60 protein-coding genes, 1 tRNA gene and 2 riboswitches (1 of these 63 only partly in view) are annotated in these 53,889 nt (G+C 61.3%); of the genes, 27 read left to right on the top strand and 34 right to left on the bottom strand.

The window, feature by feature from the left end; all coding sequences use genetic code 11:
* Together ACMUVN_RS05735 and ACMUVN_RS05740 are read right to left on the bottom strand one after the other, a co-directional pair.
* A protein-coding gene (locus ACMUVN_RS05735) for an acyltransferase family protein (RefSeq protein WP_063475239.1) crosses the window boundary here: on the bottom strand, positions 1-104 show its start. 1,075 nt of this gene lie to the left of the window's left edge; only the first 104 of its 1,179 coding nucleotides appear in the window; its start codon is at positions 102-104; its stop codon lies off the left edge, out of view.
* A 144-nt stretch (positions 105-248) separates the two neighbouring features.
* Positions 249-926: an alpha/beta hydrolase gene (locus tag ACMUVN_RS05740; RefSeq protein ID WP_003559715.1), complete on the bottom strand. Its 678-nt coding sequence runs from the start codon at positions 924-926 to the stop codon at positions 249-251.
* A 218-nt stretch (positions 927-1,144) separates the two neighbouring features.
* Between ACMUVN_RS05740 and ACMUVN_RS05745 the strand changes: the two genes are divergently transcribed.
* From ACMUVN_RS05745 to sufA, 8 genes are all read left to right on the top strand, one after another.
* Entirely contained in the window at positions 1,145-2,311 is a 1,167-nt protein-coding gene (locus tag ACMUVN_RS05745; protein ID WP_063475240.1) for a cysteine desulfurase family protein, read from the top strand.
* 168 nt (positions 2,312-2,479) lie between these two features.
* Positions 2,480-3,949: a Fe-S cluster assembly protein SufB gene (sufB, locus tag ACMUVN_RS05750; protein WP_047609963.1), complete on the top strand. Its 1,470-nt coding sequence runs from the start codon at positions 2,480-2,482 to the stop codon at positions 3,947-3,949.
* Between the two features lie 62 nt (positions 3,950-4,011).
* Positions 4,012-4,215, top strand: coding sequence for a hypothetical protein (locus tag ACMUVN_RS05755; RefSeq protein WP_244604825.1), 204 nt, complete (start codon positions 4,012-4,014; stop codon positions 4,213-4,215).
* A gap of 12 nt (positions 4,216-4,227) precedes the next feature.
* The gene (gene sufC, locus ACMUVN_RS05760) at positions 4,228-4,983 is read left to right on the top strand and encodes a Fe-S cluster assembly ATPase SufC (RefSeq protein ID WP_018445225.1); all 756 of its coding nucleotides are present in this window, start codon (positions 4,228-4,230) and stop codon (positions 4,981-4,983) included.
* A 24-nt stretch (positions 4,984-5,007) separates the two neighbouring features.
* On the top strand, positions 5,008-6,282 hold the full coding sequence (gene sufD / locus ACMUVN_RS05765) for a Fe-S cluster assembly protein SufD (protein ID WP_047609961.1): 1,275 nt from the start codon (positions 5,008-5,010) through the stop codon (positions 6,280-6,282).
* 12 nt (positions 6,283-6,294) lie between these two features.
* Positions 6,295-7,536, top strand: a complete 1,242-nt coding sequence (locus ACMUVN_RS05770) for a cysteine desulfurase (RefSeq protein WP_047609958.1) — start codon at positions 6,295-6,297, stop codon at positions 7,534-7,536.
* 12 nt (positions 7,537-7,548) lie between these two features.
* On the top strand, positions 7,549-7,929 hold the full coding sequence (locus tag ACMUVN_RS05775) for an SUF system Fe-S cluster assembly protein (RefSeq protein ID WP_016554095.1): 381 nt from the start codon (positions 7,549-7,551) through the stop codon (positions 7,927-7,929).
* A 96-nt stretch (positions 7,930-8,025) separates the two neighbouring features.
* Positions 8,026-8,418, top strand: a complete 393-nt coding sequence (gene sufA, locus ACMUVN_RS05780) for a Fe-S cluster assembly scaffold SufA (RefSeq protein ID WP_028757741.1) — start codon at positions 8,026-8,028, stop codon at positions 8,416-8,418.
* Between the two features lie 56 nt (positions 8,419-8,474).
* Here sufA and ACMUVN_RS05785 read toward each other — a convergent pair whose 3' ends face one another.
* The 3 genes from ACMUVN_RS05785 to ACMUVN_RS05795 all read right to left on the bottom strand — a co-directional run bounded on the left by ACMUVN_RS05785 (position 8,475) and on the right by ACMUVN_RS05795 (position 10,794).
* Positions 8,475-8,780, bottom strand: a complete 306-nt coding sequence (locus tag ACMUVN_RS05785; protein ID WP_028757740.1) for a flagellar basal body protein — start codon at positions 8,778-8,780, stop codon at positions 8,475-8,477.
* A 167-nt stretch (positions 8,781-8,947) separates the two neighbouring features.
* Positions 8,948-9,994 carry a GH25 family lysozyme gene (locus tag ACMUVN_RS05790; protein ID WP_047609950.1) on the bottom strand — a complete coding sequence of 349 codons (1,047 nt, stop codon included), beginning with the start codon at positions 9,992-9,994 and terminating at the stop codon, positions 8,948-8,950.
* Between the two features lie 176 nt (positions 9,995-10,170).
* Positions 10,171-10,794, bottom strand: a complete 624-nt coding sequence (locus ACMUVN_RS05795; protein ID WP_047609945.1) for a TetR/AcrR family transcriptional regulator — start codon at positions 10,792-10,794, stop codon at positions 10,171-10,173.
* A gap of 94 nt (positions 10,795-10,888) precedes the next feature.
* On the opposite strand from ACMUVN_RS05795, the gene ACMUVN_RS05800 reads away from it, so the two are divergent.
* Positions 10,889-11,857: an SDR family NAD(P)-dependent oxidoreductase gene (locus tag ACMUVN_RS05800; RefSeq protein WP_047611574.1), complete on the top strand. Its 969-nt coding sequence runs from the start codon at positions 10,889-10,891 to the stop codon at positions 11,855-11,857.
* Between the two features lie 143 nt (positions 11,858-12,000).
* On the opposite strand, the gene ACMUVN_RS05805 is transcribed toward ACMUVN_RS05800, so the two are convergent.
* From ACMUVN_RS05805 to gcvT, 4 genes are all read right to left on the bottom strand, one after another.
* Positions 12,001-12,246 (bottom strand): DUF982 domain-containing protein, encoded by a 246-nt coding sequence (locus ACMUVN_RS05805; RefSeq protein ID WP_047609943.1) that lies wholly within the window; start codon positions 12,244-12,246, stop codon positions 12,001-12,003.
* Between the two features lie 131 nt (positions 12,247-12,377).
* On the bottom strand, positions 12,378-15,242 hold the full coding sequence (gene gcvP, locus ACMUVN_RS05810; RefSeq protein WP_047613905.1) for an aminomethyl-transferring glycine dehydrogenase: 2,865 nt from the start codon (positions 15,240-15,242) through the stop codon (positions 12,378-12,380).
* Entirely contained in the window at positions 15,242-15,604 is a 363-nt protein-coding gene (gcvH, locus tag ACMUVN_RS05815; RefSeq protein WP_047609939.1) for a glycine cleavage system protein GcvH, read from the bottom strand. The genes gcvP and gcvH overlap by 1 nt, the downstream gene beginning before the upstream one ends.
* Positions 15,605-15,627: 23 nt before the next feature.
* Positions 15,628-16,764, bottom strand: coding sequence for a glycine cleavage system aminomethyltransferase GcvT (gcvT, locus tag ACMUVN_RS05820; RefSeq protein WP_047609937.1), 1,137 nt, complete (start codon positions 16,762-16,764; stop codon positions 15,628-15,630).
* A gap of 76 nt (positions 16,765-16,840) precedes the next feature.
* Positions 16,841-16,922, bottom strand: a riboswitch (glycine riboswitch).
* A gap of 3 nt (positions 16,923-16,925) precedes the next feature.
* A riboswitch (glycine riboswitch) is annotated at positions 16,926-17,014 on the bottom strand.
* A gap of 158 nt (positions 17,015-17,172) precedes the next feature.
* On the opposite strand from gcvT, the gene ACMUVN_RS05825 reads away from it, so the two are divergent.
* Positions 17,173-17,553, top strand: a complete 381-nt coding sequence (locus ACMUVN_RS05825) for a hypothetical protein (protein ID WP_047609935.1) — start codon at positions 17,173-17,175, stop codon at positions 17,551-17,553.
* 72 nt (positions 17,554-17,625) lie between these two features.
* Positions 17,626-18,618: a DUF1775 domain-containing protein gene (locus tag ACMUVN_RS05830; RefSeq protein ID WP_047609933.1), complete on the top strand. Its 993-nt coding sequence runs from the start codon at positions 17,626-17,628 to the stop codon at positions 18,616-18,618.
* A 78-nt stretch (positions 18,619-18,696) separates the two neighbouring features.
* Here the strand turns inward: ACMUVN_RS05830 and ACMUVN_RS05835 are convergent, their stop codons facing one another.
* Positions 18,697-18,963 (bottom strand): hypothetical protein, encoded by a 267-nt coding sequence (locus tag ACMUVN_RS05835; protein WP_047609931.1) that lies wholly within the window; start codon positions 18,961-18,963, stop codon positions 18,697-18,699.
* A 121-nt stretch (positions 18,964-19,084) separates the two neighbouring features.
* Between ACMUVN_RS05835 and crcB the strand changes: the two genes are divergently transcribed.
* The 7 genes from crcB (at position 19,085) to ACMUVN_RS05870 (ending at position 24,631) form a co-directional block, all read left to right on the top strand.
* Positions 19,085-19,462 (top strand): fluoride efflux transporter CrcB, encoded by a 378-nt coding sequence (crcB, locus tag ACMUVN_RS05840; RefSeq protein ID WP_132571879.1) that lies wholly within the window; start codon positions 19,085-19,087, stop codon positions 19,460-19,462.
* 94 nt (positions 19,463-19,556) lie between these two features.
* A complete protein-coding gene (locus tag ACMUVN_RS05845) occupies positions 19,557-20,549 on the top strand; it encodes an RluA family pseudouridine synthase (protein WP_132571870.1) in 993 nt (330 codons plus the stop codon).
* A complete protein-coding gene (locus ACMUVN_RS05850) occupies positions 20,546-21,199 on the top strand; it encodes an HAD-IA family hydrolase (protein ID WP_097594406.1) in 654 nt (217 codons plus the stop codon). Before ACMUVN_RS05845 ends, ACMUVN_RS05850 begins: the two co-directional genes overlap by 4 nt.
* A 9-nt stretch (positions 21,200-21,208) precedes the next feature.
* On the top strand, positions 21,209-21,994 hold the full coding sequence (locus tag ACMUVN_RS05855; RefSeq protein WP_132571868.1) for an ATP12 family chaperone protein: 786 nt from the start codon (positions 21,209-21,211) through the stop codon (positions 21,992-21,994).
* A 67-nt stretch (positions 21,995-22,061) separates the two neighbouring features.
* Positions 22,062-22,520 carry a hypothetical protein gene (locus ACMUVN_RS05860; protein WP_047613903.1) on the top strand — a complete coding sequence of 153 codons (459 nt, stop codon included), beginning with the start codon at positions 22,062-22,064 and terminating at the stop codon, positions 22,518-22,520.
* 47 nt (positions 22,521-22,567) lie between these two features.
* Positions 22,568-24,100, top strand: coding sequence for an acyl-CoA carboxylase subunit beta (locus ACMUVN_RS05865; RefSeq protein ID WP_063475250.1), 1,533 nt, complete (start codon positions 22,568-22,570; stop codon positions 24,098-24,100).
* Between the two features lie 138 nt (positions 24,101-24,238).
* A complete protein-coding gene (locus tag ACMUVN_RS05870) occupies positions 24,239-24,631 on the top strand; it encodes a DoxX family protein (protein WP_132571865.1) in 393 nt (130 codons plus the stop codon).
* Between the two features lie 42 nt (positions 24,632-24,673).
* On the opposite strand, the gene sugE is transcribed toward ACMUVN_RS05870, so the two are convergent.
* From sugE to ACMUVN_RS05910, 8 genes are all read right to left on the bottom strand, one after another.
* Positions 24,674-24,988, bottom strand: a complete 315-nt coding sequence (gene sugE, locus ACMUVN_RS05875; protein ID WP_047609912.1) for a quaternary ammonium compound efflux SMR transporter SugE — start codon at positions 24,986-24,988, stop codon at positions 24,674-24,676.
* Between the two features lie 178 nt (positions 24,989-25,166).
* Positions 25,167-25,634, bottom strand: a complete 468-nt coding sequence (locus ACMUVN_RS05880) for a YaiI/YqxD family protein (protein ID WP_047609910.1) — start codon at positions 25,632-25,634, stop codon at positions 25,167-25,169.
* 10 nt (positions 25,635-25,644) lie between these two features.
* Entirely contained in the window at positions 25,645-26,118 is a 474-nt protein-coding gene (locus tag ACMUVN_RS05885) for a GNAT family N-acetyltransferase (RefSeq protein WP_414814908.1), read from the bottom strand.
* Positions 26,118-27,245 (bottom strand): S-(hydroxymethyl)glutathione dehydrogenase/class III alcohol dehydrogenase, encoded by a 1,128-nt coding sequence (locus tag ACMUVN_RS05890; protein ID WP_132573274.1) that lies wholly within the window; start codon positions 27,243-27,245, stop codon positions 26,118-26,120. Before ACMUVN_RS05890 ends, ACMUVN_RS05885 begins: the two co-directional genes overlap by 1 nt.
* 114 nt (positions 27,246-27,359) lie before the next feature.
* On the bottom strand, positions 27,360-29,369 hold the full coding sequence (locus ACMUVN_RS05895; RefSeq protein ID WP_414814909.1) for an acetyl-CoA carboxylase biotin carboxylase subunit: 2,010 nt from the start codon (positions 29,367-29,369) through the stop codon (positions 27,360-27,362).
* Positions 29,370-29,444: 75 nt separating this feature from the next.
* Positions 29,445-30,149, bottom strand: coding sequence for a hypothetical protein (locus ACMUVN_RS05900; RefSeq protein ID WP_132571862.1), 705 nt, complete (start codon positions 30,147-30,149; stop codon positions 29,445-29,447).
* Positions 30,150-30,246: 97 nt separating this feature from the next.
* The gene (locus ACMUVN_RS05905; protein WP_414814910.1) at positions 30,247-31,197 is read right to left on the bottom strand and encodes a DMT family transporter; all 951 of its coding nucleotides are present in this window, start codon (positions 31,195-31,197) and stop codon (positions 30,247-30,249) included.
* Positions 31,198-31,294: 97 nt separating this feature from the next.
* Positions 31,295-31,379: transfer RNA gene (locus ACMUVN_RS05910), tRNA-Leu, on the bottom strand.
* Positions 31,380-31,561: 182 nt separating this feature from the next.
* Here ACMUVN_RS05910 and lipB point away from each other — a divergent pair.
* Both lipB and ACMUVN_RS05920 read left to right on the top strand, forming a co-directional pair.
* The gene (gene lipB / locus ACMUVN_RS05915; protein WP_047615320.1) at positions 31,562-32,281 is read left to right on the top strand and encodes a lipoyl(octanoyl) transferase LipB; all 720 of its coding nucleotides are present in this window, start codon (positions 31,562-31,564) and stop codon (positions 32,279-32,281) included.
* A 250-nt stretch (positions 32,282-32,531) separates the two neighbouring features.
* Positions 32,532-33,176 (top strand): methyltransferase family protein, encoded by a 645-nt coding sequence (locus ACMUVN_RS05920; RefSeq protein WP_047615318.1) that lies wholly within the window; start codon positions 32,532-32,534, stop codon positions 33,174-33,176.
* Between the two features lie 60 nt (positions 33,177-33,236).
* On the opposite strand, the gene ACMUVN_RS05925 is transcribed toward ACMUVN_RS05920, so the two are convergent.
* From ACMUVN_RS05925 to ACMUVN_RS05935, 3 genes are all read right to left on the bottom strand, one after another.
* Positions 33,237-33,602: a hypothetical protein gene (locus ACMUVN_RS05925; protein ID WP_047615317.1), complete on the bottom strand. Its 366-nt coding sequence runs from the start codon at positions 33,600-33,602 to the stop codon at positions 33,237-33,239.
* A gap of 310 nt (positions 33,603-33,912) precedes the next feature.
* On the bottom strand, positions 33,913-34,422 hold the full coding sequence (locus ACMUVN_RS05930) for a BON domain-containing protein (RefSeq protein ID WP_048338723.1): 510 nt from the start codon (positions 34,420-34,422) through the stop codon (positions 33,913-33,915).
* An 81-nt stretch (positions 34,423-34,503) separates the two neighbouring features.
* Positions 34,504-34,998 carry a peptide deformylase gene (locus ACMUVN_RS05935; protein WP_097623409.1) on the bottom strand — a complete coding sequence of 165 codons (495 nt, stop codon included), beginning with the start codon at positions 34,996-34,998 and terminating at the stop codon, positions 34,504-34,506.
* Positions 34,999-35,252: 254 nt separating this feature from the next.
* Here ACMUVN_RS05935 and mgtE point away from each other — a divergent pair, with 254 nt between their 5' ends.
* Entirely contained in the window at positions 35,253-36,668 is a 1,416-nt protein-coding gene (mgtE, locus tag ACMUVN_RS05940; protein ID WP_047615313.1) for a magnesium transporter, read from the top strand.
* A 63-nt stretch (positions 36,669-36,731) separates the two neighbouring features.
* Positions 36,732-37,124 (top strand): MerR family transcriptional regulator, encoded by a 393-nt coding sequence (locus ACMUVN_RS05945; protein WP_018242133.1) that lies wholly within the window; start codon positions 36,732-36,734, stop codon positions 37,122-37,124.
* Positions 37,125-37,148: 24 nt separating this feature from the next.
* On the opposite strand, the gene ACMUVN_RS05950 is transcribed toward ACMUVN_RS05945, so the two are convergent.
* Both ACMUVN_RS05950 and ACMUVN_RS05955 read right to left on the bottom strand, forming a co-directional pair.
* Complete coding sequence (locus ACMUVN_RS05950) at positions 37,149-38,138, bottom strand: DUF1624 domain-containing protein (protein WP_132571856.1); 990 nt, start codon at positions 38,136-38,138, stop codon at positions 37,149-37,151.
* Positions 38,138-38,902 (bottom strand): DUF599 domain-containing protein, encoded by a 765-nt coding sequence (locus ACMUVN_RS05955; protein WP_063473974.1) that lies wholly within the window; start codon positions 38,900-38,902, stop codon positions 38,138-38,140. The genes ACMUVN_RS05950 and ACMUVN_RS05955 overlap by 1 nt, the downstream gene beginning before the upstream one ends.
* Positions 38,903-39,208: 306 nt before the next feature.
* On the opposite strand from ACMUVN_RS05955, the gene ACMUVN_RS05960 reads away from it, so the two are divergent.
* Entirely contained in the window at positions 39,209-40,372 is a 1,164-nt protein-coding gene (locus tag ACMUVN_RS05960; protein WP_132571853.1) for an acyltransferase family protein, read from the top strand.
* Between the two features lie 3 nt (positions 40,373-40,375).
* On the opposite strand, the gene ACMUVN_RS05965 is transcribed toward ACMUVN_RS05960, so the two are convergent.
* The gene (locus tag ACMUVN_RS05965) at positions 40,376-40,813 is read right to left on the bottom strand and encodes a VOC family protein (RefSeq protein ID WP_047615308.1); all 438 of its coding nucleotides are present in this window, start codon (positions 40,811-40,813) and stop codon (positions 40,376-40,378) included.
* Positions 40,814-41,112: 299 nt separating this feature from the next.
* Between ACMUVN_RS05965 and ACMUVN_RS05970 the strand changes: the two genes are divergently transcribed.
* Positions 41,113-42,516 (top strand): L-serine ammonia-lyase, encoded by a 1,404-nt coding sequence (locus tag ACMUVN_RS05970; protein ID WP_047615306.1) that lies wholly within the window; start codon positions 41,113-41,115, stop codon positions 42,514-42,516.
* A 60-nt stretch (positions 42,517-42,576) separates the two neighbouring features.
* Positions 42,577-43,014 carry a DUF1489 family protein gene (locus tag ACMUVN_RS05975; RefSeq protein WP_047615304.1) on the top strand — a complete coding sequence of 146 codons (438 nt, stop codon included), beginning with the start codon at positions 42,577-42,579 and terminating at the stop codon, positions 43,012-43,014.
* Positions 43,015-43,094: 80 nt separating this feature from the next.
* Here the strand turns inward: ACMUVN_RS05975 and ACMUVN_RS05980 are convergent, their stop codons facing one another.
* The 7 genes from ACMUVN_RS05980 to ACMUVN_RS06010 all read right to left on the bottom strand — a co-directional run bounded on the left by ACMUVN_RS05980 (position 43,095) and on the right by ACMUVN_RS06010 (position 49,894).
* Positions 43,095-43,370 (bottom strand): hypothetical protein, encoded by a 276-nt coding sequence (locus ACMUVN_RS05980; RefSeq protein ID WP_047615302.1) that lies wholly within the window; start codon positions 43,368-43,370, stop codon positions 43,095-43,097.
* A gap of 113 nt (positions 43,371-43,483) precedes the next feature.
* Complete coding sequence (locus ACMUVN_RS05985) at positions 43,484-45,085, bottom strand: D-alanyl-D-alanine carboxypeptidase (protein WP_132571850.1); 1,602 nt, start codon at positions 45,083-45,085, stop codon at positions 43,484-43,486.
* Between the two features lie 137 nt (positions 45,086-45,222).
* Entirely contained in the window at positions 45,223-46,008 is a 786-nt protein-coding gene (locus ACMUVN_RS05990) for a hypothetical protein (protein WP_047615298.1), read from the bottom strand.
* A gap of 203 nt (positions 46,009-46,211) precedes the next feature.
* On the bottom strand, positions 46,212-46,817 hold the full coding sequence (locus ACMUVN_RS05995) for a transglutaminase-like cysteine peptidase (protein WP_047615296.1): 606 nt from the start codon (positions 46,815-46,817) through the stop codon (positions 46,212-46,214).
* Positions 46,818-47,192: 375 nt separating this feature from the next.
* Positions 47,193-48,167 (bottom strand): prolyl aminopeptidase, encoded by a 975-nt coding sequence (pip, locus tag ACMUVN_RS06000; RefSeq protein ID WP_414814911.1) that lies wholly within the window; start codon positions 48,165-48,167, stop codon positions 47,193-47,195.
* Positions 48,168-48,541: 374 nt separating this feature from the next.
* Positions 48,542-49,153 carry a PilZ domain-containing protein gene (locus ACMUVN_RS06005; protein WP_047615292.1) on the bottom strand — a complete coding sequence of 204 codons (612 nt, stop codon included), beginning with the start codon at positions 49,151-49,153 and terminating at the stop codon, positions 48,542-48,544.
* A gap of 123 nt (positions 49,154-49,276) precedes the next feature.
* Positions 49,277-49,894, bottom strand: a complete 618-nt coding sequence (locus tag ACMUVN_RS06010) for a PAS domain-containing protein (RefSeq protein ID WP_047615291.1) — start codon at positions 49,892-49,894, stop codon at positions 49,277-49,279.
* A 293-nt stretch (positions 49,895-50,187) separates the two neighbouring features.
* On the opposite strand from ACMUVN_RS06010, the gene ACMUVN_RS06015 reads away from it, so the two are divergent.
* Positions 50,188-50,979 (top strand): rhomboid family intramembrane serine protease, encoded by a 792-nt coding sequence (locus ACMUVN_RS06015; protein WP_097631243.1) that lies wholly within the window; start codon positions 50,188-50,190, stop codon positions 50,977-50,979.
* 91 nt (positions 50,980-51,070) lie between these two features.
* The gene (locus ACMUVN_RS06020) at positions 51,071-51,505 is read left to right on the top strand and encodes a CBS domain-containing protein (RefSeq protein WP_011652090.1); all 435 of its coding nucleotides are present in this window, start codon (positions 51,071-51,073) and stop codon (positions 51,503-51,505) included.
* A 67-nt stretch (positions 51,506-51,572) separates the two neighbouring features.
* On the opposite strand, the gene ACMUVN_RS06025 is transcribed toward ACMUVN_RS06020, so the two are convergent.
* From ACMUVN_RS06025 to folE, 3 genes are all read right to left on the bottom strand, one after another.
* Complete coding sequence (locus ACMUVN_RS06025) at positions 51,573-52,535, bottom strand: patatin-like phospholipase family protein (protein ID WP_047615287.1); 963 nt, start codon at positions 52,533-52,535, stop codon at positions 51,573-51,575.
* A gap of 117 nt (positions 52,536-52,652) precedes the next feature.
* On the bottom strand, positions 52,653-53,105 hold the full coding sequence (gene hisI / locus ACMUVN_RS06030; RefSeq protein ID WP_132571844.1) for a phosphoribosyl-AMP cyclohydrolase: 453 nt from the start codon (positions 53,103-53,105) through the stop codon (positions 52,653-52,655).
* A gap of 25 nt (positions 53,106-53,130) precedes the next feature.
* A complete protein-coding gene (folE, locus tag ACMUVN_RS06035; RefSeq protein WP_047615284.1) occupies positions 53,131-53,745 on the bottom strand; it encodes a GTP cyclohydrolase I FolE in 615 nt (204 codons plus the stop codon).
* Positions 53,746-53,889 lie beyond the last annotated feature (144 nt).

Genomic DNA, 53,889 nt, shown 5'->3' on the forward strand with positions numbered 1-53,889 from the left:
GAATGGGTCAATACGATGGAAAAGGCGAGCCCTATTCGAAGAAAATCGAACCCCGGACCGATTCCCCTATACTTATCCAGGACTTCCCCGAACGACTTGGTCATTGCGGACCTCGCTTTTGTTAGGATCGCGAGGACCCTACCGCACTGCAACATACATTGCAACACGATAGGTGATCTGTTCTGACACGTTCGGTCCGGTGAGGTTCCGGACCGTCACGGCATCGATGGGGCCGAGATTTTGTGGTGTCAGCGAATCCGCTTGGCGGCCGGTTCCGGCACCAGTTCGCCGTTGAGGCGGCGGTCGAGATAGTCTTCGCATTCGCCCATCAGGGTTTCCACCTGGCCGTTGAAGAAGTGGTTGGCGTTGGCAACGGTGCGGTGGGTGATGAGGATGCCCTTCTGGGTCTTCAGCTTCTCCACAAGGCCATTGACATCCTTTTCCGGCGCTACCTTGTCGGCCTCGCCATTGATGATCAGGCCGGAAGAGGGGCAGGGCGCCAGGAAGGAGAAGTCGTAGGTGTTCGGCTGCGGCGCGATCGACATGAAGCCTTCGATCTCCGGCCGGCGCATCAGCAGCTGCATGCCGATCCAGGAGCCGAAGGAATAACCGGCGACCCAACAGGTCTTGGAATCGGGATGCAGGCTCTGCACCCAGTCGAGCGCCGAGGCGGCATCCGAAAGTTCGCCGGCGCCGTGGTCGAATTCGCCCTGGCTGCGGCCGATGCCCCGGAAATTGAAGCGCAGCGTCGTGAACCCGCGCTTCTGGAACATGTAGAAGAGCTGATAGACGATCTGATTGTTCATCGTGCCGCCGAACTGCGGATGCGGATGCAGAATCAGGGCGATGGGCGCGCTTTTTTCCTTGGAGGGCTGGTAGCGGCCTTCAAGACGGCCGGCTGGGCCGTTGAAAATTACTTCGGGCATTGGTACTCCGGGTTTTATTTCGCGTTCGCGCTGCGTTGGACGACAACATTGACTTGACTAGTGTTGTCAGCTTTTCTAAAACGCAGTTTAGAACAATTCGAAACTTGCATGGCGATCCACGCATCGTGGAATGTGTCATAAGGCAAGCCCGGCGGAAATTTCAAGAAAAATGAACCGCGGCCGCTGAAGCAAGCTCGTCAAGCGCAGGACTGAAGATCATGGCGCCGCCACGCCTTTATCTCGACTGGAATGCCACAGCGCCGCTACACCCCGCAGCACGCGAGGCGATCATGCGCGCCATCGACATTTTCGGCAATCCAAATTCCGTTCACGGCGAAGGCCGCGCCGCCCGCGCTGCGATTGAAGGTGCGCGGCGCAAAGTGGCGGCACTTGCCGGCACCGATGCCGGAAATGTGGTTTTTACCAGCGGCGCGACCGAGGCCGCCAACCTGGTGTTGACGCCGGATTTCCGCATGGGCCGCACGCCGCTCCGGCTCGGCCAGCTTTATTTTTCGGCGATCGAGCATCCGGCAGTGCGCGAGGGTGGCCGCTTCGCCAGAGAGACGATGACGGAGATCCCGGTGACGGAAGCCGGCATCGTCGATCTCGATGCGCTCGGCACCCTGCTCGATGCTCATGACAAGGCTGCCGGCCTGCCGATGGTCGCCATCATGCTCGTCAACAACGAGACGGGCATCGTCCAGCCTGTGGAGGCAGCGGCAAAGATCGTGCATGCCCATGGTGGGCTCCTGGTCGTCGACGCCGTTCAGGCCGCCGGTCGCCTCGCGCTCGATATCAATCGGATCGGCGCCGATTTCATGATCGTCTCCTCGCATAAGATCGGCGGACCGAAGGGTGCCGGCGCGCTCATTGCGCGCGGCGAGGCGTTGATGCCGCGGCCGCTGATCCAGGGTGGCGGCCAGGAGCGGGGTCACCGCTCGGGGACACAGAATTCACTGGCGCTGATCGGCTTCGGCGCGGCGGCGGAAGCCGCGGCCGAGGAGCTCGATGCGCGCAATGCGGCGATCGGCGCGTTGCGCGAGCGGCTGGAAGCCGGCATGCGTCGGGCGGCAGCCGATGTAATGATCCACGGCGAGGGCGGCGAACGTGTCGCCAACACGATCTTCTTCACCCTGCCGGGGCTGAAGGCCGAGACCGGGCAGATCGCCTTCGATCTCGAAGGCGTTGCCCTTTCCGCAGGCTCGGCCTGCTCATCCGGTCGGCTTGGCGAAAGCCATGTGCTGACGGCGATGGGACGTGACGCCAAGCTCGGGGCATTGCGCATCTCGCTCGGCTTTTCGACAACGGAAGACGATGTCGACAGGGTGATTGCGGCTTTCGCGAAGATTGCCTGCCGGCGAAGGTCGGCGGGTGAGGCGGCATAAGCCGCATCATAAACTTGCGGAAACGCAAATTTCCGCTTGCCAATCGGGCTGAAAAGTCCCTTTTGGCCTCTTACATCAGGGTAAGGCATTTGCCCGACATCAGGGCAGGACAATTGCCCGAACGCTACAAGCTGCCGGACCTTGTATCCGGCGAGATTGGAGAATGAAATGGCTGCGGTGCAGGAAACAATCGACCAGGTCCGCCTGATCGATGTGGACCAGTACAAATACGGTTTCGAGACCGTCATCGAGATGGACAAAGCGCCGAAAGGCCTGTCCGAGGACATCATTCGCTTCATTTCGGCCAAGAAGCAGGAGCCGGAGTGGATGCTGGAATGGCGCCTTGAAGCCTATCGGCGCTGGCTGACGCTGGAAGAGCCGACCTGGGCGCGCGTCAATTATCCGAAGATCGATTTCAACGACATCTATTACTACGCCGCGCCGAAGAGCACGCCGGGTCCGAAGTCGCTCGACGAGGTCGATCCGGAGCTGTTGAAGGTCTACGAGAAGCTCGGCATCCCGCTGCGCGAGCAGGAGATCCTTGCCGGTGTCGAGAAGCCGAAGATCGCCGTCGACGCCGTTTTCGACAGCGTTTCGGTCGTCACCACCTTCAAGGCGGAGCTGAAGAAGGCCGGCGTGATCTTCATGTCGATCTCGGAAGCCATCCGCGAGCATCCGGAACTGGTGCAGAAATACCTCGGCTCCGTGGTGCCGACGAGCGATAACTATTATGCGACGCTGAATTCGGCTGTTTTCACCGACGGCTCCTTCGTGTTCATTCCGAAGGGCGTTCGCTGCCCGATGGAGCTTTCCACCTATTTCCGCATCAACGAGAAGGGCACCGGCCAGTTCGAGCGCACCCTGATCATCGCGGAAGAAGGCGCCTACGTCTCCTATCTGGAAGGCTGCACGGCGCCGCAGCGCGACGAAAATCAGTTGCATGCTGCCGTGGTCGAGCTGGTTGCGCTCGACGATGCCGAGATCAAGTATTCCACCGTCCAGAACTGGTATCCCGGTGACAAGGAAGGCAAGGGCGGCATCTACAACTTCGTCACCAAGCGCGGCGATTGCCGTGGCGACCGCTCGAAGATTTCCTGGACGCAGGTCGAAACCGGCTCGGCGATCACCTGGAAATATCCGTCCTGCATCCTGCGCGGCGACGACAGCCGCGGCGAGTTCTACTCGATCGCCGTGTCCAACGGCCATCAGCAGATCGACAGCGGCACCAAGATGATCCATCTCGGCAAGAACACGTCGAGCCGCATCGTCTCCAAGGGCATCGCCGCCGGCGTGTCCAACAACACCTATCGCGGCCAGGTCTCGGCTCACCGCAAGGCGTCGAACGCACGCAACTTCACCCAGTGCGATTCGCTGCTGATCGGCGACAAGTGCGGCGCTCATACCGTGCCCTACATCGAGGCGAAGAATTCGACGGCGCAGTTCGAACATGAAGCCACGACCTCGAAGATCTCCGAGGACCAACTGTTCTACTGCCTGCAGCGCGGTATCCCGACAGAAGCGGCGATCGCACTGATCGTCAACGGCTTCGTCAAGGAAGTCCTGCAGGAACTGCCGATGGAATTCGCCGTCGAGGCGCAGAAGCTGATCAGCATCTCGCTCGAAGGCTCGGTTGGGTAGTGGACGAAAAGCCACCGCTTTGGCAGACAGGCGAACAAAGGCATTGGATAGCGAGCGCTCTGATGTTTTTGTTCTCTACGGCGCTGGCCGGTGTTGTCGTAGGAATGTTTGTTGCATTCGCCAACTGGAATATCGGCAAACTGATCGTGCTTTCGTCTCTTGGCCTATGTGCCGTTGTGCTGGTGCTCAGTAGAGCAGCCGAACTGGTCGATGAATTGTCAGAATTGATGGAACGCATTTTCCCTGGATGGAAAAGCCCCAAGTGAAAGATCGAGACTATGCTTGAAATCAGAAACCTCCATGCCCGCATCGCCGAAGACGGCACCGAGATCATCCGTGGCCTGAACCTGACGGTGAAGGCCGGCGAAGTTGCCGCGATCATGGGGCCGAACGGCTCCGGCAAGTCGACACTCTCCTATGTGCTGTCCGGCCGCAGCGACTACGAAGTGACTGAGGGCGACATTCTTTATAATGGCGAGAGCATCCTCGAGCTCGATCCGGCTGAGCGCGCCGCCAAGGGCATCTTCCTTGCCTTTCAGTATCCGGTCGAAATCCCCGGTGTCGCCACCATGCAGTTCTTGAAGGTGGCGATGAACGAGCAGCGCAAGGCGCGCGGCGAGGACGAGCTGACGACGCCGGATTTCATGCGCCGCGTCAAGGATGCCGCCGGCAAGCTGCAGATCAATACCGAGATGCTGAAGCGGCCGCTGAATGTCGGCTTTTCCGGCGGCGAGAAGAAGCGCGCCGAGATCCTGCAGATGGCGCTGCTCGAACCGAAGCTCTGCGTGCTCGACGAAACCGATTCCGGCCTCGATATCGACGCGCTGAAGATTGTCGCCGACGGCGTCAACGCGCTGCGTTCGCCGGATCGCGCCGTCGTGGTGATCACCCATTACCAGCGCCTGCTCGACTATATCGTGCCCGATACCGTCCACGTGCTCTATAAGGGCCAGGTGATCAAGTCGGGCGACAAGACGCTGGCGCATGAGCTGGAAGCCAATGGCTATGCCGACATCATCGGCACGGCGGCCTGAGTTCGGGTGGAAAGGACGACGTCCATGAACATGCAGACGACGAGCCGCCTGACAGCGGCCGAAGCGGCACTGATCGAGGCCTTCAACCAGCAGATCGGTGAGCTGCCCGGCAATGGCGCGGTGACGGCGCTGCGCGACCGGCTTCTCGACGACCTGAAGAAGGCCGGCCTGCCGACGCGCCGCATCGAGGCCTGGCATTATACCGACCTCAAGAATCTTCTGCGCACCGTTCCGCCACAGGCGGGTGATGCGGGCTCCGAAGCTTTGGAGCCGCTCGTTGCCGATGCCACGGTGCTGGCGGTGATCCAGGGCCATTCCAACCAGAAGGCTGCCGCCGACGGTCTTGGCATTTCGACCTATTCCGGCCATCTGCTCGATGGCTCCGCCGCAAACGGGCTCGATGCGCTCGGCAACGACGACGCCGTCGGCCGCATCAATGGCAGCTTCGTGCGCGACGGCTATGTCGTCGACGTGCCTGCCGGCACCGAGCTTGAAGCTCCGCTCGAAATCCAGTTCATCCATGCCGGCGGGCAAGCGCATACGCGCCTTCCCGTGGCCTTCGGCGCCGGCGTCAAGGCGACCGTCATCGAGCGTCACCTTGCGGCGACAAATGATGCGGCGCTGGTCTCCCATGTCAGCGACATTACGGTCGGCGAGGGAACGGAGCTGACCTGGATCATCCTGCAGCAGCAGGGAGCCGACGATACGCATCTTGGGCAGATCCGCATCGATCTCGGCGCTGACGCCAAGCTTCGGCTGTTCGTCATCAATGCCGGCGGCAAGCTGGTGCGCCAGGAGCTGCATATCAAGGTGACGGGCGAGGGCGCCGATCTGACGCTGCGCGGCATCAACCTGCTGGGCGCTGACAGCCATACAGACGTGACGATGGTGCTCGGCCACGACGTGCCGAACACCGGTTCGACCGAGGTGATCCGCAACGTCGTCTTCGACCGCGCCAAGGGCGTGTTCCAGGGCATGATCCGGGTGGCGCCCGATGCGCAGAAGACCGATGCCAAGATGGCCTGCAACACGCTGCTGATGTCCGACGATGCCGAATTCTCGGTCAAGCCCGAGCTTGAGATCTTTGCCGACGACGTGCAGTGCGGCCATGGCGCGACGGTGACCGATATCGACGCCAATCATCTCTATTACCTGATGGCGCGTGGTATTCCGGAGAAGATGGCGCGGGCGATGCTGGTCAACGCCTTCGTCGCCGAAATCGTCGAGGAACTGGAAGACGAGGCCCTGGTCGAGGCGCTGGAAAGCGTGATTTCGGCCTGGCTCGAAAAGCACGCCTGATCGGATATATCGATGGACAAGATAGTGCCGGCCACTGAGTACGACGTCGAAGCCATCCGCCGGGATTTTCCGATCCTGGCGGAGAAGGTGCACGGCAAGCCGCTGGTCTATCTCGATAACGGCGCGTCGGCACAGAAGCCGCAGGTGGTGATCGACGCCATCTCGCATGCCTATTCGCATGAATATGCCAATGTGCATCGCGGCCTACACTATCTCTCGAATGCCGCGACGGACGCCTATGAGGCCGCGCGCGAAAAAGTCCGCCGCTTCCTCAATGCGCCTTCGGTTGATGACATCGTCTTCACCAAGAATTCGACGGAAGCGATCAACACCGTCGCCTATGGCTGGGGCATGCCCAAGATTGGCGAAGGCGACGAGATCGTCCTCACGATCATGGAGCACCATTCCAACATCGTGCCCTGGCACTTCATCCGCGAGCGGCAGGGCGCCAAACTCGTCTGGGTGCCCGTCGACGACGAGGGCGCCTTCCATATCGAGGATTTCGAAAAGAGCCTGACGGAGCGCACCAAGCTCGTCGCCATCACCCACATGTCGAATGCGCTCGGCACGATCGTTCCCGTCAAGGAAGTCTGCCGGATCGCGCATGAGCGCGGCATCCCGGTGCTGATCGATGGCAGCCAGGGCGCCGTGCATCTGCCGGTCGACGTGCAGGATATCGATTGCGACTGGTACGTCATGACCGGCCACAAGCTCTACGGCCCATCCGGCATCGGCGTGCTTTACGGCAAGAAGGAACGGCTGCAGGAGATGCGTCCGTTCCAGGGTGGCGGCGAGATGATCTTCGAAGTCGCCGAGGACGTCGTTACCTATAACGATCCGCCGCATCGCTTCGAGGCCGGCACACCGCCGATCGTGCAGGCGATCGGGCTCGGTTACGCGCTCGACTATATGGAGAAGGTCGGCCGCGAGGCGATCGCCCGGCATGAGGCCGATCTTGCGGCCTATGCTGTCGAGCGGCTGAAATCGGTCAATTCGCTGCGGGTCTTCGGGACGGCGCCGGATAAGGGGAGTATCTTTTCTTTCGAGCTTGCCGGAATCCATGCCCATGACGTCTCGATGGTGATCGACCGGCAGGGTGTTGCGGTCAGGGCCGGCACGCATTGCGCCATGCCGCTCTTGAAACGCTTCGGCGTCACATCCACATGCCGTGCATCCTTCGGCATGTATAATACCCGCGCCGAGGTCGATACCCTGGCCGATGCGCTGGAATATGCGCGCAAGTTCTTTGCTTGAGGAGTGTCCGTGATGAGCCTGGACGAAAGCGAACAGAAGATCGACGTGCGCGAAGGCATCGTGCATTCCAGCATTCCGGCCGATGAACTGGCGCGGCTGAGTGACGACGTCATCAGCGCCCTGAAGACCGTCTACGATCCCGAAATTCCGGCCGACATCTTCGAACTCGGTCTGATCTACAAGATCGATATCGAAGACGACCGGATGGTGAAGATCATGATGACGCTGACAGCGCCCGGCTGCCCGGTGGCCGGCGAGATGCCAGGCTGGGTCGAGAACGCCGTCGGCGCCGTCGAGGGCGTATCGGGCGTCGAGGTCGAAATGACCTTCGATCCGCCGTGGACGCCGGACCGCATGTCCGAAGAGGCGCAGGTCGCCGTCGGCTGGTACTGATACGGTGCCGTGGTATTGATCCGTTTACCTCGGACGACTACATTCGAGTCACGATGCGCCGGATCTTGACCCCGGTTGCGGAAGGAGAATGAGCCGATGGGCTTTGCAATCATGAGCATGACGGACGGGGCTGCGGCCCGTGTCAAGTCGATCGTCGAGAACTCGGGACCGGACGCTAAAGGCATTCGCGTCGGCATCAAGAAGGGCGGCTGCGCCGGGATGGAGTATACCATCGACCTGGTGACCGAGCCCAATGCCAAGGACGACCTGATCGAGCGCGATGGTGCAAAAGTCTGGGTCGAGCCATCGGCGGCTCTTTACCTGCTCGGCACCGAAATGGGCTTCGAAACGACGACGCTGCGCTCGGGCTTCACCTTCACCAATCCGAACCAGACGTCGGCCTGTGGCTGCGGCGAATCCGTCGAGCTGAAGCCTGCCGATCTCGCGGCCCTTGCCGCCCAGCGCCAGGCCGAGCCGGCGCATTCCTGATGGCCTTCAGGCCGACGGAAAATTCTCCGCCAGCAACTCCATGAAATCGGGCGTGCTCAGTCGCGCTTGATGCTCATCAGCATTTCCCACATATCGGCGCCGGTCTCGAAGACCACGGCGTTTGCCTTGTAGCTCTGCTCGGCTTCAACAAGGCCGGTCAATTCGGTGGCGGGATCGACATCCGACGCCGTCGGGCTGACGACGGCCTGGACACCGCCTGCTTCAACGGAGGTGAGGCTGGTGTTCAGCCTGGCATAGTCCGGCGTGCTGCTGTTTGCGATGTTGTTGGCAATCGCGCCGACCCGCGTCGTCTGCGCCCGCATTCCCGAAAGAGCAGTGCTCGTCATGCCCGATATGCTCATCAGCCGTTTCCCCAGAACTGGATGAAATTCTTGTACACGCGAGGATTTAGAGAATGCTGAAGGCGTTGCGTTAGCAAAGACCTACAGCTGAGTGCGTCTTGCCATTCATCTGTTCCGGATTGGCACGGAACGATGTTGGAAAGGCGCGGAAATCATGGACAGCTTGGCTATCGCGACGCCACCCAGTCGTGCCAGTCGCTTTCATTGCCGTTGAAGACGTTCAGGTCGATCTTGCCGTCGACGCCATCCGAAAGGCCGGAGCCGGAATACTGCCAGAAGAGCCACTTGCGGCCCGGATAGACCTTGGAGGGGTGAGCGGCCACCGAGCGCAGCCAGAAGGGATAGTCGAGCATTTGGCCCTTCAGGTTATCCCGGTAGAAGTCCGGCGCGGTGTAGATGATTGGACGCTGGCCGTAATGGCGCTCCAGCTTGTCCATGAAGACCTGCATCTTTTCCCGGACACGTTCAGGCGAGATGCGCCTCTTGCAGCTCGATTCGCCGTTCCATTCGACGTCGATCACAGGCGGAAGAGCGTTGGCTTCCTTCGGTACGTTGCGGATGAACCAGTCGGCCTGCTCGCCGGCTGTCCGGCACCAATAGAAGAAGTGATAGGCGCCGTGTTTCAGCCCGGCTTCCTTGGCCCGGCGCCAGTTCTTCTTGAACATCGGATCGAGGTGATCGCCACCGTCTGTCGCCTTGATGTAGACGAAGTTCGCGCCTTGCCTGCGCAGCGTCTCCCAATCGATCTCGCCCTGCCAGCGCGACACGTCGACGCCGTGCACGGCAAGCTTTCTCGGCGAGGTGGAACCGAAGTTGATCGGTTTGGCATCACGGAACCGGTGGCCGTAAATTTGGCCGCGTGAGGGCGGCCTCGCGCCGAGATCGGGCATCGCATTGCCCGCGGGATTGCTCGGCATCAGCATGGCGACCGGTTTTTCCGTCGGCATCGGCATGCCGACCGGCCTGTCTGCGGGGACGAGCGCCTGCGGCTCCGGAACCTGCCCCGTCCAGCTCAATGCCTCCTGCGGCGGGCTTGCCTGCGGAGCAGGATCGCCCACGGCTGCAGCCGGTATCGGGCCGCTCGGCTGGGTAATGGCATTGGTCGTTTCGCGCGACGGTACAGGGGTGAGCACATCTTCGGCGCCAGAACTTGCGGAGCATCCCGAGAGAATCAGGGCGGCGAGGAGGATTGCTGGCACAGCCGATGGACGCATAAGAACCTGCACGCAAAACAAGGGATCGACGATGATCCATGTTGATGGAAGCCGCCTTTATGAATTGCTAACAGAGACTTGCTAAGAAAGGTTAAATTTGATCCTTGTGCATCAGAAGCATCCAGCCGCTCCCAACCTATGGGAGGGGCCTTTAGCCACTGCGACTTGGCTCCCTCTCAGCGACTGGCTCTCATCCCCGCAATCAGAATATCGATGAGTTGTCTTGCCGCCTCCCGCCAGGCGGGGCCGCAGCTGATGCTTGCGCCGCCCGCCAGCGCGCGCAGGATATCGAGCGGGTCCATCGCCAGGCGGATTTCGCCGGTGGCGACTGCGCGATCCACCAGCAGATTGACGGCGCCTATGATCAAGTCGGCCGAATCGGCATAGAGCTCGGAGGTGCCGCCGACCAAAGAATCCAGCACCTCCGACATGCCGTGTTTCGTTACGACATAATCGACGAACTGCACCAGCCACAGACGAAGCGCTTCGACAGGCGGATGTGTCTCGGCAAGGCTTTTGGCGGCGGCGGCAAGCTGCGTCGTCTCGTTGCGGTAGATGGCGGCAACCAATGCATCGCGCGTCGGGAAATGGCGATAAAGTGTGCCGATGCCGACGCCGGCGATGCGGGCAATTTCTTCCAGGCTGGCGCTGGAACCCTTGTCGGCAAAGACGGTCTTTGCCGTTTCCATCAGCAGAAGGCGGTTGCGTTCGGCATCCGCACGCGGCTTTCGGACGGTGGGTCCGTCACTTTTTTCAGCCATTTCCAAGAAGTCCCCTTGATAAACGGAGGCGCCCTCCATATTTATCTGGAGGCATCCTCCTTTTATTTCATTTGAGGCCGGCGGACAATGGTCCTCCAGCCCGGAGCGGTGCGCCATGATCAAGGAGATAATCATGAGTGGACTTTTTGGCGCGACATCGACCACCGATGAGGTGCTCGCCGGCGTCGATCTCAAGGGCAAGCGTGTTCTGGTGACGGGTGTTTCGGCCGGTCTCGGCGTGGAAACCGCACGTGTCCTGGCAGCCCATGGAGCGCAGGTGGTGGGTACGGCCCGTGACCTTGCAAAGGCAAGGGCGGCAACGGAAGTCGTGCGCGCCGGTGAAGCCAATGGCGGCAGTCTTGACATCGTCGAGCTCGATCTTGCTTCTCTGGCAAGCGTGCGGGCCTGCGCCGATGCGCTCATCGCGGATGGCCGCCCCTTCGACGTCGTCATTGCCAATGCCGGCGTGATGGCTGCTCCCTTCGGCCGCACCGCCGATGGTTTCGAAACGCAGTTCGGCACCAATCATCTCGGTCATTTTGTGCTGGTCAATCGCATCGCATCGCTCGTCAAATCGGGCGGCCGTGTGGTGATCGTCGCGTCCTCGGCCCATCGCATGGCTCCTTTCAGCCTCGACGACCTCAATTTCGAGAGCAAGACCTATGAGCCCTGGGCGGCCTATGCCCAGTCGAAAACCGCAAATATCCTGTTCGCGGTGGAGCTCGACCGGCGCCTCGAGAAGCGTGGTATCCGTGCGACGGCACTGCATCCCGGCGGCATTCAGACCGAGCTCGACCGTCATGTCGGCGCCGGCGCGATCGAAGGCATGATGGCTGAGATCAACGCAGCACTTGCCGCCGAGGGCAAACCGCCCTTCCAGCGGAAGACGATCCCGCAAGGTGCCGCGACCTCAGTCTGGGCAGGTTTCGTCGCTCCGGCAGACGCGGTCGGCGGCAGATATTGCGAAAATTGCCACGTCTCCGAAGTAACGGATGCGGAAATCAGCCCGATTTCCGAAGGCGTGCGCAGCTACGCGCTCGATCCCGCGACGGCCAAGGCATTGTGGGCCAAGAGCGAGGACATGGTCGGCGAGCGCTTCTAAGCGGCAAACCGCACATTTTGGTACTGACGGAGAGCAGGGGAACCGGGAACGGGTGCCCCTGCCGAGGTATTGAAGCTGGATCGGCTGCAAACCGGTCCGCTTCTCTTACGTTGAACCTACGCGGGGCGTCGTGTCTCCGCCGTTCAGGTCTTGATATCGAGGCCAGCTTCGACCGCGGCGGCGATGAATGCTTTGCGTGCGTCCTCGCCGGTGCGCTTGCCCTTGATGACGTCGGCGCAGATCAGCAGCGCCTGGTCGAGTGCGGCACCGTCCTCGGTCGGCCAATCCTCGATCATCGCCCAGGAGGCGGCCTGGGTGGTATCGATGCTCGTGTATTTGCCGGACTCTTCGAGGGCGACGAGCACAGGTTTCGACCATGGCGCCTGCATTCTTGCTTCGCTTTGATCCTGGGGCATGGAATGACCTTCCTTCGCACATTTCTATCAGAATGAGGAAAGCCCCTCCCATGATGGAAGGGGCTTGGATTGCTCGGCTTTCGCTACGGCGTCAGGTGTGAGCGTTATTCGGCTGCCTCTGCGTAGCTTTCCACCGGCGGGCAGGTGCAGATCAGGTTGCGGTCGCCATAGACGTTGTCGACGCGGTTGACTGGGGACCAATATTTGTCGACGCGGAAGGCGCCGGGCGGGAAGCAGGCCTGTTCCCGGCTGTAGGGACGGTCCCATTCGCCGACGAGGTCTTCGACCGTGTGCGGGGCGTTCTTCAGCGGGTTGTTGGTCTTGTCCATGCGGCCATCCTCGATGGCGCGGGCTTCCTCGCGGATCGCCAGCATCGCCTCGCAGAAACGGTCGAGCTCGGCCTTGGTCTCGCTTTCCGTCGGCTCGATCATCAGCGTGCCGGCGACCGGCCAGCTCATGGTCGGCGCGTGGAAGCCGCAGTCGATCAGGCGCTTGGCGACATCGTCGACGGTGACGCCTGAGCTATCGACCAGCGGGCGTGTGTCGATGATGCATTCATGCGCGACCCGGCCGGTCTTCGACTTGTAGAGCACGTCATAGGCGCCCTTCAGCCGGGTGGCGATATAGTTGGCGTTGAGGATCGCCACCTTGGTCGCCTGGGTCAGGCCTTCGCCGCCCATCATCAGGCAATAGCTCCAGGAGATCGGCAGGATCGAGGCGGAGCCGAAGGCGGCGGCCGAGACCGCGCCCGAGCGGCCGTCGGTTTCGGGATGGCCGGGCAGGTAGGGGGCCAGATGCGCCTTGACTCCGATCGGGCCCATGCCGGGTCCGCCGCCGCCATGCGGAATGCAGAAGGTCTTGTGCAGGTTCAGGTGGCTGACGTCGGAGCCGATGTCACCGGGGCGGGACAGGCCGACCATGGCGTTCATGTTGGCGCCGTCGAGATAGACCTGGCCGCCATGCTCATGCACCAGATCGCAGATTTCCCTGACGGTTTCCTCGAAGACGCCGTGCGTCGAGGGATAGGTGATCATGCAGCAGGAGAGATTTGCCGCATGCTGCTCAGCCTTGGCGCGGAAATCGTCGAGATCGATATCGCCATTCTCGCGCACCTTGACGACGACCACCTTCATGCCGACCATCTGGGCCGAGGCCGGGTTGGTGCCATGCGCCGAGGTCGGGATCAGGCAGACGTCACGATGGCCGTCGCCATTGGCGATATGATAGTTGCGGATCGTCAGCAGGCCGGCATATTCGCCCTGCGCGCCGGAATTCGGCTGCATCGAGAAGGCGTCGTAGCCGGTGACGGCGCAGAGCTTTTCGATCAGGTCGTCGATCATCTCGCGGTAACCGAGCGCCTGGTCGGCCGGCACAAAAGGATGGATATCGGAAAATTCCGGCCAGGTGATCGGTAGCATTTCCGCCGTCGCATTGAGCTTCATCGTGCAGGAGCCGAGCGGGATCATCGAGCGGTCGAGCGCCAGATCCCGGTCGGAGAGCCGGCGGATGTAACGCGTCATCTCGCTTTCGGCGCGGTTCATGTGGAAGATCGGATGGGTGAGGTAGTCGCTGGTCCGAAGCAGGCCCTTCGGCAAGCGGTAGGAAGGCTCGAAATCGGCGATAGTGAAATTGCCGCCGAAGGCGCGCCACACGGCTTCGAGCGTGGCAGGGCGGGTGCGCTCGTCGAGGCTCATGCCGATCCGGGTTTCGCCGACCTTGCGCAGATTGACGCCTTCGGCAACGGCGGCGCGCAGGATGAGGCCCTGCATATGGCCGACGTCGACGGTGATCGTGTCGAAGAAGGTGTCGGGTTCCACCTTATAGCCGAGCTTTTCCAGGCCCTTGGCCATCAGCACGGCTTTCTGGTGCACCTGCTGGGCGATCGCCTTGATGCCCTTCGGGCCGTGGAAGACGGCATACATCGAGGCCATGACGGCGAGCAGCACCTGGGCGGTGCAGATATTCGACGTCGCCTTCTCGCGGCGGATATGCTGCTCGCGGGTCTGCAGCGACAGGCGATAGGCACGATTGCCGCGGGCATCGACGGAGACGCCGACGAGACGGCCGGGCATGGAGCGCTTGATGGCATCCTTGACCGACATATAGGCTGCATGCGGGCCGCCGTAGCCGACCGGGACGCCGAAGCGCTGCGAGGAACCGATGGCGATATCGGCGCCCATTTCGCCGGGCGACTTCAGCAGCGTCAGCGCCAGGATATCGGCGGCGACGATAGCGATGGCGCCGGTCTGGTGCAGGCGGGCGATCAGGCCGGTAAAATCATGCACGTGACCATGCGTGCCGGGATACTGGAAGATCGCCCCGAAGACATCGACGGGGTCGAGATCGGTGAAGGGATTGCCGACGATGACGCTCCAGCCGAGCGGCTCGGCGCGGGTGCGGATGAGGGCGATGGTCTGCGGATGGCAGTCTGCATCGACGAAGAAGGCTTTTGCCTTCGACTTGGCGACGCGCTCGGCGATCGCCATGCCTTCGGCGGCGGCGGTCGCCTCGTCGAGCAGCGAGGCGTTGGCGACGTCGAGGCCGGTCAAGTCGCAGATCATCGTCTGGTAGTTGAGCAGCGCTTCCAGGCGGCCCTGGCTGATCTCCGGCTGGTAAGGCGTATAGGCCGTATACCAGGCCGGGTTTTCCAGGATGTTGCGCTGGATGACGGGCGGCGTGATCGTGCCGTAGTAACCCTGGCCGATCAGCGAGACCAGCACCTTGTTCTTGTTGGCGGTCTCGCGCAGCTTGTCGAGCGCCTCACGCTCGGTCATCGGCGCGCCCCAGACGAGCGGCGCCTTCTGGCGGATCGAGGGCGGCAGCGTCGCGTCGATCAGGCCGTCGAGGCTGTCATAGCCGATCACCTTCAGCATGTCGGTCATCTCAGCCGGCGAGGGGCCGATATGGCGGCGATTGGCGAAATCGTAGGGCTGGTAGTCGGTAAACTGGAATTCCGTCGGCGTCGTCATTACGCAGTGAGCTCCTTGTAGGCCGCCTCATCGAGCAGGCCATCGGCGTCAGCAGGATTTGCAAGCTTCAGCTTGAAGAACCAGCCGGCGCCCTGAGGATCGGAATTGACCAATGACGGATCGGCAACGATGGCCGGATTGACCTCGGTGATCTCGCCATCAAGCGGACAATAGACGTCGGAAGCAGCCTTGACGGATTCAACGGTCGCGGCATTGCCGTTCTTGGAGAAGGTCGCGCCGACTTCCGGCAGTTCGACGAAAACCAGGTCGCCGAGCTGATCGACGGCATAGTTGGTGATGCCGACCGTCGCAACGCCGCCTTCGATCTTCAGCCATTCGTGTTCTTCGGTAAATTTCAGCATTGTTCGTCCTCTCTGGAAAAGGTTTAGCGTTTGTAGGTCGGTGTGACGAAGGGCAGGGCGCTGACGGTGATCGGCAGATATTTGCCGCGCACCTCGGCGTAAACGAGTGTGCCCGCCGCAGCATGAGAGATCGGCACGTAGCCCATGGCGACGGGGCCTTCGACGCTGGGGCCGAAGCCGCCCGAGGTGACTTCGCCGATTTCGACCTTGCCCTCGGCATCGGCGTAGAGCTTGGCATGGCCGCGTACCGGGGCCTTGCCTTCCGGCTTCAGGCCGACGCGGCGGCGCGCGGCGCCGTTTTCGAGTTCGGAAAGGATGCGGCCGGAGCCGGGGAAGCCGCCGGCGCGTGCACCACCGCCGCGCCTTGCCTTCTGCATGGCCCATTCAAGTGCTGCCTCGACCGGTGAGGTGGTCGTGTCGATATCATTGCCGTAGAGGCAGAGGCCGGCTTCCAGGCGCAGCGAATCGCGGGCGCCGAGCCCGATTGCCTGGACGTCGGGATGTTCGAGCAACCGCATGGTGACATCCTCGGCCTTGTCGACGGGGATCGAAATCTCGAAGCCGTCCTCGCCGCTATAGCCGGAGCGCGAGACCAGACAGGAAACGTCGTGCAGGCGGCAGTGGCGCACATCCATGAATTTCATCGCCGCGACGTCGGCCCAGAGCTCTGCGAGAACCTCGACGGCACGCGGTCCTTGCAGCGCGATCAGAGCACGATTGAGAAGGGTGATATCGCATTGGTCGCCGATATGGGTCTGCAGATGGGCGAGGTCGGCTTCCTTGCACGACGCGTTGACGACGACGAAAAGATGATCGTCGAGATGGGTGATCATCAGGTCGTCGAGAATGCAGCCGGTGTCGTCGGTGAAGAAGCCATAGCGCTGACGGCCTTCGGCAAGGCCCAGTATGTCAACCGGCACCAGGCTTTCGAGCGCCAGCGCGGCATCTTCGTAGCTGCCCGATTTCGCCTTCACGATCACCTGGCCCATATGGGAGACGTCGAAGAGGCCGGCTTCGGTGCGGGTATGAAGATGTTCCTTCATGACACCTGCAGGATATTGCACCGGCATGTCATAACCCGCGAACGGCACCATGCGGGCGCCGAGCGACAGATGCAGGGCATGCAGCGGGGTTTTCTTCAGGGCAGCAGTATCGTCCAAAAGACGCCTCCGGGGTTTGCGCCTTCTCAGGAAGGCGCGGGCTCAAATCTGAAGGCGCGGTTGCGCACTTCTCTCCTGAGCCCCCTCTGTCCTGAGTGCCTGAGATTGTTATCCCTTCGGCGAGCGTTTCGAGAACGCTTCTCTCCAGAGTTCCGTCTGCCCCTTGCTGGTCCTTTTGCCTGAGAGTTTCCGGGGCGGTTGCTCCTTCGGCACCGGTGGCGAAAGCACCGGATTCTCCCAACAAGGTTGGCGCAATTATCCGGCGGGTGCAGCGCTTGGCAAGGGGCAAATGTCGTGACCGGGCAAATTTTTGTCGTCTTATTCCAACCAAGCCCTAATCTGCGGCAAATCTGCTTTTGCATTCGGCGGGGAAACCGGCTATCGCGACATGCTGTTGAAGGGGATCTCATGCGGCAGACCGGACTGAAAGCGACGCTCTTCCTGCGCATGCTTTGCGCATTGAGCTTGGTTTTGCTCGGCCTTGCCCATCAGGCGCCGCAGGCTGCCGCCGCCGAGGGCTACGATGCCGCGGCCTATGTGCTGCCCGACGGCACCTTCGCCTCGCTCTGCGTCACCATAGAGGACGCCGACGGCAAGACCCTTACCTTCAAACCGAATTGTGAAGCTTGCCGGCTGTCGGCCTCGGTCATCCTGCCGACGCCGGATGCGGGCTCCTGGCTCGAGCGCAAGCTCGGCTCGCTGATCAACGCGCCGGTCGAAATCTCTGTCGTTGTCGGCGCAGGCGCCGTCAGCCGGGCGAATTCCCGCGCGCCCCCCATCCTCGCCTGATCTGTTATCGCAACCATGATCAGTAATGCCGGTCCACTTGAGAGAAGTCCGCGGCCGGCGAGGAGATATCCGATGAAAACTATCGAAAAATTTGGCAAGACATTTGCGTTTGCCGCCGTTCTTTCCGCCACCGCTTTTGCCGGCGCCGAGGCGCATGTAACCTTCCTCGACAAGCAGGCAAAGCAGGACAGCACCATTCTCGCCACATTGCAGCTGCCGCATGGCTGCGACGGCAAGGCGACCACGGAAGTGCGAGTCAAGCTGCCGGAAGGTTTCGTCTTCGCCAAGCCGCAGCCGAAAGCCGGCTGGGAGCTCGAGGTGATCAAGGGCGATTACCAGAAGACCTACGACAATCACGGCGACAAGGTGAAATCAGGCGCGATCGAGATCCGCTGGAAGAACGGCAATCTCTCCGACGATTTCTACGACACCTTCGTGATCCAGGGTAAGGTTTCGGGCGTCGAAGCCGGCACCTCGCTTGCCTTTCCGGTGACGCAGATGTGTGGCGATACCGTCGAGGCCTGGGATCAGGTGGCGAAGGAGGGCGACGACGCGCATGGCCTGAAAAGCCCGGCGCCGCTCCTGAAGGTCGTGGCGGGCGAAGGTCACGGCCACGATCATGACGACATGGCCGGCATGGACATGACCGGCATGGGCGCTGCGGCGCTGGCCGGCGAAACGGTCAAGGCCGGCGATCTCGAAATCTCCGGCGGCTTCGCCAAGGCGATGCTGCCCGGCCAGCCGGTCGGCGGCGGTTTCTTCACGGTGAAGAACAACGGCCAGACGGATGATCGGCTGGTGTCCGTGAGCTCGCCTGCATCAGGCGAGGTTCAGATCCACGAGATGGAGACCAAGGACAATGTCATGCGGATGCGCCAGCTGAAGGACGGCATCGCCATTGCTGCCGGCGAGACGGTCAAGCTCGAGCCCGGCAACCTGCATCTGATGTTCCAGAAGGTGAAGACGCCGTTCAAGCAGGGCGACACGGTGCCGGTGACGCTGACCTTCGAAAAGGCCGGTAAGGTCGATCTGGTGCTGCAAGTATTGTCGGCCCAGGGCAAGTAAGGACCACGATTGTGAAGACAGAAACGCCCGCGGTTGCGATTGCAGCCGCGGGCTTTTCGTTCGGGCAAGGCAAATGCCTCAGAAATCTTCGTAGGATCGCAGCGCCTGTTTCAGGCCCGCCTGCGGCTGACGGTTGCCTTTGGCCATCAGGTCGAGCGCCACCTCCGTCGACTGGATAATGCTGGAAGGCTCGTCGACCTCGTCAGTGCTCTCAGCCTTCGACTGCCGGTCGGCAAGGCGCCGTGCATCGCGTGCCGCCGTGCTCGTCGCGACACGCTGCGGGATGCGCAGCGATTCGAAGGCAACGGCGGCGGTGTTGGCCGATATCGACAGCAACTGGGTCATGCCATCACCGTATCGGCATGATCTTGGCGCCATCATAAGAAAATCATTGGCATTTTACAAAATGGTAAGAATTCATAGGGGGTCAGTTGGAATCACTTTCGCAACGCGGTAAATCCGGCTCATGATCCAGGCTCTTCTCGTCGCCGTCGGCGGCGCCATCGGTTCCCTCCTCAGATATTATGTCGGCCAGTGGGCGCTGAGGCTCATGGGGCCAGGCTTTCCCTGGGGTACGCTCGCCGTCAATATCGTCGGCTGCTTTGTCATCGGCGTCTTTGCCGAGTTGATCGCGCGGAAATTCAACGCCTCGGTGGAACTGCGCCTGCTGCTGATCACCGGCTTCCTTGGCGGCTTCACCACCTTCTCGGCTTTCTCGCTCGATGCCATCTCCTTGTTCGAGCGTGGTGAGGCGGTGGCCGGCGGCGTCTACATCGTTGCGAGCGTCGGGCTTTCGATGGCGGCTGTCATCGCAGGCCTCGCCGTCATGCGCGCTTTGGCCTGATTTCTTTTCCGGTTTCCGTTTTGCGTGAAAATGCTCTAAAGGCTGCGGCAAGAACGCCGGCTCGGCCTGCGCTGCAATTTCCGAAAGATTTTTAATGGCTGGCATAGAACATATCAAGGTTGAACCCGACGAAGCCGGCATGCGGCTCGATCGCTGGTTCAAGGTGCACTTTCCGGGGCTCGGTTTCGGTCCGCTGCAGAAACTCCTGCGCTCCGGTCAGGTGCGCGTCGATGGTGGACGTGTCAAATCGGATGCGCGCGTGCAGCCCGGCCAGACGGTGCGCGTGCCGCCGCTCGATGTCGATGCGAAGCTGAAATCCGGACCGATCGCCGGAAAGGATCTCAAGCATTCGACCGATTTCGAACTGCTGTCGCGCATGGTGCTGCATGAGGACGACAAGGTGATCGTGCTCAATAAGCCGCCCGGGCTTGCGGTGCAGGGCGGCTCCGGCGTCGCCAGACATATCGACCAGATGCTCGAAGCCTGGACCAGCCCGAAGGGCGAGAAGCCGCGGCTCGTTCATCGCCTCGACCGTGACACGTCAGGGGTTCTCGTCATCGCCCGTACGCGCGGCGCCGCGCAGAAGCTGACGGCCGCCTTCCGCGAGCGCGACACCAAGAAGACCTATTGGTCGCTGGTCAAGGGTGTGCCGCGCAAGCATGAGGACAAGATCTCGACCTGGCTCGTCAAGGAGCCGACTGCCGACGGCGACCGCATGCGGATCGCCAAACACGGCGAAGACGGGGCGGACCATGCCGTCTCCTTCTACCGTGTGCTCGAAACCGCCGCCCAGAACCTTGCCTGGCTGGAGATGGAACCCTATACCGGCCGGACCCATCAGTTGCGCGTTCACGCCCTGCATATCGGCCACCCGATCATCGGCGATCCGAAATATTTCGACGACGATCCGAATTGGGATTTTCCAGGCGGCGTCCAGAAGCGTCTGCATCTGCATGCCCGCCACATCGACATTCCGCACCCCTCCGGCGGGCGGCTGCGCGTCAGCGCGCCGCTGCCGCCGCACATGGTCCAGACCTGGAATCTTCTCGGCTTCGATCTCTCCAGCGCCGAAAGGGACGACGAATGAAACTGGCGCTTTTCGATTGTGACGGCACGCTGGTCGATAGCGCTGGTCTGATCCACGAAACCATGCGCCGGACCTTTGATAGGTTCGGCAAGCCGGAACCGCGATTTGACGACACCAAGGCGATTATCGGCCTGTCCCTCGATATTGCGATCGCCCGAATGCAGGGCAGGCCGCATGTCGAGCAGGAAGACATCGACATGACGGCGCACTACAAATCGCTGTTCTCGATCGTGCGTCAGGATCTCGATTACAAGGAGCCGCTGTTTCCCGGCATTCGCGAGATGATCGATGCGATCAGCGGGCGCGAAGACCTGCTGATCGGCGCGGTGACGGGCAAATCCAGGCGTGGGCTGAAGCTGGTGATGGAGACGCATGGCTTCGACGAGCATTTCATCGTCGCACGGACCGCTGACGATTGCCCCTCCAAGCCGCATCCGGCCATGGTGACGGAATGCTGCGATGAAACCGGCATGAATGCTGCCGACACCATTGTCATCGGCGATGCCGTTTACGATATGCAGATGGCAAAGGCTGCCGGCGCCAAGGCGATCGGTGTTGCCTGGGGCTATGCCAGCGTGGATGAGCTGATCGCCAACGGCGCTGATGCGATCGCCTACCATCCGAACGAGATATTGCGTCATTTTTCCTGAGGTGAGCCCATGCGCGATCTGCTGAACGACCTTTCCGAAGGCCTGAGCCATCCCGATCCCATCCGCCGCGCGCAGATCCAGATGAAGAAGCCGCTGCCGAAGCGTTTCTATACCGACGTCTCCATTGCCGAGCACGAGGGCGGTTTTGCGATCACGCTCGACGGCAAGATGGTGCGCACGCCGGCGCGGCAGGTTCTGGCCGTTCCGACAGAGGTGCTGGCGCGGCTTGTCGCGGCCGAATGGCAGGCGCAGGGCGAGGAAATCAATCCGGTGAGCATGCCGGTGACACGGCTCGTCAACACCGCGCTCGACGGCGTTACCGCCAATGCGCAGGCGATTTTCGAGGATATCCTGCGTTTTTCCTCCAGCGACCTGCTCTGCTATCGCGCCGATGGGCCGGAATTGCTGGTCGAGCGGCAGGCGGAGCGCTGGGACCCCGTCATCGACTGGGCGGCAAACGATCTCGGCGCTCGCTTCATCCTTGTCGAAGGGGTGATGCCGCAGGAGCAGCCGCGCGAGGCGACCGCCGCCTTCGCCGTCACGCTCGCCAGATATGACAGCGCGATGGCGCTTGCAGCACTCCACACGGTCACCACGCTCACAGGTTCGGCGATCCTGGCGCTCGCCTTCGCCGAGGGCCGGGTGACGATGGAGGAGGCCTGGTCGCTTGCCCATCTCGACGAGGACTGGACGATCGAGCATTGGGGCAGCGACGAGGAAGCTGAGGAGCGGCGGGCCAAGCGCTTTGCCGAGTTCAAGGCGGCGACGGATGTTTTTTTCGCCCTAAGCGCCTGAAACATATTGCCTTCCCAGGCATTATGGCGAAATCTGCGACTCCAACGGGGTGGTGCGGGATTTTGCAATGAATTGGCTGAGGTCGTGTTTTTGCCGGGCCGCACTCGTCTGTATCGCGCTCACGGCCTGCGTCAGTCTCTCGGGCACGAAGCCGGAGACGCCGGTCTATGATGTGCGCAGCGCCGTCGTTCTCTCCGGCCCGAACATGCCGGCCGAGCTGCTTTCCGGCATCAACGACCGCGTCAACGCCGCGATCAACGCCACGGTGCGCAACACGGTGCTGCCGCGGGTGGTGCTGACGATCCGGGTGGTGTCCGTCGAAAAGGGCCTCGGCTTTCAGAAGGACCGCAACGTCGCCAAGATCAGCATCGACGCCGCCTCGGTCGAGGACGGCTCGGTCATCGCCGTCAGCGCCTTCGACGTGACCAGCATCGCTGCCGATCCCAAGCTTGCCGACGAGATCCTGGCCGAGGACGTTGCAGCAAGGATACGCTCGGTTTTCTCGCTCAGCGGCCGCAGCCGCTAGGACAAATCTACCGCCGGATTGCCGCCCGCAGCGGCGAGGGAGATCGCATGAAGGAAATTCTCGAAGAACTGGAACGGCGCCGCGACATCGCCCGTCTCGGCGGTGGCAAAGCCCGCATCGACGCCCAGCACAAGCGTGGCAAACTGACGGCGCGCGAGCGCATCGACCTTTTCCTCGACGAGGGCTCCTTCGAGGAGTTCGACATGTTCGTCGAACATCGCTCCACCGATTTCGGCATGGACAAGAGCCGTGTTGCCGGCGACGGCGTCGTCACCGGCTGGGGGACGGTCAACGGCCGCACGGTGTTCGTCTTCGCCAAGGACTTCACCGTCTTCGGCGGTTCGCTGTCGGAAGCGCATGCCGAGAAGATCATGAAGGTACAGGACATGGCGCTGAAGAACCGCGCGCCGATCGTCGGCATCTATGATGCGGGCGGCGCCCGTATCCAGGAGGGCGTGGCGGCCCTCGGCGGTTATGCCGAGGTGTTCCAGCGCAATGTGCTGGCTTCCGGCGTCATCCCGCAGATCTCCGTCATCATGGGGCCTTGCGCCGGCGGCGACGTCTATTCGCCTGCGATGACCGATTTCATCTTCATGGTGCGCGATACCTCCTACATGTTCGTCACCGGTCCGGATGTGGTGAAAACCGTGACCAACGAGACAGTGACAGCCGAAGAACTCGGCGGCGCCGTCGTCCATACGGTGCGCTCGTCGATTGCCGACGGCGCCTATGACAATGATGTCGAAACGCTGTTGCAGGTGCGCCGGCTGATCGATTTCCTGCCGCTGTCGAATACCGCGCCGCTGCCGGAGATCGAATGTTACCAGTCGGTGACAGAAGTCGACGCCTCTCTCGACACGCTGGTGCCGGCGAGCGCCAACAAGCCTTACGATATCAAGGAACTGATTCGGAAGGTGGCGGACGAGGGGGATTTCTTCGAGATCCAGGCGAGTTTTGCCGGCAACATCGTCTGCGGTTTCGGCCGCGTCGAAGGCTCCACCGTCGGCTTCGTCGCCAACCAGCCGATGGTGCTGGCCGGGGTGCTCGACAGCGACGCCTCGCGCAAGGCGGCCCGTTTCGTGCGCTTCTGCGACTGCTTCAATATTCCGATCGTCACGTTTGTCGACGTGCCGGGCTTCCTGCCGGGCACGGCGCAGGAATATGGCGGCCTCATCAAGCACGGCGCCAAGCTGCTCTTCGCTTACGCCGAGGCAACGGTGCCGAAGCTCACCGTCATCACCCGCAAAGCCTTCGGGGGTGCCTATGACGTGATGGCGTCGAAGCATCTGCGCGGCGACCTGAACTATGCCTGGCCAACGGCGCAGATCGCCGTGATGGGCGCCAAGGGCGCGGTCGAGATCATTTTCCGCAAGGATATCGCCGATCCCGAGAAGATCGCCGCACATACGAAAATGTACGAGGATCGGTTCCTCTCGCCCTTCGTCGCCGCCGAGCGCGGTTATGTCGACGAGGTGATCATGCCGCATTCGACCCGCAGGCGGCTGGCGCGCGGCCTGAAGATGCTGCGCAACAAGGATCTCGCCAATCCGTGGAAGAAACACGACAACATTCCGCTTTAACGTTTCCGCCGAATAAAGCTGCGCGATCGGGTGTTTACCCGCTGTCGAAAATGTGAACGGCCGTCAGTGATCCGTGTGTTCAATCGCTGACGAGGACGGGCTAACGCTCGGCTGTAATTGTTTTAATGGAGAGGTTTAATGTTAAGTTTCGAGCGTCTTTCTGCCTATCGCCCCTACGGGCTGGCCGCTCTCAGAATCATCACCGCACTGCTGTTCATCGAACACGGCACGATGAAGCTTTTCGGCTTCCCGGCTTCGCAGATGTCCGGCTCGCTGCCGCCGCTGATGCTTTTCGCGGCTCTTCTCGAGCTTATCGGCGGTATCCTCATTCTCATTGGCCTGCTGACGCGCCCTGTCGCTTTCCTGCTCGCCGGCGAAATGGCGGTCGCCTATTTCATGGCGCATGCGCCGAGCAGCTTCTTCCCGGCGGTCAACCAGGGCGACGCCGCGATCCTGTTCTGCTTCGTCTTCCTCTACCTGTTCTTCTCCGGTCCCGGCGCTCTCGCCGTCGACAACCGCAAGACAGTCTGAACCGTAGCTGAGGGACGTCGCCGACGCCCCTCAGCCTCAATCTCAGGCAGTGAGTTTGAGGCCGGCGATACCGCCGACGATCAGCATGATGCAGGCAAGACGGGAGACACTTGCCTCATCGCCAAGCAGCCAGATGCCAAGCAGTACGGTGCCAACCGTGCCGATGCCGGTCCAGACCGCGTAGGCGGTGCCGATCGGCAGGTGCTTTACCGCCAGGCCGAGCAGCACGATGCTGATCACCATGGATATGACGGTCAGCGTGGTCGGCAGCGGCCGCGTGAAACCCTCGGTATATTTAAGACCGATCGCCCAGCCACATTCGAAAAGGCCGGCGAGAAAAAGCAGAAACCAAGCCATACGACTCTCCTTGTTCAAGAGCGAGGCCGTCCCCGCGACGGTTGCATCCTGAGGGATGCCGCAGTCGTCTGCGATGGGGCGTATATGCGTGAGGAGACGGCTTACTTCAAGGTAGGAATCGGCATGGCTGCCATGCCACCCGTTTGTTGCTGACTTGTTTTGCTGGTTGGGGATGCGATCAGCCTTGGCCGCCGGCTTGCGCGGAAAGGCTCTTGGCGCGGCGGCAGAGGCGGTCGAAGGTTTCGAGGAAGCGTGACCGGTCTTTCGGGCTGAAGGCGGCGTTATAGCCCTTGCTCTCGCCGGTTTCACGCAAATGCGCGCCGAGATCGCGCATGGCGCTTGCCATACCGATATTGGTTTCGTCGAAGACGCGCCCGGTCGGGCCGCTGACGAAGGCGCCGGTCGCGACACAGCGCACGGCTAGCGGTACATCGGCGGTGACGACGACATCGCCCGCACCGGCGCGTTCGGCGATCCAGTTGTCGGCGGCGTCGAAGGCATTGGAGACGATGACGTTGTGGATCATCGGATCGCGCGAAGGGCGCAGGCCGGAATTGGCGACGAAGGTCACTTCGAGGCCGTGACGTTCGGCCACCTTGAGGATTTCCGGTTTTACCGGGCACGCATCGGCGTCGACATAGATCATGGCTATATCCTCATGCCGGCTGAATGGCCGGCTGTCTGATCATATCGATATGGGGAATGCCGTCTTCCAGATATTCCTGCGATATCCCGACAAAGCCGAAGGATTCGTAGAAACGGCGCAGATGGGCCTGCGCCGACAAGGCGATCGGATTTGCCGGGTAAAGCCGCTCACAGGCGGTGATCGCTTCGCGCATCAATGCATCGCCCAGCCGCTTGCCGCGATGGGCAGGCGAGACGACGACGCGGCCGATCTTTGATGGATCCCGCGGCTCATACGGTTTCAGGATTCGCGCCGCGCCCAGGAGCTCAGCGTCCTCCAGAAGGCGCAAATGCAGAGCATCGATATCCTTGCCGTCGAGTTCCGGATACGGGCAGTTCTGCTCGACGACAAAAACATCGACGCGCATTCTCATGAGGTCGAAGAGCTCCCGCGCGGGGAGCTCTTCGAGCTTCTTGAGATCGGCCCTGTAGTTGGCTGCAGTCATCAGTACACGACCACGCCGCGGATGGACTTGCCCGCATGCATCAGCTCGAAGCCCTTGTTGATGTCATCAAGCGGCATGGTGTGGGTGATCATCGGATCGATCTGGATCTTGCCCTGCATGTACCAGTCGACGATCTTCGGCACGTCGGTGCGCCCGCGCGCGCCGCCGAAGGCGGTGCCCATCCAGTTGCGGCCGGTGACCAGCTGGAACGGACGGGTGGAGATCTCCTGGCCGGCGCCGGCCACGCCGATGATGATGGACTTGCCCCAGCCGCGATGGCTGGCTTCCAGCGCCTGGCGCATCACCTTGGTGTTGCCGGTGCAGTCGAAAGTGTAGTCGGCGCCGCCGATCAGGTCGCCGTTGCGTTTGGTCAGGTTGACGAGATAGGGCACGATGTCGTCACCGACCTCCTTCGGATTGACGAAGTGGGTCATGCCGAACTTTTCGCCCCATTCCTTGCGATCACTGTTGATATCGACACCGATGATCATGTCGGCGCCGGCAAGCTTCAGGCCCTGCAGCACGTTGAGACCGATGCCGCCGAGACCGAAGACGATCGCCGTCGAACCGATCTCGACCTTGGCGGTGTTGATGACCGCGCCGATGCCGGTGGTGACGCCGCAGCCGATGTAGCAGATCTTGTCGAAGGGGGCGTCGGGATTGACCTTGGCAAGGGCGATCTCCGGCAACACGGTGAAGTTCGAAAAGGTCGAGCAGCCCATATAGTGGTGGATCTTGTCCTTGCCGATCGAGAAGCGGCTGGTGCCATCCGGCATCAGCCCCTGGCCCTGGGTCGCGCGGATCGAGGTGCAGAGATTGGTCTTGCGGGACAGGCAGGAATAGCACTCGCGGCATTCAGGCGTGTAGAGCGGAATGACGTGATCGCCCTTCTTCACCGAGGTGACCCCCGGACCGACATCGACGACGATGCCGGCGCCCTCATGGCCGAGGATGGCCGGAAACAGGCCTTCCGGATCGGCGCCCGACAAAGTGAAATCATCGGTGTGGCAGATGCCCGTCGCCTTGACCTCGACCAGCACTTCGCCGGCCTTCGGCCCTTCCAGCTGCACGGTCATCACTTCGAGCGGTTTTCCGGCCTGAACGGCAACGGCGGCGCGAACGTCCATCTTCATATCTCCCTGCTGATTTTGTTGCTTCCCAGCTGATTTATCGGGCTCGAGCTTGGCATGGTCGACGAACTCGGCTCAAGCAAAAACACCCGGCCGCCCGGTCTTTCCCTTTCAGGCGAATTCCATGATCACGGCATCGACGGCCAGGCTTTCGCCGGCTGCAGCATTGATCTTGGAGACGACGAGATCGCGGTCGGCGCGCAGCACGTTTTCCATCTTCATCGCCTCGACGATCGCAAGCGTCTCACCGGCCTTGACCTCCTGACCCTCGGCAACGGCGATGGCGATGACGAGGCCGGGCATCGGGCAGAGCAGGAGCTTGGAGGTATCGGGCGGCAGCTTCACCGGCATCAGCCTGTCGAGTTCGGCATGACGTGGCGAAAACACCTTGGCCCTCACCGAAAGCCCCTGCCAGTCGATGCGCAACCCGTTGAGAACGGGACGGACCTGCGCGATGATGTCGCGACCGCCGACCTTGCCGCTCCACACAGGGTCTCCCGGTCTCCAGTCGGTGACAACACTCCGGTTCTCGCCCTCGATCGCCATGTCCATATCGAAAGGGATGGTGACGAGACCGTCGAGCAATCTTGCGGCGACGTGGTTGTCGCCGATTTTGACCACCCAGTGCTCGCGCAGCGCGCCCGATGCAGCACGCAGGCGATCGGCGAAACGTTCGCGGCGGTTCGCCTCGATCAGCGATGCGGAAAGCGCGATGGCGGCAAGCACGGCCTCCTCTTGCGACTCCGGTTTCATCGGCGCGAAACCATCGGGATATTCCTCGGCGATGAAGCCCGTGGAAAGCCGGCCCTCGCGCCAGCGGGGATGTTTCATCAGCGCCGCCAGGAAAGGAACATTATGTTCGATGCCGTCGACGACGAAGCCGTCGAGCGCCCGGGCCATGGCCTCGATCGCCTCGAGCCGCGTCGGCGCCCAGGTGCAGAGCTTGGCGATCATCGGATCGTAATACATCGAGATCTCCGCACCCTCGAAGACGCCGGTATCGTTGCGGATGACGACATTGCCGGTCCTGCCTTCCGCCGGCGGGCGGTAGCGCGTCAGGCGGCCGATCGAGGGCAGGAAATTGCGGTAGGGATCTTCGGCATAGAGCCGGCTCTCGATCGCCCAGCCGTCGAGCCTGACATCTCCTTGAGCAAAGGGAAGGGGCTCGCCCGCTGCGACACGGATCATCTGCTCGACGAGATCGATGCCGGTGACGAGTTCGGTCACCGGGTGCTCGACCTGCAGACGGGTGTTCATTTCCAGGAAATAGAAATTGCGGTCGCGGTCGACGATGAACTCGACGGTGCCGGCGCTCTGGTAGTCGACGGCTTTCGCCAAGGCGACCGATTGTTCACCCATCGCCTTGCGGGTTTTTTCGTCGAGGAAAGGCGAGGGCGCCTCTTCCGCGACCTTCTGGTTCCGCCGCTGGATCGAGCATTCGCGTTCGCCGAGGTAGACGACGTTGCCATGTGCATCGGCCAGGACCTGGATCTCGATATGGCGCGGCTCAACGACGAATTTCTCGATGAAGACACGGTCGTCGCCGAATGAGCTCTTCGCCTCCGAGCGGGCGCGCTCGAAGCCGTCGCGCACCTCCGCCTCGTTCCAGGCAATACGCATGCCCTTGCCGCCGCCGCCAGCCGAAGCCTTGATCATGACGGGATAGCCGATCCCGGCTGATATCACTTCCGCATGGACGGCATCCTCGATGATGCCGAGATGGCCGGGCACGGTGGAGACTCCGGCGGCGTTGGCGAATTTCTTCGATTCGATCTTGTCGCCCATCGCCATGATCGCCTTCGGCTTCGGGCCGATGAAGACGATTCCCTGCTTTTCCAACTCGGCGCAGAAGGAGGCGCGTTCGGAGAGGAAGCCGTAGCCCGGATGCACCGCCTCGGCGCCAGTCGCCTTGCAGGCAGCGATGATCTTTTCGGCAACCAGATAACTTTCCGACGCGGCGGCCGGGCCGATATGCACGGCCTCGTCGGCCATCTCGACATGCAGCGCGTCCCGATCCGCATCCGAATAGACCGCGACGGTTTGAATGCCCATGCGGCGCGCAGTCTTGATCACGCGGCAGGCGATTTCGCCGCGATTCGCGATCAGGATTTTCTTGAACATCGAGACTCCACCCAGAAATGCATCCCGGAGTTTTACGCACAAAACACCGGAACGCACAATCAGGCTTGCGGAGGGTCAGGCGACGGCTGCTTCCGAGACGGGTTCTTCGTCGACGATGCGCAGCCAGCGGCTGCGCCGCGGCTCGGCATATTCGCGCAGCTTGACGGCGGCCATGATCCCCGCCCAATGCGGATGATTGGCGCCGGCCAGTGTTGCCTGCTCGATCTGCTGGAGCACGCCGTATTCGACCGGCGAGACCGGGATGATGCCGCCTTCGGCGACGCTTCTGAAGATGCGCATCGCGAAATCGACGTCCTGGCGGGTAATGCCCCGGCGATCGACGGCACGCGACAGCTTGTAGCCACCGATATTGTCGGTGATCGCCAGGCGGACCTGATCGAGGGCGAGCGCTCTCAATTCACCCGGGACATCGGCCGAGACCTCCATGACATGGAGAATGAGCTCGAGTTCCAGCGCCGAGTTGACGACACCATCGGTCGTGAACATGCGCATGATCCAGGCGACGTTGATTTCATCAAGCGAGCCTTGCGGATAGGTATAATGGACGATGAAACCGGCGAGCTGTTCGACGAAGAAAGCGTTCCACGCGGCACATTTTTCAGGGCAGGAATTATTGAGCGCCAACATCGCCACGACATCGTCGGATGTCCGAATGCCATGCGGAAAAGCATGTTTGCGCAACAGTATAATATCTTCGGCCGTCAGCCGATGCTTGCCGGCCACGACACAGGCCGGAAAAGCGAGACGAAATTCGCTCATGTTTTAACTCCAGGCTTCATCATGAAACCGGAGACTGTTTTATCGTCTGCGAATTGACGATCCCTCAAGAAGCGGAGTTAACCCGATATTCCCGGGGTCAGGAGGATTTTAACGATTGCGCCTGCAACCGCTCGCGCCAGATGATGAAGAGGCCTGATGCAACGATGATGAAGATGCCGATCCATTTGGAAAAGCTCGGGAAATCGTTGAACAGCGCATAGCCGAGAACGGTCGCCGAGATGATCTCGAAGTATTGGAACGGCGCAAGCAGCGACAGCGGCGCGAGCCGGAAAGCCCGGACCACCAGCATATGCGCATATCCGGAGATCGTGCCGAGGGCGAGCAACAGGACAAGGCCGAGACCGGAGGAGGGCAGAGAGACGGCAAAATCGGCATTGCCGGAACTGTTGCCGACGAGAAGGGCGGCGGCCATGAACACCGTTCCGCCGATTCCGGCCATCGTCTGCATGGTCAGCGGCGAATCGGCCTCGCCGATGGCGCGGTTGAGGAAGAGATAGAGCGAGAACAGAAAGGCGCAGGCGACCGGCAGCAGCGCCTTCAGGCCGAAAATCTCGTAGCTTGGCTGAATGACGATCATCGCGCCGCCGAATCCGACGACGATCGCTATCCAGCGCCGCCAGCCGACCTTCTCTCCGAGAAACAGCGCCGACAGGGCGGCCAGCATGAAAGGCTCGACGAAATAGATGGCGAAGACATCGGCAAGCGGCATGTATTTGACGGCGACGAAGAACAGCAGGCTCGCGCCCCCATGCAGGGCACCGCGCAGCAGGTTCATCCACGGCCGCCGGGCCGAAAGCGCCTTGAGCCCGAAAAGGGGGAAAAGAATCGGCAGGGTGCAGGCGATCTGGAAGAAGAATCGATAGAAGGTCACCTGACCCGGCGACATCGCCTCGAAGGTCGCCATGTATTTGGCGATCGCATCCATGGTCGGCAGGATGAGCATGGCGCCGGACATGATGGCCATGCCCTGCAGGGAATTTTGATGGGGCTCTGACATGGCTGCTGATTCTTGCGAGGATGACGCCATCAATCACGGCAAAGCCGGGCGATCAAGCCAGGCAGCCGCAAATAGCTTCGAGGTGATGTCGAAATCGTCGCTTAGAAAGCGTTCCCCTGAAGGGAAATGGTGCGGTCGAGAAGACTCGAACTTCCACGGGTTGCCCCACAGCGACCTCAACGCTGCGCGTCTACCAATTCCGCCACGACCGCATCGTGGTAGGTGCCGATTTGCGTCGGCGGGGCAGCATGTAGCAAAAGCATCTGGGGTGCACAAGGGCGATATGACAGTTTTTTTGAAAACCGCTCACAGCATTTGAATTGGCCCCGAAACGGGTCCATATAGCTGTCCTGCCGCCCCTTTTTTGCAGGCATTTCGGGGAGAGCGGCAAGGAATGGCCATGCTTCGCACCGATCTCGAATTCTCCATGCTTCCCCAACCCGGCACCCGCCCGGTACGCTGGCGCATCGCCGATGGCCTCGTTGCCTATGAGGAGGCGGTGGCGACGATGGAGCGCGAGGTGGCGGTGATATCAGATGGCGGAGACGAGCTCGTCTGGCTCGTCGAACATCCGCCGCTCTATACTGCCGGCACCAGCGCCAATGCGAGCGATCTCGTCCAGCCGGACCGTTTTCCGGTCTTTGCGACGGGGCGTGGCGGTGAATATACCTATCATGGACCCGGCCAGCGCGTCGCCTATGTCATGCTCGACCTGAAAAGGCGGCGCCAGGACGTGCGCGCCTTCGTCGCCGCCCTTGAGGATGTCGTCATCCGCACGCTCGACATGATGAATGTTCGTGGCGAAAGACGTGAAGATCGCGTCGGCGTCTGGGTGCGTCGGCCGGAAAAGCCATTGCTGGCGGACGGGACGATGGCCGAGGACAAGATCGCCGCCCTCGGCATAAGGCTGCGCAAATGGGTGACCTTCCACGGACTGTCGCTTAACGTCGATCCGGATCTCGATCATTTCGGCGGGATCGTGCCCTGCGGGATATCAGCCTATGGCGTGACCAGTCTCGTCGATCTTGGCTTGCCCGTGATGATGGCCGATGTCGATATCCGGCTGCGCACCGCCTTCGAGTCGGTTTTCGGCGAAACGACGGGCGAGAACTGACTCAGCATGACGGCGACTTGTCCGGGGCAATTTGCATTTTTCCGCGGATCAATGCGTCGCGCGACATGGTAGACGCGCAGTTCTTGAGCGCCCATTTCCCTTCGGACGATGTCGCCTGGCGCATTTTAGGGTCAGGATCAGCAAATCAAATCGCTGCACTGCGAGATGTGGGTGAAGGTCTTAACCTATAATTAGCGGTGGCAAATATATAGGACATCACAACGCGGTGGATGTGGAAGTCTTGCGGACAATGAAAAAAAACTCAGCGGCAAGCTGGTCGATCTTCGATGTGTATTTCGTTCTCGATATTGTCGAGAAGGTCCTCATCGGGTATTTTTTCGTCGCGATCGTCATGCGTGTTCTGCCGCAGATGCAGGATAACCGGGCGATCATCGATTTCCTGCTGATCGTTTCGGAGGGCGCTGCGGCCTTCCTGATCCTGACACGCCGACCGACGAGAAATGCGTCGCTGCGCCTTTTTGACTGGACGGTCACCGCCATCGGCACGCTCTTCCCGCTGCTCGTCTCACCCTCCGCGACCACGCCTCTCGCGCCGCTCGCACTCTGCGGGACGGTGATGGCACTCGGTTTCATCCTGCAGATATCGGCAAAGCTGACATTGCGGCGAAGCTTTGGCTTGGTGCCGGCCAATCGTGGCGTCAAGATCGGCGGACCCTACAAGATTATCCGCCATCCGATGTATGCTGGCTATCTGATGACGCATATCGGCTTCTTCCTGGCCCATCCGAGCTTTTGGAATTTTGCCATCTATGCGACCGCCCTTGCCGCGCAGTGTTTCCGCCTCCTGGCGGAAGAGCGCCTGCTCAAACAGGATCCTGCTTACGAGGCCTTCATGGGCAGAACCCGTTACCGGCTCGTTCCATTCCTATTCTGAAACGACAGACAAATAGATCGAAAAAGAAAGGGCCGATTTCCGGCCCTTTCTTTTATCGGATCAATGCGTTGCCCGGCATGCTTCGGTGCGGGATGCGCCGCTGTCGGCACCCTTGGTGTGGGAGCCCTTGGGGCCAATCATGCTGTGGCACGGAGGCAGGGGGGCGATGCTCGCCGTTGCGGTCTTGTCGACGGCAGGGGTGGCCATGGCGCTCGGGGCGAAACCGTCGCTGTCATTGGTGTAGTCGCTGGAATAGGCCGGGGCCTTGCGGCTGCTGTAATGGACCGGGGCCGGCTTCGACACCGGGCTCGGTGCAAAACCGTCGCTGTCATTGGTGTAGTCGTCGGAATAGGTCGGCTGGGCGAAGGCAGCGCCTGCAAGGCTGACGGCGAACAGGGACGCGGCAAGGGCAAATTTGATGCGCATGGGTCTATCTCCTCAATCTGCTGTTGAATTCCACAACATAAACTAACCCTCGGCACGCACGAGTTCGCGCCCCAATTCAGGCAATTTTGTGAAAAGATGACGACGTAGCCGCGACCTTTTGTCCAAATGAAATCACAGTGTTGTCAACGAAATTGACGTTCTCGTTACGCAAGCCGCCTAAGCAAAATAACAAAATACGGCACTCACAAAAATGGATCGGCCTGCAATCTTAACTTGTTAACTTTTGGTAATGTAGGCGGAGGGGTGGGGAGGCCTTGGCGCCTCCCGCTTATGATCGGTATGTTGGGTGTCAGTCCTCGTTCGGAATATGCGCGTCGACGCCGGTCAGCTGCAGCTTATTGCGGACATCATGGACGCCATCGACCGAAAGCGCGGCGAGTTCGACCTTGCGGGCGATGCCGATCGTCTCCACCGAGCCTTCCAGGGTGATGACGTGACCGTCGGCGTGAACCTCGATGCTGTCGATGTCGACTTCAGGAATGTTTTCGAGATTGTCGTTGACCCGCGCTTCGAGGTCGTCGCTTTCATCGCGGTCGATGGTATCGGCGCGCAGCGAATCCTTCAGGCGATTCTCGTTACCGTCCTCGTCCGTGCCATCGACCCGGAAGCCCCTGTTGGGATCGCTGTCAAAATTGGCTGCGGTCTCGCCATAGGGGCGGTTGGCGGGGTCGGCGCCGGTGCCGTCGGCATAGGGCCAGCCGTCGTCGAGATTGCGTTCCTCGAGGTCGCGATAATCTTCTTCGCGGGAAAGCTCAGGCTTTTCCCGGGAGAACTGGGTCTTGTCACCGATCCTTGCCATTGCAGTCGCTCCTTGTTTTTTGCCGGGTTCCTTTGCTGGAAACGCCGGCATCAGCGAATGGTTCGGTGTGGAGGGGATTTGTCAGGCCGACGTTTTTTCCCATTTCTTCACGAGACGCTCGCGTTTCAGCCGCGAGAGGCGCTGCAGCCAGAAAATGCCGTCGAGTTGGTCGACCTCGTGCTGGATGCAGATGGCGAGGAAATCTTCGGCGGCGTCCTCGTGCATGGCGCCTTCTGCATCCTGATAGCGGAATCGGATCGCTCGCGGGCGCGTGACCTCGTCGGTCGCGCCGGGCATGGAGACGCTGCCTTCGGCATGGCTCATCGTCTCCTTCGAAAACCAGGTGATTTCCGGATTGACGTAGAGACGTACGCCGTCGGCCCTGTTGAGCTCCAGCACGGTCACGCGGCTGAAGACGCCGATATGGGCGGCGGTGATGCCGACGCCGGGCGCGGCCCGCATGGTCGCCAGCAGGTCGTCGGCAAGTGCCGTAAGTGAGGAATCGAAGGCCGTCACCGGCGCGCAGACTGTCTTCAGACCCGGATGCGGATAACGCAGAATCGGACGGATGGGCATGGGGCTGGCTTCCTCTTAGACGGGCTCTGCTTGGACGGGTGAGGAAACTATCGCCGGCCGCAGGCATTGTCATCACGAAGCACGGTTTGCCGCTTTACGACGCGGATGCTTTGGGCTAGCAGGGGCCAAGAATTCCGGCTGCGGGAGCCTCGCGCGGGATTCGCTTATCCGCTTGTTGACAATGTGTTTTCGGCCGACATTTGCGAATGCGGCACGGCAGTCGTTGAAATTCGAACCAGGTGCGAGGGCGGCAGATGACGACCACCGACGGGGAAGACCGCATTCGCAGGCGTCCTGACGGCGAGGAAGCCGATATCTACGATGAGGACGGCAATGTCCGCAGCGATTTCCTGGCGCTCGTCGGCGCCGCTATCGCCGACCGCGACACATTGTTCCTGCGCCAGAACGTTGCCCGGCTGCATGAATCCGAAATAGGCGACCTGCTGGAAGCGATCCAGCCGGATCAGCGCCTGGCGCTGGTGCGCCTGCTCGGCGACGATTTCGACATGACGGCCCTGACCGAGGTCGACGAGGTGATCCGCCGCGAGATCGTCGACCAGATGCCGAACGAGCAGATCGCCGCGGCGATCGGCGAGCTCGATTCGGACGATGCCGTCTACATTCTCGAAGATCTCGACAAGGAAGACCGGGAAGAAATCCTTGCCCAGCTGCCGTTCACCGAACGGGTGCGGTTGCGCCGGGCGCTCGACTATCCCGAAAGCTCGGCCGGGCGCCGCATGCAGACGGAATTCGTCGCGGTGCCGCCGTTCTGGACGGTGGGACAGACGATCGATTACATGCGCGACGAGGAGGATCTGCCCTATTCCTTCTCGCAGATCTTCGTCATCGATCCGACCTTCAAGCTGCTCGGCGCCGTCGATCTCGATCAGATCCTGCGCACCAAGCGGCAGACGAAGATCGAGCAGATCATGCGTGAGACCAACCATCCGGTCCCTGCCGAGATGGACCAGGAGGAGGCCGCTCAGCTTTTCGAGCAGTACGACCTTCTCTCGGCCGCCGTGGTCGACGAGAACGGCCGACTGGTCGGCGTGCTGACCATCGATGACGTCGTCGACGTCATCCACGAGGAGGCCGACGAGGACATCAAGCGCCTCGGCGGCGTCGGCGACGAAGAGCTATCCGACAATGTGCTCTCGACGGCGCGTTCGCGCTTCCTGTGGCTATTAATCAACCTCGGTACGGCGATGCTGTCGGCAAGCGTCATCGGTCTGTTCGACGCCTCGATCGAGAAGATGATCGCACTCGCCGTGCTGATGCCGATCGTCGCCTCGATGGGCGGCAATGCCGGCACGCAGACGATGACGGTGACGGTGCGCGCGCTCGCCACTCGCGATCTCGACATCTACAATGCCGGTCGCATCATCCGCAGAGAGGCGGGCGTCGGCATCCTGAACGGAATCGTCTTCGCAACGATCATGGGCGCGATCGCAGGCACCTGGTTTCACGACTACCAGCTTGGCGGCGTGATTGCGGCGGCGATGATCATCAATCTGATAGCGGCAGCCCTTGCCGGCATCCTGCTGCCGCTGCTGCTCGACAAGGTGGGGGCCGACCCAGCGATCGCCTCTTCCGTCTTCGTCACGACGGTGACGGACTGTACCGGCTTCTTCGCCTTTCTCGGTATCGCCACCTGGTGGTTCGGTATCTGAGCCGCCAAAAATTGACTATTACGTAAAAGTCAATATTATCGTCTGTCCGACGACGGGGAACACATGCCGGTGAACAAGTTTTATAGCATAACGGAACTGACGCGCGAATTCGGGGTCTCGACGCGCACGCTCCGCTTCTACGAGGACGAGGGACTGATCCATCCGGAGCGGCGTGGGCGCACCCGCCTGTTCCGGCAAGCCGACCGGCGGCTCATCGCAGAAATTCTCCGCGGCCGGCGCATCGGTTTCACCATCGCCGAAATCCGCGAGATCATCCAGGTTTACAAGGAGCCGCCGGGCGAACTCGGCCAGCTGAAGCTCCTGATGAAGCGCGTCGATGAGAAGCGTGACGACCTGCGCCAGAAACGCAAGGATATCGACGACACGCTGGCGGAACTCGACGCTATCGAAGAGACCTGCCTCGGCCGCCTGGCCGAAATCGGCGTCACCACCTGATCACGCGCGGTATTGTCGGCGAATTCATTCAGCCTCGGCGCTGCATTCTGCGGCAATTGTCTGGACCCGCTCGTCGTTCTGTATATCGATCGCGCCCGCCTGAAGTGGCGTGAACAGGGCCTGCGCCTGCAATTTCTCCAGCGTGCACTGGCAGAAGCTGCGGCAGAGAGCTTCGCCCTGCTGCATGACGCAGGAGGCGTTGCATTGCCTTAGGTAAGTCGCAACCGGATCAGGCGCCTGCGGTGGGACCACGAGGGAAAGCCCATAGGCGATACCGATCAATACCGGCTGGTGGATGAGGTAAAAGGCAAGGCTGTGGCGGCCAAGCCTTGCCGGCCACCAGGAACCGGTGCCGATGGCGGCAAGCCGGTGCAGCAGTCTGGTTCTGATGGCGATCGAGGCAATACTTAAACCAGCGAAGAAGGGCGTTGCCCAGGGAAACAGCGGCACGTAGTCGTTGGATCGTTCCGGCATCACCGCAAGGCCGATCCAGGCGAGATATCGGGGATCGAAGAAGGACGAGCGAAGCAGGCCGGGTGGACCGAAATTATCGGTGATCCAGGCGGCAAAGAGCGCGAGCGTGGCGATAAGGGTGAAGGCAAGCGGCAGTCTCAAAAAAACAACGCCGATAAGGGTGAGCACCGCGATACAATGCAGGATGCCGAAATAGATCCACTCGTCCGGCATCGCGATGCGCGTGGCGATCGAGATTGCCGCGGCTGCCGCGGCGATCATGCCGAAGCGCTTCCAGAAGGAGGGCCAGCGAATCTCGGGCTTGCTCGAGAGCACCAGGCTGATGCCGACGATGAAGAGAAAGGTCGTGGCGATCGCCCGGGCATAGATCTTCAGCCAGCCGGTCTCGGCCGTGCCCGGCGCGAGATAGCCCATGAACTCCATATCCCAGCTGAAATGGTAGCTCGCCATGGCGATCAGCGCGACGCCGCGCGCCGTATCCAATAGACCGATGCGCGGCGGTTTTGTCACCACATCGGTTTCCGTTGCCGGCAATGTCATCAAAGTCCCTCGGGCAAATCACGTCCGCCGCTTGACGGCTTGTCGCGGCGAATAGCAGAAAGGTTGAGATTTGATGGCGGGCCGGCATCCATGATCGCCAGTCGCGCCTCCGAGAAGAACTGCCGCCGCGCCAGCACGAAGATGACGATCGCCGTGGTCAGCATGAAGACATAAGGGTTGATGAACCAGCCGAGATAGCCGATCGACAGGAAGATCGCCCGGAGGCCCTCGTTGAAATTACTGCCGGCAATGACGTTCATGCGGATGACGCGTTCGGCGGCCCGCTCGGCGGCGATGACGTCGCGCTCGGTGTCGCGCATCATTGGGATCGAGCCGAACAGGATGGTGCAGTAGTTGAACAGCCGGTAGGACCAGCCGAATTTGAAGAAGGCGTAGCCGAAAAGCGCAGCCAGCCCGCCGACCTTCATCTCGAAAACGGCGTGGCCGCCATGAAAGACGAAAGGCAGGTCGGCGAAGACGGCGTCGACCTTCTCGGTCGCGCCGAGCAAGGCAAAGCAACTGCCGATCGCGAAGATCGAGGTGGATGCGAAGAAGGCGGTGCCGTTCTGCAAGCCGGCCATGATCTGCGTGTCGATCATCTTCAGGTCGCGGCGCAGCGAATTGTAGATCCATTCCCGGCGCCGTTCGGTCATCGCATGGGTCAGGCTGGTGCGTCCGAAGAAGGTGCGGCCGTGCAGCAGCCAGGAATAGCCCATCCAGACGCAGGCAAAGAAGGCCAGAGCGATATAATCCGCCGTCGTCATCAGTGATTCAGTCTCCGCATGAACGCGGCCACTATGCCGCAAGTCGGATTGTGCCGCATGGCCGAGTTCGGCGGGTATACGCGGGCTTTTGGCCATGCGGCACTTCGGCATAATAGAGCCGTCGGGAAACGACAAGGCTTAGTGGACAACCGACCGGCATCTTCCGGAGGGAGCGCGCTGAAATCCGTGTTATCAACGAGCTTGCGTGGCAACCGGCAGACGAGAGCGCACCGCGTTAACCGCTTGTAAAGTTGTCGTGGCCAATTGTTCAGGACTGAACCTGAACAGCTGATTCAAAAGTGACCCATGAGCCGGCCGGATTACATCCCGAGTCTCGATGGCCTGCGCGGTGTCGCTGCGCTTCTGGTCGTTGGAGCCCATATTGGCTTTATCTTTCCAATCACAGCTCCGCATCTCGTGTCGATGGGCGACGAAGCTGTCGGTTTGTTTTTTGCTCTTAGCGGCTTCCTGATGGCTCATCTCTACGGCTCACGGCCGGTCACGAGAGAAAACGTGTTGGATTTTCTTGTGAGCCGCTTTGCCCGCATCTACCCGGTCTATCTGGCGGCCGTCGTTCTGGTAGCGATGCTGTCGAGCGTGCAAAATCTGGATTTTGTTCAGCCGATCGCGGGCGGCGCGGATTTTGTGCGCCATGTCTTTCTTCTCGGCTCCAGTGGTGTTTTCTGGTCGATACCACCTGAGATCCAATTCTATCTGCTCTTTCCCGTCCTGTGGCTTTGCTTGGCCCAGCCGCAACGCTATAGCGGCATGATTGTGGGCCTGACCGTGGTCGTCGTCGTGGACGGACTGGTTGAATTGCCAGGCCCGGGAATATTGCTCGTCTCCAAGCTCCCTTATTTTCTTTTCGGCGCACTTGCCGGAATGACACATTCCTACTGGAGCAGCTGGATTCCCTCGACCCTCACGGGAATTTCAACGCTTTTCCTTCTGGCGGTGTTTTTCACTTACAGGCATATCTTCCCGGGCTTTTCCCCTGAATTCTGGAGCCTGCAAAGCGCGGTGGCCGCAGCCGTCATCGTCGGGCTCGTCGCTCGACAACCCCCCATCGCTGCAGATGTCCTGGCAGCTGCACCAGTACGGTTTCTCGGGAAGATCAGCTTTTCACTTTACCTTTTCCATGTCCCCATAATGTTCCTGGCGCGTCTGACTTTTGATGCGTCGGTACCCGAACCGGCGCTCATCGTGGCGACGCTTTTCGTAGCGGTAGCCGGGGCATGGTTCATCCACGAGACGATCGAGGCTCCCGGTCGTCGGCTGCTGGTCAGGCTATGGCAGAATAATCGCACGCGCATGGTTCCGCACGAAACGCCGGCCGATGAAATGGATCGCGCGATCGTCAACCTGCAAGAGATCGAAAAGCGCCTGCTGCACGGCGCTATGCCCGAAACCCAGGATGGGGCCGACGGCACGGTCATTCAGGATAGTCGCGACGAGAAGCTTCGCGCATAGTGCTCAGTTGAGCTCTTGGGCGAGTCCGATGAGAAGCCCTCCAAGCCCGCGGATGTAGCAGAGCCGATACGCGTCTTTATACTGCACGACTTCGCCCACGAGTTGCGCGCCGCGCTTGCGGAGCCTTTCAAGCGTCTCGTCGATATCATCGACCGTGAACATGACGCGAAGGTAGCCCAGAGCGTTCACCGGGGCATTGCGGTGATCCGCGACAGTGGGTGGCGTGAGGAAGCGGGAGAGTTCGAGCCGGCTGTGACCGTCCGGCGTGCGCATCATGGCAATCTCGACGCGCTGATCGCCCAGTCCAGTGACACGTCCGGCCCATTCTCCTTCGATCGTGGTCCGCCCTTCGAGCTCGAGACCGAGCTCGCCAAAGAAATCAATCGCCTCTCCGAGGTCGTCGACGACGATTCCTACGTTGTCCATCCGTTTGAGCGCCATGCGTTCAATTTACAATGTGTCGTCTCGTCTAACAACGGACAAGTTGTGCAAACCTTCCCATTTGAAATGCTATAGTGACTGACAAGGCGGACCGCTTGGTTTGGCGCATAACCCCGAAAATCGGATTCGATTTTCGGAAAGGATTATGCGCAAACTCAAAGTGCTGGAGCGTCCCATTGGACGCGGGACGCTCTCGTGTGCACCGAATGTCGCACCGGCTTCATGCGATGTCGGTGTGCCGCGCGGATTTTAAACCGGCCCGGCTTAAGCTTGCATCCTTGTATTCAGAAGGCGCCCCCATGTTTCTCTCGGTATTCGATGTCTTCAAGATCGGTGTCGGGCCGTCGAGTTCGCACACGATGGGTCCGATGTCGGCGGCCAACCGGTTTCTCGAGCTGATTTTGTCGAGTGAATGGCCGCGCCCGTCGTCGGGCGCACAGGTCGCAGCCATCAAGGTCAGCCTGCACGGCTCGCTCGCCCATACCGGTATCGGCCACGGCACGGGCAGGGCGGTCATTCTCGGGCTGATGGGCGAGGCGCCCGACAGCGTCGATCCTGACAAAATGGACGGCATCATCGATACTGTGGAGCGGACCGGCCGCATCACGCCGGCAGGCCATCCCGCCTATCAGTTCCAGCCGAAGACCGACCTGATCTTCGACAAGAAACAGCCGTTGCCCGGCCACGCCAACGGCATGATCTTCTCGGCCTATGACAGGGATGGCCGGCTGCTCCTCAAGCGCATCTATTATTCGGTCGGCGGCGGCTTCGTCGTCACCGACACCGAGCTCGAACAGATGCGGGCGAAGAAGAACGCGGCCGGCGGAACCCGCGTCCCCTATCCCTTCGCCACCGCCAAGCAGATGCTTGAGATGGCGGAGCGCTCCGGACTGTCGATCGCGCAGATGAAGCGGGCGAACGAAGAAAGCCAGCGTAGCCGCGAGGAGCTCGATCAGGGCCTCGACCGCATCTGGGAAGCGATGCGCTCCTGCATCGAGCGCGGCCTCAAGGTCGAGGGCATCATGCCCGGCGGCCTCAACGTCAAGCGTCGCGCCCGCCGGATTCACGACAAGCTCGAGGAGGAGTGGCGCAGCAACCGCGTCAACCCGCTGCTCGCTAACGACTGGCTCAGCGTCTATGCGATGGCCGTCAACGAGGAGAATGCAGCCGGCGGGCGCGTCGTCACGGCGCCGACCAACGGGGCGGCCGGTGTCATTCCAGCGACGATCCGCTATTACGAACATTTCCACGAGGACTGGGATCAGGACGGTATTCGCGACTACCTGCTGACGGCGGCTGCCATCGGCGGCATCATCAAGCACAATGCGTCGATTTCTGGCGCCGAGGTCGGCTGTCAGGGCGAGGTCGGGTCGGCGGCGGCGATGGCGGCCGCGGGCCTTGCCGCGGTCATGGGCGGTACGCCGGAGCAGATCGAGAATGCCGCCGAGATCGCGCTCGAACACCATCTCGGCATGACCTGCGATCCGATCGCGGGCCTGGTGCAGGTTCCCTGTATCGAGCGCAACGCGCTCGGCGCGGTCAAGGCGGTCACCGCGGCATCACTTGCCGTCAAGGGCGACGGCCAGCATTTCGTGCCGCTAGATGCCTGTATCGAGACGATGCGCCAGACCGGCCACGACATGAGCGAGAAATACAAGGAAACATCGACCGGGGGACTCGCCGTCAATGTCGTCGAATGCTGAGTTTGTGGACGCTGGAAGCTTGCTCTTGACGCTCGCTGCCAAAAGGATTTCAACGGCAGCATGGCATTGCATCTCATCAAACTCTGTGTCGGCGCCGACTCGATAGACGATCTGCGCGAATGGGTGGCGGAACGCGCGCTGCGCGCCATTGCCGCCGGCCTCGAGCCGCATTCGGTGCATACGACGCGCATGGTGCCGAAACGCATGGAGGAGCTGCTTGACGGCGGTTCGCTCTATTGGGTGATCAAAGGGCAGGTGCAGGCACGGCAGAAGCTGCTCGGCATCGAGACCTTCACGGACGGCGAGGGGATTTCGCGCTGCCGCCTGGTGCTCGGCCCGGAGGTCATCGAGACGGCGGTGCAGCCGAAGCGTCCCTTCCAGGGCTGGCGTTATTACACTGAGGACGACGTGCCGCGCGACCTGACAAGCCTTGGCGCCGGCATTGCCGAAATGCCCGCGGATCTTCGCCGCGAGCTTACGGAGCTTGGCCTGCTGTAAGCCCGTAAATCAGAAACAATTTCCGAACGATTTATGCGTGTGGCAGCCGTCCGATCGGAGACGCTGCCACTCTCCGCAATTCAGCGCAGGCGCAACTGCACCGGCGCGCTGCCGTCCGGCGAGGTCACATGCAGGTGGATCCGGGCTTCGGGCTGGGAATAGCGCCAGGCGCGCGCGCCATGGCAAAGCAGCAGATTAATGAGATCCCGGGTCTTCGGAGATTTCGCCTTCGGCCGCTGCAGGCCGATCTCGGCCAGGCGCAAAGCCGCCTCGTGCAGCGGATGCAGAGATGAGCGCCCTTTGGTCGCCGTGCGGCGGTCTGAAGGCACTCCCGGAAAATTCTCATTGATCGCCATTGTTTTCCCCGTACGCAATACTGATCGAGTTCAAGAATTGTGGCCGGAAACGCAAACACCGATTCCGGCCGTTACCGATGCCGCCGGCCATCTTGCAGGCAGCATCGAATAGCTCATTGGGCAGCCGCCCAGCACTTGATGCCGGCCTTCTTCAAGGCCTTGCAGGCGTTAACCGCATCGCGCTGGTCGTCGAAGCCACCAAAGCGGGCGCGGTAAAGCTGGTCACCTCCAGCGGCGTAGGCGACTGCGAAAGGCTTTGCCGAGGCCAGTGCCTTGCCGCCCTTGCTCTTGGCGCTTTCCAGAAGGTCCATGGCCATCTGCCGGCTCGGCGAGACGCCGACCTGCACGACCCAGCCGGTCGGGCCGTTGCTGATTGAAGCAGCACGAGTCGGGGAGGGAGTGGTCGAAGCGGTCGTGACGTTATCGACAGCGGTATCGCCCTGTTCCGGCGCCATGGAGGCGGGCGCCGGCGTCGGTACCGTGACCGAGGCCTGCTGCTTGAAGGTCATGGTCTTGACCTTGGTCGGCGCCGGCATCGGCTGTGCTACCAGCGGATTGTCGGATTTCGACTGAGCGGTCTCGGCATAAGCGACTTCGGTCTCGGCGACCTGATAGCGGGCATCCGGCATCGGCCCCTTATGCGGCAGGCTGAGATCGGCAGCGGCGGCAGAGACCGGCGGCTGCGCTGCGGTGATCGTCTTTGCGACCTGCTGTTGGGCCATTTGCGGCTGAGCTTTCTGCTGGGCCTTCTGCGGCTGGACCGGAGCAGGTGTTTCGATCATCGCCGGGGCAGGGGCTGCCTGGGCGATCAGCGCCGACGATCCACCGCGGCTCGATGCCTTCGGCAGGTAGGTGGCGATCAGATTGCGCATCTGGGCATCGCGGGCAGGCGTCGAGGCGCCGCCGAGCACAACACCGACGATCGATTTGCCGTCGACCTGCACCGAGCTCACCAGGTTGAAGCCGGCAGCGCGGGTGTATCCGGTCTTAATGCCGTCGACACCGCGCACCGAACCGACGAGGCGGTTGTGGCTGCGGATCGTGCGGCTGCCGAACTTGAAGGCGCGGGTGGAGAAATAGCCGTAATATTGCGGGAAATGCTGACGAAGCGCGATGCCGAGGCGGGCCTGATCGCGGGCCGTCGTCATCTGCGCCGTATTCGGCAGGCCGTTGGCGTTGCGGTAGGTGGTGCGGGTCATGCCGAGCGCATGCGCCTTGGCGGTCATCAGCTGGGCGAAGCGATCCTCACTGCCGCCGCCGAGCATTTCGCCGAGTGCGGTTGCGGCATCATTGGCCGACAGGGTGACGAGGCCGAGAATGCCCTGCTCGACGGTGATCGTGCCGCCGGCGCGCACGCCGAGCTTGGTCGGCGCCTGGGCTGCCGCATGGGCGGAGAAGGGAACCGGTGTATCGAGACGGATGCGACCCTGCTCCAGCGCCTCGAAGGTCATGTAGAGGGTCATCATCTTGGTCAGGGAGGCGGGGTATTGCAGCCGGTCGGCATTCTCGCTGTAGAGAACGTTGCCGGTCTTGGCGTCGACGACGATGCCCGCATATTTCGGGTTCGCCGCTTCCGCGTCGGCATTCACCGAATCGACCAGGACGATCGTGACAGCCACCGAAAGGATCGCCAGCAGCTTTGCGAAAAAGCTGCCGGATCGGGACGATGATACGGAGGAGACTGACCTTGACACTATTCCACTCTTCGCTTGCATTTTCAGATATTTGGCATTTCGGATATTGGGGCAGGAACCGCACACCTCCCGCCGCACAGCTCGTCTTTCAAAATTACCGGTTGGGCGTTACCAATCCGTTTATGATGAATCGTTTATTTCGCTGTCCGGGGGGCATTTTAGGGACCTGTCGCAGAACGGTTCACAAGACGCGCGTCTACAAAGGTGCGGATAGCGGCATCAATATGTTCCCACTCGTCGAGATGGCTGCTCGAGAAACGGTAGAGAACGCTGAGATCCCTGCCGACCTTGATATCGCGCTGACAATCTCCGCTCGCCGCCTTGTCCGGGGCTGAAGGTAAAATACAGCGCACGACGTAGTCCGGCCCGCCCTTGAGGGGCGCCGTCAGCAACACTTCGTCACCGTAACCGGCATCGGCGCGAAGACGGTGCAGCGTCAGTCCGTCGCGGAAAGGCTCTGCCGGTCCTTCGAGCAGATGCGAATAGATCGGCTCCAGCCGCCCCGACATGTCGCGCGACATGGTGCTCTGTGTGATCTGCAGGAAGATCAGGCCGGAGGATTGAGCGACATCGTCGAATCGAAGGTGATTTTCCTTGCCGTAACCCTGCATTTCGGGCCAGGCGAGGTAGAGATCGACGCGCTCGGCAGCGCCCTCATGCCTTTGACTGGGGAAGCGGATGGCATTTTCCGGGAATTTGACGGTGTCGCGGCCGATGGCCAGCATGATTTCAGCCGTGCTGTCGGTGTTGCCGGCGAGCGAGATATGCCTGCCGAACCAACGGCCGCCGATGCTGATGGCAATAGTCAGGGCCGCCAGGATGGCGATCACCGCCATCGTGCGGAGGAGAAACCCCATGGAAAGAAGCGGTTGCTCGTCGGGTGCGCTGTGCGCGGCATGGCTCATGGTGGTTCTTCGCGTTTCGGTCCGCCGCAGGAAGAACATGAGCCGCTGGTACCGATGATGAATCTCATCGGTATGATCGGATCGGCATGGTTAACAATTTGCTAAGGGGCTGAAGGCAAGCCTTAAAAAAGGGGCGAGCCGTTCCCGGGACAGCGGGAACGGCTCTTGGGCGCCGGTCGGGGACGGGATGCGGGGACTGACCGGGCCGCAGACTGCAGCCGACATGGCCGGCAGGCTTGTTCTTACTTGACGCTACCGACCGCAACAGCGCGGCCGTCCTGAAGCTTCGACCAGCGGGCCGGATCGTCGGCGGACTGGCGCTTCAGATAGGTGTATTCGGTATCCGACCACAGCAGCACCTTGTTGCGCATGTTGTCGAGGATGAAGTCGCCGTGATCGGTGCGGACCGTCAGCACGGCATGGCCTTCGCCATTCGGCTGCAGCACGACTGTTATCAGCGTATCGGACGGCGAGAAGCCGTCGTCGATCAGCATCTTGCGCTTCAGCAGCGCATAGTCCTCGCAGTCGCCGACGGTGGTTGGATAGGCCCAACGCTCTTCGACACCGTAGATCTGCTCATCCGTCATCGGCTGGATCGTCGAATTGACGGCGTAGTTGACCTTGAGAATTTCCTTCCAGCGATCCTCGGTGAGGATGGCGGGTCCGGCATCGCCGCCGACTTCGACACATTCCTTTGGATTCGCCTTGCAGAATTCATAGTGTCCGATCGGCGGGCTGGCATTGCCCGCCAGGGCCATGCTGGCGGGCATCGCCTGTCCCGAACCCGCCATTGCCATGGTGATGGCACCGGCCAGAAGGCCGCCTTTCAGGATATTTGCAGTTGTCATTGCCGTCTCCCCGTAAGTTAGGGTGACAATGGCACAGACGTTTTTATCTCACGCAAAATTACGCAATAGAATTAAATGCTTAGTTGATTCAAATGCCGATAAAACTTGGCTAAAAACAGATTCGAATGCGCATAAAATTCGAAGCGGATTTGTCGCGAAATCGATTAAAATTGTAATTCACGCAACAAGGCTTTCACCCGCGAAAAGGTTGCGTTGCCGTCCTCATGTTAAGGATTTTCGTTGAGCCGGATAATTTCCGATGGGCGGCTGGCGGTCTCAGGCGGGGTGCGAGCGGCCGGAAAGGTCGCCGGAATGGACCGATTCGGTCGGTTCAAAAGCGGAATATCGCTCAGACCCCTGATGCCGGCGGGAAAATTATTTTTGCTGGATATCGCGAAATCGATCGGTCGCTGCGACGATCGCCGCGCTCATGTCCGGATTTGCGATGGAATGGGCAGCACGCGGAAGGACGCTGAGCTCGCTTTGCGGCCAGGCGCGGGCGAGTTCCCAGGCAGTGACGAGCGGCGCCTCGATGTCGAACCTTCCCTGCAGCAGGATACCGGGAATGCCGGCAAGCCGCGTGGCGTTCTTCAGCAGTTCGCCATCCTCCAGCCATGCGCCATAGCTGAAGTAATGAGTGATGATGCGGGCGCGCGTCAGCAGATAGGCGGGATCAGCCCAGCGGCGCGGCAGGCCTTGGGGATCAGCAAGCAGGATCGAGGCCGCTTCCCAATCATGCCAGTCGCGCGCCGCCTTGAGGCGGGTCTCCGGGTCCGGATCGTTGAGGAGACGATGATAGGCGGCAACCATGTCTTCCTCTCGACCCGGCCCCCCTGGGGGAATCGCCTGACGGAAACGGTGCCATTCTTCCGGGAAGAGCGGCGCCATGCCGCGAGAGAGCCAGTCGATTTCCGAGCGGCGGGTGGTGGTCACGCCTGACAGGACGATCGCCGCGACCCGCTCCGGATGGGTTTCGGCATAGGCGAGCGCCAGCGTCGAACCCCAGGAATTGCCGAAAAGCAGCCAGGTGTCGATGCCGAGACAGGTGCGCAGCCGCTCGATGTCGGCCACGAGATGCCAGGTGGTGTTAAGGGAGAGATCGGTTTCGGGATCGGCAGCACTCGGCAGGCTGCGGCCGCAATTGCGCTGATCGAACAGAATGATTCGGTAGGCACCGGGATCGAAATAGCGCCGCGCCGTGGTCGAGCAGCCGGAGCCCGGTCCGCCATGCAGCACCAGCGCCGGCTGGCCCGCCGGATTGCCGCAGGCCTCCCAGTAGATCAGATTGCCGTCACCTGTATCGAGCAGACCATGATCATAGGGTTCGATTTCCGGATAGAGAGCTGACATCGGTGCCCCTGCGGTCGAAGCCGACCTTATCCATCATATCTCTGACAAAGGGAAGATGGGCGAGGGCGGGGCATTCCCGGACGCAAATTACTGCACAATCCTGGGCGACCTCATCGGGCGCCGATCGGTGTCGCAGCTTGTTCCACTCATAATATTATCTACCGACTGGATGGAACGACTTGCGACAGGAATAGACGCTTGCCTTCCAAAGCCGGATTTGTTGCCACTTGCAAAGCTCTTGCCATGAAGTGCAGGCTTTTCAACACGACCTGACCGGGTGCGCGCCGGATCCGGCAATCGCGTTCGATGGAAGCCCGTCAAGAATTGCCCCCGCCACAGAACCCTCGGCAGGGCAGCCTCATTTTCAGCCATTGTTACAGGAATTCGCGCAGCGTCTCGCGGGACTGGATCGACAGGAATTCGATCGCCACGCCTTCGACGAAATGGCGCACAACGCGGCCGCGCATGTTGCCGAGGCGCACCGCCGTCCCGATCGAGGGACGCATCTCGACGTCGACGGCAGCACCAGACAGCGAAAGGTCCATGATGCGGCAGGAATAACGCGTGCCGTCTTCGAGCGTCAGCTCGGTCTTCGTGTCGCGCGGCGTCAGGCGGTCGTGGCGGCGATCTTCCGGCAGGCCGAGTTCATGTTTGTTGGCGAGCCAGGTGAGCTGGGCCGCGAGCTTCTCGCGCTTCCGGTCGGTGGCGTTGATCGACATGGTGAAGCCGCGGCCATCGAGCGTCTGGACATAACCTTCGACGCGTCCGAGATGATCGATATAGGCGACGACGCGTTCGTTGGCGCGCGGCCGCCCGGAGCACGTGACATACATGTCGCCGGGCGACATGTCGATCACCATGCATTCGAACTCCTCGTAGTTCGCAAGCATCAGCCGGCCCTGCATGTTGATGGGCACACGCTGAAAAACGCCCTGTTCAGGGCGCGGCGCAGGTCGTTGCGTCTGAGCTGGCTGGAACGAGTGCATCAAAGGGCTTCTTCATCAAATCTGAGAGTCCGATCATTACCCGCAATCCATTAACAGAAGGTTGTTCCGTCTCGTCCCGACATAGCCGAAAACGAGTATGCCCGATGTCCCGAAACGAAACCCTCAGCGCGCCTCCGCACTCATCAGCAGCTGCGACACCATGCGGCGCATGACCTGTCCGAAACGGGCGCTTCTGCCGGCGACAATCTCGTTGATGGGGCGCAGTTCGACGGGTGCTGCCTTGCCGAACTTTCCGGGCAGCAGACGGCTGCGGTCGAGCGCCAGGAATTCGAGCGGTACGATCTCCAGCCAGCTCGCAGCCGCAGTCGGGGCAATGGCGCCGAGCAACCGATCACAGGCGCCGTTCGGTGAGCGCAGCGGCATCATGATAATCTCGAAGGACGCCTGATGGCCGACGGTGCTGTAGCCGGTGGCATTGAACAGGGCGGGCATGGCATGGTCCATGACGCCCATCGCCGTGCGTTCGATATCGGCGTGCTGGCCATGGGCCCAGAGCGATGAAAAACGTTCGCCGCGCAGATCATGGCCAAAGAGATCGCAGATGCGGGTGCCAGCGAGCCGGAAACCAATATCTCCGCCCTCGCGCGCCTCCAGAATGAAGAGACTTTGCAGCAGATGCGGGACGGCGGAGGGTTCGACCTCTGATTTCAGCGGCGCATCGGCAGTGCCGCGGATGCGGTTCCAGTAGTCAAAAATTTCGATGGTCGTTTGCACACGCATTTCACACCAACCTGTCCCATTCCGGATCACTTTCGGGCACTCATTGCCCCTACAGGCTCTACCTTGCGGATTTCATGCCAAACCGCGGCGGTTAAGGTTAAGAAAGGGTTTCGGTTGAGGTGCTGCGCCAGTCGTGCCACTGTCCCGCATCGCTTCGACTTTCGAAGTTCAGCACAACCTGCCCGGGCCGAGGTCTTTTCCTCGAACTCCCGACACGCCGTCCGGCACTTCGGACGGCTTTTTTTTTGACAGTCGCTCCTGTATGGCTGTGGCCTCAACGAGGCGATACGCAGATGAATGAGCAGACGGCCGAGCCGAACGAGGCGCCCGAACCTTCCAAGGTCCAGCCGCCGGCACGGCCACCGCGCGAACCGGTCTTCAACCTTCCGCCGGCACTGTTCTTCAGCCTTTGCCTGCTGGCCGCCATCTACGCGGTGCAGGAGCTCTTGCTCTCCGACGATGCGCTGAACTGGCTGTTCTTCACCTTCGGCTTCGTTCCCGCCCGCTATGTGATTCCGCTGTCGCAGCAGGGGCCGGAGCTGTTCTGGACGCCAGTCACCTATTCGCTGCTGCACGGCAGCGTTCAGCATATCGTCTTCAACGCGTTCTGGCTGATGGCCTTCGGCGCGCCCGTGGTGCGCCGTATCGGGACGCTGCGTTTCGTACTCTTCTGGCTCTTTTCCTCCGTCGCATCCGCTGCCCTGCACGCGGTCCTGAACTGGGGGGACGTGTCGCTTTTGATCGGCGCGTCAGGGGTAATCTCCGGGCTGATGGGCGCTGCCTGCCGATTCGCCTTTCCAGCCGAACGACGGCCGATGCTGCCGGCGCATCTCAATGCCCGGCTTTCCATCTTCGAGGCGCTGAAGAGCCGCACCGTCATCATCTTCATGCTGCTCTGGCTGGTCGGTAACGCCCTGATCGCCGTCGGAATCCCGCTCGTCGGCGACAGCGATCAGGCGATTGCCTGGGACGCGCATATTGGCGGCTTCGTCTTCGGCTTCTTCCTGTTTTCGCTGTTCGACCGGGCGCCGCGCCCGCCTGTGATGGAACCTGCGGGCACCGAGAAGGATGTGTTGCAATCCTGAGCCGGGCAGTGCACGATTGCCTTATCCGCGCTGGGGGGAGAAACCGCCGCGGATGCCTGTGACAAGTGTTTCACGGACATAGGAGGTTCGAATGACCAGTTCAGTCAAAGCAATCCTCGACCTGAAGGGCAGGGACGTCGTCACTGCCGGGCCGAACACCACCGTCGCCGAGGCGGCGGCCATCCTCAGCAAGAAGAAGATCGGCGCGATCGTCGTCGTCGGCATGGAAAACCGGATTTCGGGCATGTTCACCGAGCGCGATCTCGTGCATGCGATCGCCAAGCACGGCAAGGAAGGCCTCGATCACTCGCTCGCCCAGGTCATGACCGCAAAGGTCTACCGCTGCCATGAGGAGACGACCGTCAACGAGCTGATGGAGCTGATGACCAGCCGCCGTTTCCGTCACGTGCCGGTGGAAAGCAACGGCAAGCTTGCCGGCATCATCTCTATCGGCGACGTGGTGAAATCGCGCATCGCCGAAGTCGAGCGTGAGGCCGAGGAAATCAAGGCCTATATCGCCGGCTGAGGTTTTTGCCGGCCGTGCCTGATTGATGTCGCCGTTCCAAACGCCACACGCTTTCGGACGGCATGCATCAGGGCTGGCTAGCGTAGACTTCCTGCATGCGCTTGATCTCGGGGAGCCGGGCTCTGGCTTCCTCGTAGCCGCGTTCGATCGCTTCGCCGGCCCGGTGGAATTCGGAAAGGCCGATATAGCTGAGGCGCGGCTGCAGCGAAATATCCGGCGGGTCTCCGGCAAGACGGGCGCGGGCGATCCTATCCTGGATGATGTTGAAGGCCTGCACCATGACGCCGGTCATGCCGAGACGCGCATAGGGCGCCTCTTCCTGCTTCTGCACTTCCTGCGGCGAGAGGCTGGCATTGTGCCGGACGACGGCCGAGCGGCCGTAGAGATCGTAATTGAGATTGACGGCGACGACGAGCGGCTGCTCGTAGGCACGGCAGACGGAGACGGGGACGGGATTGACCAGCGCCCCGTCGACCAGCGTGCGGTGATTGCTGCGCACCGGCTCGAAGATGCCGGGCAGGGCATAGGAGGCGCGCAGCGCTGTAATCAGCGACCCATTGGCAATCCAGACCTCATGGCCGGTATTGACCTCGGCCGCGACCGCGACGAAGGGCCGATCGAGATCCTCGACATTCAGGCCTTCGAGATGTTCCTGCATGCGCTTGGTCAGCCGCATGCCGCCGAAAAGGCCGCTGCCGCCGATGGTGAGATCGAGGAGACTTGCAATCCGGCGCATGGTCAGCGAACGCGCGAAACTTTCGAGTTCATCGAGTTTGCCGGCGAGATAGCAGCCGCCAACTAGCGCGCCGATCGAGGTGCCGGCAATCATACCGATTTCGACCTTTGCCTCGTCGAGCGCGCGCAGCACGCCGATATGGGCCCAGCCGCGGGCCGCGCCGCCGCCGAGCGCCAAGGCGATCTTGATTTTCTTGACAGGCGCGGGAGGCGGGATCGTCTCCAGCGTCGTGGACATTCCGGAACCAGGACCTTCGCCTTCAGAGCTTTGACGATGCAGACTCCAGCTCAGCATGGCGCTCTCCCCTCCCAGCAGAACACTTGGTTTCCGATAGTGTGCCCGATCAGTTTCCAAATGGTATATAGAAGCGGTTTCTGGCGCAATAAGGAGCAAATGCCGGAGAAATTCGGGCTATTTTCCGTAGACATCGTGTGGATCGAAATGAATCTCGTCGTCGACGATATCCAGCATCGGCTTTCCGTCTCGAAGCGTGATCGTGCGGTAGAAGCAGGAGCGGCGGCCGGTGTGACAGGTGGCGTCGTGGCCGGCGACCTCGACCTTCAGCCAGATGGCGTCCTGATCGCAATCGGTGCGTATTTCCTTCACCGTCTGCAGATTGCCCGAGGTCTCGCCCTTCTTCCAGATCTTGCCGCGCGAACGGCTGAAATAATGGGCCGTGCCGCTCTGGATGGTCAGAGCCAGCGCGTGGGCATTCATATGCGCCACCATCAGCAGTTCGCCGTCCTTGGCGTCGGTGACGATCGCGGTGATCAGGCCGCGGTCGTCGAAACGCGGCGTGAAATCGCCGGCGTCTTCCAACGCCGACTTGTCCCCGGATGGTTGATTGAAGATCAGTTGACTCATCGCGGCCCTCCTGAGGGAGCCGGTATCAGCGGCTCCGCACCATGGTCATGAAACGGGCCTGATCGGCCGGCTCGGTCTTGAACGTTCCCGTAAACGTGGTCGTCAACGTGGTCGAGCCCTGCTTCTGAACGCCGCGCATCGCCATGCACATATGTTCGGCCTCGATCATCACGGCAACACCGCGCGGATTCAGCGTATCGTCGATGGCCCTGGCGATCTGCGCGGTCATCGTTTCCTGCGTCTGCAGGCGGCGGCCATAGATTTCGACGACACGGGCAATCTTCGACAGACCGAGCACACGCCCGTCCGGCATATAGGCGACATGGGCCTTGCCAATGATCGGCACCATGTGGTGTTCGCAGTGCGAGAAGAAGGGAATGTCCTTGACGAGGACCATGTCATCGTAACCGGCGACCTCCTCGAAGGTACGGCCGAGCACGTCTTCCGCCGCCATGTCGTAACCGGAAAAAAGCTCGCGATACGACTTGACGACGCGGGCCGGCGTTTCGAGCAGGCCTTCGCGCGTCGGGTCGTCACCGGCCCAGCGCAGCAGAACGCGAACGGCTTCCTCGGCCTCCTGCTGGGAAGGGCGATCGGAGTCCCGGTTCGTCTGCGGAAAGTTCTTTACGATGGCGTCCATGAACAATGGTCTCCTGGCCCGCACCGCGGGCCCATCTGTCGGAATCGCCACTGGTCAATCCCATGCGGGAATTCATGCACCTTTGGCAGGCTCCGGGGCTTTCGGGGCAGATTCAACGCCCGTCCGGCACGGTTTCCCAATCAA

It is taken from the genome of Rhizobium sp. IY2 (assembly GCF_047532935.1).
Taxonomy (GTDB): domain Bacteria; phylum Pseudomonadota; class Alphaproteobacteria; order Rhizobiales; family Rhizobiaceae; genus Rhizobium; species Rhizobium anhuiense.

Bases quoted from the DNA above. Each gene is read 5' to 3' on its own strand.
- ACMUVN_RS05905 (WP_414814910.1), bottom strand. From the start codon at position 31,197: ATGGCGTCATCCTCGCAAGAATCAGCAGCCATGTCAGAGCCCCATCAA.
- ACMUVN_RS05860 (WP_047613903.1), top strand. From the start codon at position 22,062: ATGAATTGGCTGAGGTCGTGTTTTTGCCGGGCCGCACTCGTCTGTATC.
- sufD (WP_047609961.1), top strand. From the start codon at position 5,008: ATGAACATGCAGACGACGAGCCGCCTGACAGCGGCCGAAGCGGCACTG.
- gcvH (WP_047609939.1), bottom strand. From the start codon at position 15,604: ATGCTGAAATTTACCGAAGAACACGAATGGCTGAAGATCGAAGGCGGC.
- ACMUVN_RS05835 (WP_047609931.1), bottom strand. From the start codon at position 18,963: ATGACCCAGTTGCTGTCGATATCGGCCAACACCGCCGCCGTTGCCTTC.
- ACMUVN_RS05980 (WP_047615302.1), bottom strand. From the start codon at position 43,370: ATGGCGATCAATGAGAATTTTCCGGGAGTGCCTTCAGACCGCCGCACG.
- crcB (WP_132571879.1), top strand. From the start codon at position 19,085: ATGATCCAGGCTCTTCTCGTCGCCGTCGGCGGCGCCATCGGTTCCCTC.
- sufB (WP_047609963.1), top strand. From the start codon at position 2,480: ATGGCTGCGGTGCAGGAAACAATCGACCAGGTCCGCCTGATCGATGTG.
- ACMUVN_RS05870 (WP_132571865.1), top strand. From the start codon at position 24,239: ATGTTAAGTTTCGAGCGTCTTTCTGCCTATCGCCCCTACGGGCTGGCC.
- ACMUVN_RS05935 (WP_097623409.1), bottom strand. From the start codon at position 34,998: ATGCCCATCCGTCCGATTCTGCGTTATCCGCATCCGGGTCTGAAGACA.
- ACMUVN_RS05740 (WP_003559715.1), bottom strand. From the start codon at position 926: ATGCCCGAAGTAATTTTCAACGGCCCAGCCGGCCGTCTTGAAGGCCGC.
- ACMUVN_RS05900 (WP_132571862.1), bottom strand. From the start codon at position 30,149: ATGAGCGAATTTCGTCTCGCTTTTCCGGCCTGTGTCGTGGCCGGCAAG.
- ACMUVN_RS05890 (WP_132573274.1), bottom strand. From the start codon at position 27,245: ATGGACGTTCGCGCCGCCGTTGCCGTTCAGGCCGGAAAACCGCTCGAA.
- ACMUVN_RS05985 (WP_132571850.1), bottom strand. From the start codon at position 45,085: ATGCAAGCGAAGAGTGGAATAGTGTCAAGGTCAGTCTCCTCCGTATCA.
- ACMUVN_RS05945 (WP_018242133.1), top strand. From the start codon at position 36,732: ATGCCGGTGAACAAGTTTTATAGCATAACGGAACTGACGCGCGAATTC.
- ACMUVN_RS05805 (WP_047609943.1), bottom strand. From the start codon at position 12,246: ATGCAGGCGCCATGGTCGAAACCTGTGCTCGTCGCCCTCGAAGAGTCC.
- ACMUVN_RS05920 (WP_047615318.1), top strand. From the start codon at position 32,532: ATGAAAAAAAACTCAGCGGCAAGCTGGTCGATCTTCGATGTGTATTTC.
- hisI (WP_132571844.1), bottom strand. From the start codon at position 53,105: ATGAGTCAACTGATCTTCAATCAACCATCCGGGGACAAGTCGGCGTTG.
- ACMUVN_RS05790 (WP_047609950.1), bottom strand. From the start codon at position 9,994: ATGCGTCCATCGGCTGTGCCAGCAATCCTCCTCGCCGCCCTGATTCTC.
- ACMUVN_RS05755 (WP_244604825.1), top strand. From the start codon at position 4,012: ATGTTTTTGTTCTCTACGGCGCTGGCCGGTGTTGTCGTAGGAATGTTT.
- ACMUVN_RS05965 (WP_047615308.1), bottom strand. From the start codon at position 40,813: ATGGCGCTCAAACGGATGGACAACGTAGGAATCGTCGTCGACGACCTC.
- ACMUVN_RS05885 (WP_414814908.1), bottom strand. From the start codon at position 26,118: ATGACTGCAGCCAACTACAGGGCCGATCTCAAGAAGCTCGAAGAGCTC.
- ACMUVN_RS05995 (WP_047615296.1), bottom strand. From the start codon at position 46,817: ATGACAACTGCAAATATCCTGAAAGGCGGCCTTCTGGCCGGTGCCATC.
- ACMUVN_RS05830 (WP_047609933.1), top strand. From the start codon at position 17,626: ATGAAAACTATCGAAAAATTTGGCAAGACATTTGCGTTTGCCGCCGTT.
- mgtE (WP_047615313.1), top strand. From the start codon at position 35,253: ATGACGACCACCGACGGGGAAGACCGCATTCGCAGGCGTCCTGACGGC.
- ACMUVN_RS06005 (WP_047615292.1), bottom strand. From the start codon at position 49,153: ATGCACTCGTTCCAGCCAGCTCAGACGCAACGACCTGCGCCGCGCCCT.
- ACMUVN_RS05865 (WP_063475250.1), top strand. From the start codon at position 22,568: ATGAAGGAAATTCTCGAAGAACTGGAACGGCGCCGCGACATCGCCCGT.
- ACMUVN_RS06010 (WP_047615291.1), bottom strand. From the start codon at position 49,894: ATGCGTGTGCAAACGACCATCGAAATTTTTGACTACTGGAACCGCATC.
- ACMUVN_RS05880 (WP_047609910.1), bottom strand. From the start codon at position 25,634: ATGATCTATGTCGACGCCGATGCGTGCCCGGTAAAACCGGAAATCCTC.
- ACMUVN_RS06025 (WP_047615287.1), bottom strand. From the start codon at position 52,535: ATGCTGAGCTGGAGTCTGCATCGTCAAAGCTCTGAAGGCGAAGGTCCT.
- sufC (WP_018445225.1), top strand. From the start codon at position 4,228: ATGCTTGAAATCAGAAACCTCCATGCCCGCATCGCCGAAGACGGCACC.
- ACMUVN_RS05930 (WP_048338723.1), bottom strand. From the start codon at position 34,422: ATGGCAAGGATCGGTGACAAGACCCAGTTCTCCCGGGAAAAGCCTGAG.
- ACMUVN_RS05850 (WP_097594406.1), top strand. From the start codon at position 20,546: ATGAAACTGGCGCTTTTCGATTGTGACGGCACGCTGGTCGATAGCGCT.
- ACMUVN_RS05955 (WP_063473974.1), bottom strand. From the start codon at position 38,902: ATGACGACGGCGGATTATATCGCTCTGGCCTTCTTTGCCTGCGTCTGG.
- sufA (WP_028757741.1), top strand. From the start codon at position 8,026: ATGGGCTTTGCAATCATGAGCATGACGGACGGGGCTGCGGCCCGTGTC.
- ACMUVN_RS05855 (WP_132571868.1), top strand. From the start codon at position 21,209: ATGCGCGATCTGCTGAACGACCTTTCCGAAGGCCTGAGCCATCCCGAT.
- folE (WP_047615284.1), bottom strand. From the start codon at position 53,745: ATGGACGCCATCGTAAAGAACTTTCCGCAGACGAACCGGGACTCCGAT.
- ACMUVN_RS05990 (WP_047615298.1), bottom strand. From the start codon at position 46,008: ATGTTCTTCCTGCGGCGGACCGAAACGCGAAGAACCACCATGAGCCAT.
- sugE (WP_047609912.1), bottom strand. From the start codon at position 24,988: ATGGCTTGGTTTCTGCTTTTTCTCGCCGGCCTTTTCGAATGTGGCTGG.
- ACMUVN_RS05800 (WP_047611574.1), top strand. From the start codon at position 10,889: ATGAGTGGACTTTTTGGCGCGACATCGACCACCGATGAGGTGCTCGCC.
- ACMUVN_RS05950 (WP_132571856.1), bottom strand. From the start codon at position 38,138: ATGACATTGCCGGCAACGGAAACCGATGTGGTGACAAAACCGCCGCGC.
- ACMUVN_RS05775 (WP_016554095.1), top strand. From the start codon at position 7,549: ATGAGCCTGGACGAAAGCGAACAGAAGATCGACGTGCGCGAAGGCATC.
- ACMUVN_RS05925 (WP_047615317.1), bottom strand. From the start codon at position 33,602: ATGCGCATCAAATTTGCCCTTGCCGCGTCCCTGTTCGCCGTCAGCCTT.
- ACMUVN_RS05770 (WP_047609958.1), top strand. From the start codon at position 6,295: ATGGACAAGATAGTGCCGGCCACTGAGTACGACGTCGAAGCCATCCGC.
- ACMUVN_RS06015 (WP_097631243.1), top strand. From the start codon at position 50,188: ATGAATGAGCAGACGGCCGAGCCGAACGAGGCGCCCGAACCTTCCAAG.
- gcvP (WP_047613905.1), bottom strand. From the start codon at position 15,242: ATGACGACGCCGACGGAATTCCAGTTTACCGACTACCAGCCCTACGAT.
- ACMUVN_RS05970 (WP_047615306.1), top strand. From the start codon at position 41,113: ATGTTTCTCTCGGTATTCGATGTCTTCAAGATCGGTGTCGGGCCGTCG.
- ACMUVN_RS05825 (WP_047609935.1), top strand. From the start codon at position 17,173: ATGCGGCAGACCGGACTGAAAGCGACGCTCTTCCTGCGCATGCTTTGC.
- ACMUVN_RS05745 (WP_063475240.1), top strand. From the start codon at position 1,145: ATGGCGCCGCCACGCCTTTATCTCGACTGGAATGCCACAGCGCCGCTA.
- ACMUVN_RS05975 (WP_047615304.1), top strand. From the start codon at position 42,577: ATGGCATTGCATCTCATCAAACTCTGTGTCGGCGCCGACTCGATAGAC.
- ACMUVN_RS05895 (WP_414814909.1), bottom strand. From the start codon at position 29,369: ATGTTCAAGAAAATCCTGATCGCGAATCGCGGCGAAATCGCCTGCCGC.
- ACMUVN_RS05845 (WP_132571870.1), top strand. From the start codon at position 19,557: ATGGCTGGCATAGAACATATCAAGGTTGAACCCGACGAAGCCGGCATG.
- ACMUVN_RS05785 (WP_028757740.1), bottom strand. From the start codon at position 8,780: ATGAGCATATCGGGCATGACGAGCACTGCTCTTTCGGGAATGCGGGCG.
- ACMUVN_RS05960 (WP_132571853.1), top strand. From the start codon at position 39,209: ATGAGCCGGCCGGATTACATCCCGAGTCTCGATGGCCTGCGCGGTGTC.
- ACMUVN_RS05795 (WP_047609945.1), bottom strand. From the start codon at position 10,794: ATGGAGGGCGCCTCCGTTTATCAAGGGGACTTCTTGGAAATGGCTGAA.
- ACMUVN_RS06020 (WP_011652090.1), top strand. From the start codon at position 51,071: ATGACCAGTTCAGTCAAAGCAATCCTCGACCTGAAGGGCAGGGACGTC.
- pip (WP_414814911.1), bottom strand. From the start codon at position 48,167: ATGTCAGCTCTCTATCCGGAAATCGAACCCTATGATCATGGTCTGCTC.
- lipB (WP_047615320.1), top strand. From the start codon at position 31,562: ATGGCCATGCTTCGCACCGATCTCGAATTCTCCATGCTTCCCCAACCC.